Raw genomic sequence first — 57,338 nt, 5'->3', positions numbered from 1 at the left:
AACTCACCGGATTGCCCGGCGTCCAGGAGATCCTGGCACTGTTGGAGATCACCGAATTCGCACAGGCCCGGCAGTGGGATGTGATCATCCTGGACTGCCCGCCGTCGGCGGATATGCTGCGCATTCTCACCGCCCCGGACACCCTGCTCGGTTATCTCGAACGCGTTTGGCCCCCGCACGCGCGCACCCTCAGCGCCATCGGCGGCGATCTGCGCCGCGCGGTCCTGGCCGTCACGGTCGAGCAGATCGTGGCCTCGGTGACTGCCGCCCGCGATCTCATCGCCGATCAGCGGCGCACCACCGCGCGCCTGGTCACCGCCGCCGAACAGGTGGCGGTCGCCGAATCCACCCGGGTACGTTCGGCCGCCGCGCTGCTGGGCCTGCGCCTGGAGGCCGTCCTGGTCAACAAGGTGCTGCCCGAGACCGCCGCGCCCGACTACGGTGCGAATATTCACCCCGCCGTGCAGTGGTATTTCAACCGGCGCGGGGAACAACTGGATGTGGTCGCCGATCTCCGTAAACGTATGGGTGGTATCCCGGTCCAGGTGGTGACGCATGCCGGAGCCGAACCTGTCGGACTGAGTTCGTTAACGGCACTGTCCTATGCGGTCGATGCGAGTGGTAACTGGGTGGGACCGGGTCCTGTCCCTATGCTTGGCACAGATGTGGACGGGGTGCCGTCCGTTTCGGCCGGGCCGGTGGTTCGGCTGGAGGCGGGAACGGGTGTGCATTCGGTGTTCGCCATGCGCATGCATCTACCCGTGGTCGATCCGTCGACCCTGCAGCTGGGACGAGTGGAGGACGATTTGATCGTGGGAGCGGACGGGGTCAGGCGCCGGCTGCGGCTGGCGCCGGTATTGCGGCGGTGCACGGTCGATGCCGCCGAACTCGAAGGCGATCAGTTGGTGATCCGCTTCCGGCCCGATCCCGAGGTCTGGCCGAAATGACCGCAACACACGGCCATCCCCGGGCCGGCCACCCCGACGACAATTTCAGCGAATTCGCCGAAGAGCTACGCCTGCTCGCCGAAGCGGTCCTCGAACGCGTCGAACCTGTCCTGCGCCGCACCGCCGCCGACGGCCGCACCCAATGGTCCAGCTGTGCCTGGTGCCCGGTCTGCGCCGCCGCCGCGGTGGTGCGCGGTGAACACCATGATGTGGTCGCCGCCATCGCCGATCACGGTACCGCCATTGTGACGGTGCTGCGTGAAGCCCTCGCGGGCGTTCCGGTGGAACCGGTGATCCCCCCGGACCTGGACCCCGAATCCCCGGAATACCAAGCCTGGCTGCACGATTCGTTCGGACACGGCGACTTCGACGCTCCGGCCGATCCGAACCGCCGCGCCGGTGACGGCTCGGGTGCCGAGTTCGGCACTCCCACTGGCGATTCCACGCGAAGTGCCGATCCGGCCGCCGAATCCGGTGCGGCCGCAACCGATGCCGGGACCGCTGGAGCCCACCCCGGCGCCAGCGCCGCATTGGCCGGTTTGATCGCGCGTTTCGCCGCGGGCGCACAGGGTATTCGGGCCGAACGTGCCGCGCGTGCCGAATCCGCCCGTGGCGGAGCTACTTCCGGTGACGCCACGGTGGCCGATCCGGGCGACTCCTTCGGCCCCGGGCCGGGTTCGGCCGGACGGCCGGGCACCGCCTCCGAGCGCGGCGATCAGGGTCGCGGGCGGGGGGCGACGCGGGCCGGGTATGTACCCATCGACGTGACCATCAAGGCATGAGGGGCGGTGGGCACGTGCCGCTGACGGTGGGAATCGATGTGGGCGGCACCAATATTCGCGCGTCGGTGGTCGACGGCGCCGGTGAGGTGCTCGATACCGTGACCGCGTCCACGCCGCAGTCCGCGCGGGCCCTGGAGGACGGGCTGGCGCGGGTGGTGAAGGAACTGTGTGCCCGCCATGCCATCGGCGCGGTCGGGCTGGCGGTCGCCGGATTCGTGGACGAGGACCGGGCCACGGTGCGGTTCGCGCCGCATCTGCCCTGGGAGGACGCGCCCGTCGCGCGGCGGCTCACCGATCGGCTCGGGCTGCCGGTACTGCTCGAACATGATGCGAACGCGGCGCTGTGGGCCGAGTACCGGTTCGGTGCGGCGGCGGGTGGGCGCAATGTGGTGCTGGTGGCCATCGGCACCGGTATAGGAGCCGCGCTGCTCATCGACGGGCGGCTGTATCGCGGAAGCTACGGCGTGGCACCCGAACTCGGTCATCTCCAGGTGGTCCCGAACGGTCGCGCCTGCGCCTGCGGTAAGCGCGGCTGCTGGGAAAGGTATTGCAGCGGAACGGCTCTGGTGGATACCGCGCTGGAGATGCTGGCCACCGATCCGACCCGCTCCACCATGCTGGCCCGTGAGGCCGGTCGCGATCCGGGTTCGCTCACCGGTCGCCGGGTGGCCGGTGCCGCCCAGGACGGCGACCCCGTGGCCCTGGATGTGATGGCCGATTTCGCCCGCTGGCTCGGCCTGGGTCTGGCCTTCGTCAGCGATATCTTCGATCCGGATCTCATCGTGGTGGCCGGTGGTGTCAGCTCCTCGGCCCCGCTGTTCCTCGACGATGCGCGCGAGCATTACGCCGGATCCATCACCGGTGCCCGGCATCGCCGTCTGGCTCGGATCCGGACCGCCCAACTCGGTGAGGCGGCGGGCATGATCGGCGCGGCCGAACTCGCCCGCGCGGCACTCGAGGCGCAGCGTGATGCGGTCCCGGCGGGTCCGGCCGGGCGCTGACACGCCGGGGCGGATCGCCGACCTTTACGTAAAACCTTGGTGAACCGGACACATCAGACAGTGGGCGGTTGGTCACCACCAGGTCTCAGCGGTAGGGTGACGAAGAGAGTGTGGTGCCCGCAACGAGGCCGGTCCCGGGTATCGAAACAGGGGAAAGGACGCAATGTTCTACTGGCTGCTGAAGTTCGTCTTGGTGGGACCGTTCATCCAGCTCATCAACCGGCCCAAGGTCGAAGGGGTGGAGAACATCCCCGCCGATGGCGCCGCGATTCTGGCCGGTAACCACCTGTCGTTCACCGACTGGCTGTTCACCCCCCTCGCGAGTCCGCGTCGCATCACCTACCTGGCCAAGGCCGAGTACTTCACCACCCCGGGTTTCAAGGGCCGGCTGCAGAAGTTCTTCTTCTCCGGCGCCGGCCAGTACCCGATCGATCGCTCCAGCGGTACCGCCGCCGAGGGCGCTCTCGACTCCGCGCGCAAGCTGCTGAACGAGGGCCGTCTGGTCGGCCTGTACCCCGAGGGCACCCGCTCCCCGGACGGCCGCCTGTACAAGGGCAAGACCGGTGTCGCGCGGTTGGCGCTGGAGACCGGTGTCCCCGTCATCCCGGTCGCCCTGATCGGCACCGACGAGGTCTGCCCGCCCGGACCGTTCCGCTGGCGTCCGCGCAAGGTCACCGTGAAATTCGGTAAGCCCATCGACTTCTCGCGCTACGAGGGTATGGGCGGCAACCGCTTCGTCGAGCGTGCCGTCACCGACGAGATCATGTACGAACTGATGCGCATGGGCGATCAGGAGTACGTGGACGTCTATGCCGCCTCGCTCAAGAAGGGCGTCCCCTCGGGTACCCGCCCCGATGCCGACCGCATCCCCCAGACCATGGCGGGCTGAGTCCACCTCAGCCAGACCCGGGCCCCGAGAGCAACTCTCGGGGCCCGAGCCATATCCGAGCGGAGCTCGTCCAGGTCATGCACCCAGTTTGCGGCCGATGTGGGCAATCCTTGCGGTTCCGCCAGCGCCGTTCAGCCGGAAGTAGATCCGCCCCACGCCCGGAGTGAATCGAGCATGCATGTCGAAGACCTGGGTCGTTCCATCCAGATCGACGAATTCGCAGAGTCGGCGGCGCTGCTCATGTTCGGGCGTGATTTTGCTCGCCCACACCGGTTGCCGACCACTCGTGGGAACCCATTCACTGACAGCCCGTTGAATTTCGATGAGGCGTACGAAGACCGGTCGGACCCAGCCGGGAGAAAGATCTGTCAGGTGGTTCTCCACGCGTGGCAGGAATTCCAGTGCGGGGAATCGTTCGCCCCGTTGCGCCCAGAGTTCGAGACCGCTCTCGACAGCATCGTCACCATCGAACGTCTTGAGCCAATCCGCATGAAAATCAGTATGTTCGGGTGTAGACGCGTGGCGAACGGTCACAGCATCGTCGACCAATTCGTCCGCATCTTCGTCGATCCAGAGTCTGCGGACAGGGAGATGCGAGGCGTCCCAGTCGAGGTGAGTGGGCAAACTGACCGCCAGGCCATCGTGATTGTGAGCGATGGCCAGACCTAGTGCCCCACGACCCCCGAACTGGAAATCGTCGTCTCCAGGAGTCTCCGGGGTCAACTCATGGAATGTATACGGAGCCCTGTTCTGCCTTGCTCGGATTGCCCGCCACAAATCCCGGTTTCGGCCGTCTGCCGCCCAGCGATTCATCGGATAGCCTGGCGCCAGTTCGATATTCGGTAGCTTCATCGGCGTGACGAGCGCGGCCTTGGGCGTGATGGCTCGCAGCGTATCGATGAATTGCCGCATGGCGCAGTCGATTTCGTTGACGGCCAGTTGTTGTTCGCACGAAAGCTCGTTCAGTACGAGCAGTACGGGCATTCGATCCCCCGGGTATTGCGACGTCATTCAGTCGATCAGTTCGTCCAGCGCCCGGTCCCACTCGTCGAAGAAGCCGACGGGCCACTGCGCGATGGTACCCGCCGGACCTACCTCGATGGTTTGAAATGCATGACCTGCTGTTGATCCGGAGTGAAAGTAGTGCAGTTTCAATTGATCCGGCTGGATCAGGTTCTTCTTCACAGCGATCCGAACACCGTTGAGGATGTGATCACTGTGTGACTCCACGATTACTTGCGCACCGGTCTTGGCCGCTCGCACGACAAGCTCCGCGAGGGCTGCTTGGCCTCGGGGATGGAGGTGCGCCTCGGGGTTCTCCAGCAGGATCAACGCCCCCGGCTTCGCCGTGAGGCAGGCAACGATGATCGGTAGGACGTAAGTGAGGCCGAATCCGACGTTGGTGGGGCGATATTGGTTCGATGAGGTGAGCCCACCGGTGCCGTGGCTGTAGGCGATTCGAACCGCATCGGTGCCGTCGATGCCTGTGGCGGTGAGATTGATTCCGGGACAGAGATGGCCTAGCCAGGCTTCGGTCTGCCGCAACAACTGGTCAGAGACGGCGGTCGGATGCCGAACCTCCGGCGGTACCGGATCGTCTTGATGTTGCCTCAGCACATCAGCGGTGTACTCCCCTCTGGAACCGAGGAACCCTTGCCTGCTCTTGCTGGAGCGGGGGTAGCTCACTGCCGGATTGATGCGATCGGCCCGCAGGTACTGGAAAAGGCTCGATCTCAGGAAATTTGGTCGCGGATTCGATACCCATTCCTCCATGGACGGCATGGATTCGAATTTCAGAAAATCTTCGTCAGCGTCGTATCCAGCGGACCATTGTAACCGGAATTCCTTGCCGGTCGCCGGGTCTTCGAACCGGAAATCCAGTGTTATCTCTCCATTGGAAATCCATGACTCATGTCGTAAATCGCGGCCAGTGCCGAGTTCGACCATTTCTCCATTGAGCGTGAACCCGCAATAGAGGCTTGAAGTAGACCCGAAAATCGGTCCTGCCTCCGCAGACTGGCGAGTCAGGGCAAATGCTTGCAGGACTGTGCTCTTCCCGGAGGAATTCAGTCCGGTCAAAAGTGTGAATTGACCTAATGGAATTTTCTGATCGGCGAATCCTTTGAAGTTCAGCAATCGGATCTCGCGGATCATTACTTTCTCCGATCGAAGTTCGAGAGCATTTCGTCGAGGGTTGCGAAGCGGTACCGTACTCGCGCCGGATCTCCGGTGCTTACTGAGATTGACTGCTCGAACCTGGTGTCGTTGGACATCAGGGTCATGAATCCGCTCACGACTGCTTCGCGTTGGGCGATCAAGGCTTCCAGTTGTCGTGGGGAGCGCCTGGCGAGTGTGACTCCGAGTGCTTCGAACAGTGCCTTGTTGATGGGAAAGCGATTCGACTTGGCGACGTAGCGTTTACGAAATGCGTACGGTCCGAATATCTCGTGAGCCACAGACATCGAACGAGTGAAGTATGATTTGATTTGAGCTATCTCACTGGCAGGCAGATTGTTGATCTGTTGCATGCTCTTGCGTAAGAATTGATCAAAATCCTTCTCCCCATAGGACTTCGGGTCGATGCGAAGGAATGCGATGAAACGCAGCACCATCTCGCGGTCGGCCATGCGGCTGCTGGCCACCGACCCATCGGTCGCAGCCTGGAACTCGAACGAATCCGCAAGCTCGGCCAGAATTCCGCGCGCCGGTCCCGGAATCAATGCGTGGCGCAACTCCTGCGTGGTCAGAGGCAGGCCGCCGGTATTGAGGCGCGCGAAGATGTTGAACTTTGCGGCATCCGGAGTTCCTAGCCTGATGAGGTGGAGCACGATCTCGGTCTCCTCCAATCGAGTTTGGAGGTGTCCGGGTAGATCCTCGAAGCTCGCGCCCTCGAAGGTGAGGTAGTTCAATCCCTTGAGCTTCAGCGGTTGGAATGGTGTCAGTTCCGGTGCCATGAATCGGGCAATCGATGTCAGTCGTTGGATGCCATCCACGATCGCCCAGGCGTCATCCGGGGTTTCTGCGGCATAGAAGGCGGGCAAGGGAATTCGGAGCAGCATCGATTCGATGAGCCGACTCTGGTTGTCGTCGTTCCAGATCCCGGCGGCGCGCTGGAAATCCGGTTGCAGGTCGATCTTTCCGCGCCGCAGACGTGACAGCACAAGATTGATCGTCGGTGTCCGGGTCAGTACGTCGATCTGGTTCGGGTCGTATGGCTCGACCGGGCCGTCCGAGTTCTCTCGCTCGACATCCACAAGTTCACCGCTGTCGCCCAATTCTCGGAGCATCGCGAAGGTTTGAAAGTCGGCGTCATGCTGCTGCGCCATCGGCGTCGGCTTCTCCTTGTTGTTCGGGGTCTCTCAGCGAACTGTACAAGGCGACTATGCGACTATGCGCCTGATCGGATGCGGCGATGCGCCTCGATGGCCTCGAATTTCGCCAGGTTGTGGCGAGCATCCGCGAGCGCGTCGTGCGCGTCCTTCGGGATCGGTGGCAGCGGCGGTTGTCCGTGCTGATTCCAATGCTGGCGCAGCTCATTGGTGTAGCGGGGGAGCGCGTTCGGCAGATCGACCATGGATCCCCAGAGCTGGCACAGTGCCACGTGGTCGTAGGCGCCGACCCAGGCCCACAGCTCCGGCTCGATACCCGGGCGCGGCAGGAAGAAGCGGTAAAGGTCCTCGCGGATCTTCTCGCGGCTGCGCCACAGGTGCGACGCGGGCGGCGGTAGCTTGGGCAGCACATTGCGGCGTACGAACGGCCCGGCTTTGTCGGCATCGAATTCCGTTGAGACCGCGTAATATTCGCGGCCGTCCTCGCAGACGACGGCGATCGAGACGAGATCGATGGTGACCCCGTTTTCGATGAATTCCGAGTCATAAAAATATCGGAGCGAGATCGGTCTCTCCTCGGTTAGCGGCCGGGGGCCTTCGCCTTCGACGCAGGGTATGGGGACGATCCGGGCAGATCCTCCGGGCCTCCAGCCTAATTCCCGGCCCGCGACGGTGGCGGCAGGCCCCACGTCGGGATCGGTTCGGACGGTGTCGGGTATTCCAGCCCTGGGTGTAGTCCGCGCCGTTTGTCGTGGTCCGTATTCTGAACGAGTGAACTGGACCGTCGACGTACCGATCGATCGCTTGCCGGAACTTCCCCCGCTGCCCGCCGAGCTGCGTCGCCGACTCGATGACGCGCTGGCTCGCACCGCACTACAGCAGCCCTCCTGGGACCCCGAGCAGGCCGCCAAGATGCGCACCGTACTGGAGTCGGTGCCGCCCATCTGCGTACCCGCCGAGGTGGAGGAGCTCAAGCTCCGCCTGGCCGAGGTGGCGCGCGGTGAGGCCTTCCTCATGCAGGGCGGTGACTGCGCGGAGACCTTCGCGGACAACACCGAACCGCATATCCGCGGCAATATCCGCACCCTGCTGCAGATGGCCGTGGTGCTCACCTACGGTGCGAGCCTGCCGGTGGTGAAGGTCGCGCGGATCGCCGGCCAGTACGCCAAGCCGCGCTCCTCCGATACCGACTCCCTCGGCCTGATCTCCTACCGCGGTGACATGGTCAATTCGCTCGTCGCCGATCCGGCCGTGCGCGCGCATGATCCGTCGCGACTGGTGCGCGCCTACGCCAATGCCTCGGCCGCGATGAACCTGGTGCGCGCGCTCACCTCGGCCGGTATGGCCGATCTGCACAAGGTGCACGACTGGAACCGCGAGTTCGTCGCGCAGTCCCCGGCCGGCGCCCGCTACGAGGCCCTGGCCGCCGAGATCGATCGCGCGCTCGCCTTCATGAAGGCCTGCCGGGTCAACGACCCGAACCTGTCCTCGGCCCGTCTGTACGCCTCGCACGAGGCGCTGGTGCTGGACTACGAGCGCGCCATGCTGCGCCTGAGCCATCACCCCACCACCGGTGAACCGCTGCTCTACGATCTGTCCGCGCACTTCCTGTGGATCGGTGAGCGCACCCGTCAGCTCGACGGCGCGCATATCGCCTTCGCCGAACTGCTGGCCAACCCGATCGGCCTGAAGATCGGTCCCACCACCACGCCGGAGATGGCCGTGGAGTACGTGGAGCGGCTCGATCCGAACAATGAGCCCGGCCGCCTGACCCTGGTCGCTCGTATGGGCAATCAGAAGGTCCGCGAGGTACTGCCAGCGATCATCGAGAAGGTGCAGGCCACCGGTCACCAGGTGATCTGGCAGTGCGATCCCATGCACGGCAATACCCATGAGACCTCGAACGGCTACAAGACCCGCCACTTCGACCGCATCGTCGACGAGGTACAGGGCTTCTTCGAGGTGCATCACGCGCTCGGCACCCATCCGGGTGGTCTGCATATCGAGCTGACCGGTGAGAACGTCACCGAATGCCTCGGTGGCGCACAGGACATCTCCGATCTGGATCTGGTGGATCGGTACGAGACGGCCTGCGATCCCCGGCTGAACACCCAGCAGTCCCTGGAGCTGGCGTTCCTGGTGGCGGAGATGCTCCGCTGAGCGAATCGCTCACGCGCACAATGAAATAAGAATGCGGCCCGATCCTGATCGGATCGGGCCGCACATCTTTTCGAACGGCCCTAGGGAATCGCCACCAGGGTGACGGTGGAACCGGCTTCGATATTGCCGAGCGTGCTCTGCGAGATGACGATCGAGCTCTCATTCGAGGCCAGTTGGCGCACAGTCACTTTGAGGCCGAGGGCTTCGAGCTTCGCACGCGCCGCGGCGACATTGGAGCCCAGCACGCTGGGCACCTCGACCGCGTTGTTGACGATGAGGGTGACCCCGTCCCCGGTCTCGACCGTGGTCCCGGCGACCGGATCGGTGGCGATGACCTGACCCGCCTTGATCTTGGCGTCGTACTGGGCCCTGGTGTCGCGCACCGTAATTCCGGCCTTCTGCAGAATGCCCTTGGCCTCGTCCTCGGTCTTACCGCTCAGATCCGGCATCTTGATGGGCGCGGATCCCTTGCTGCGGTACACCTTCACGCTGCCGCCCGTCGGGAGTACGGTCCCGGGACCCGGATCCACCTTGGCGAGTGTGCCTTTCGGGGCCGTACTGCCGATCTCGCCCGAGTCGACCGGTGTCAGCCCCGCATCCTTGATCGCCTTGGTCACGCTGCTGACATCCTGCCCGGGCGTGACATCGGGGACCTTCGGTTTACCGCTGGAGACCAGTACCGCGACCGTCGAACCCTTGGTGACCTTGGTTCCGGCCGTCGGATCGGTGCCGACCACATTGCCCACCGGAATGATGTCCGAGGCTTTCTGCCTGGTCTCGGTGGAGAAGCCCGCGTCCTGCAGGGTGGAGATGGCGCGCTGGGTGTCGAGTCCGGCGATGGAGGGCACGGCCGCGTATCTGCCCACCCCCAGCCACCAGCCGCCGATTCCCAGGAGCATGGCCAGGGCGACCACGATGCTGAGCCAGATGATGACGGTCCGCCGGGATTTGCCGCGATCCTCGATGAGTTCGGAGCGGTGTCCGCGCTCGGGTTGGCGCGGGTCCTGCCGGGTCGGCGGGGCGTACTCCGGCGGAATCTCCCTGGCGGCGGTCATGACTCGCGTCTGCTGATGCGGGGGCACCTGCATGGTCGGCGGGTCGGCCGGAATGCGGGTGGTGACGTCGGCGGCCCCGTAGGGCGCGTGTCGTACGGGCTCGGGTGTGCGCGGGGCCGGATGAGCGGCCGCGGGTGCCGGGTCGACTCGGTAGCGCGCGCTCAGATGTTCGGCCGATTCGGCGGGCGCGGGCACCCGGTAGTCCGGTAACTGCAACTCCCGGGCAATCCGGCGTAGCTCGCGCGCCATTTCGGTGGCATCGCCGAATCGGTGCGAGGGTTCGCGCGCGGTGGCGTGCGCGACCAATTCGTCGAATTCGGGCGGGACGCCGGAGATGAGCCGGCTCGGGCTCGGCACATCCTTGTCCACGCGCTGCAGGGCGATGGAGATCGAGGTGTCACCGGTGAACGGCGTACGCCCGGTGAGCATTTCGAAGATGAGAATGCCCGCCGAGTACACATCGCTGCGCGCGTCGGCGCTACCGCTGGTGACCTGTTCGGGCGAGAGGTACGCCGCGGTGCCCAGAATCACGCTGTCGGAGGTGATACTCGCCGCCGCGACCGCGCGCACCAGTCCGAAGTCGGCGATCTTGACCTCGCCGGAGTCGGAGATGAGGACGTTCTCGGGTTTGATATCGCGGTGCACCAGTCCGGCCGCGTGGGCGACGCCGATGGCCGCGAGCACCGGTTCGGCGACCGCGCGCACCGCGTGCGGTGGCATGGGTCCGCGTTCGCGCAGCAGCTCACGCAGCGTGCCGCCCTCGACCAATTCCATGATCAGGAACGGATGGTCGCCGTCCACGCCCTGGTCGTAGACCGCGACCAGGCCGGGATGCTTGAGCTTGGCGACCGCGCGGGCCTCCAGTTCGAAGCGGGTGAGGAATTGTGGGTCGTTGGCGAACTTGGGGTCCATCACCTTGATGGCGACCGGTCGGTCCAAACGGGTGTCCACCCCCCGGAACACCGTGGACATACCGCCGCGCGCGATCGGCGCGTCGATGCGGTAGCGCCCTTCCAGCATCTGGCCGATCAAACTGCAACCCTTCCGATTTCCAAGTCGCCCTGCGCGACTGTGACCCGATGGTAGTCGGGTCGGGGTGTGATGCGGCGGACGCGGCACGACAGACTACCGTTGTACCCGTGAGTGCCATCCCCTACAGCGATGATGTCCTGCCGGATTCGGTCACCGTGCTTCCCCTGCCCGATGTGGCGGAGCTGCTCGGCATGTCCGTGACCCGGGTACACCAGATGCTGCGCGAACATCAGCTGATCGCGGTCCGCCGCGACGGTGTTATCGCCGTCCCGAAGGAGTTCTTCGATTCCACGGGCCAGATCGCGAAGCATCTCACCGGTCTGATCACCGTCATGCGCGACGGCAAATACACCAATGAGGAAATCCTCGAGTGGATCTACACCGAGGACGAGTCCCTCCCGGGCCGTCCCATCGACGCCCTGCACGGGGACCTGGCCCGCGAGGTCATCCGCCGCGCGGCCGCCGACCCGTTCTGATCCGCGCCCCTCGTCATCCCGGCGTGCTTGTGGCCGGGATCCGCGGTCCGCATTGGACGCGCGATCACCAGGAATCCATGGCGCTGTGCCGCGGGTCGATCGCGCTGCCAGCTCCTGGTCGATGAGGACGCAGCCGCGAGTCCTGGCCCCAGCGGTCGGGGCAGCGGAATCCTGGTCTGTCAGGCCGGGTTCGGAGTCTGAAAACGTGACGGGTGAAATTGCTGCCCGATCAAAGGACTCCACTCGTGCGTGCTTCTGTTTCTGCCCTCCGTACCGCCGTCATAGTGACGGCCCTGACCGGAGCGGTGGTGGGCGGCTCGTCGATAGTCGCAGCTACCGCTTCAGCGGACAATCTTCCCTGGCAGGCAGCGGCACCGGCCGAGCCGAGCGCCGCACAATCCATTTATGCGAGCGATACGGGAAGCGCGGCCATCGACCTGCTGACGATGCTCTTCAACCTGCCCACCGGCAGCCTGCAGAAGCCTTGCCCGCCCCAGTTTCCGGACGCATGCACGCTCCGTCCGCCCAGCGGCGGATCGTCTTCGTAGTTAGCGCAGGTCGGCGGCGAATTCCTTTGCGGCGACGCGGAGTCGGCGATGCCGGGGGACCGTGGCTCGGCGGGTGAAGACGGCGTAGTCGGTGCGTTCGATCTCGTCGAGGATGGCGCCGTAGAGCGTGGCGGCGGTGCGGATGGCGGGGCGTACCCGGGGGGTGAGCAGGTCGATACCGGGGGTGGCGCTGCGGTAGATGCCGCGGTTGACCGCGATCAGGTGGGCCAGGGCGCGGCGGACGCGGGGGTCGGTGCGGCCGGTGTCGCGGCAGTGCTGCAGCAGATCGTCGTCCACGCCGAAGGCCGCGAGTTCGTCGGCGGGCAGGTAGACGCGGCCGCGGTCGAGATCTTCGGCGATATCGCGCAGGAAATTGGTGAGCTGGAAGGCTTCGCCGAGCGCGGCGGCAGCGGGTTCGGCCTCGGCGAGGGGGACCACGGTGCCCAGGATGGGCAGCATTTGCAGGCCGATGGCGGCGGCGGAGCCGCGCATGTAATCGCGCAGGGCAGCCATGGTGGGGTAGCGGTCGCGGTATTGCGGGCTGCCCGGAATGTCCATGCGCATGGAGTCCAGGAATACCCAGAAGTGTTCGGGCGCAATGGAGTACCGCAGGATCGTATCGGTGACCGCGAGCAGTACCCGGTCGTCACCGGGTGCGCCGGGTGCGTGCGCCAGCCGCCCGCGCAGGTCGTTCTCGATCCGATCCAAGCGCGCTGCGGAGTCCTGGACCCGTATCGCCGCCGCGGTGTCGTCGACAATGTCGTCCACCATGCGCGCGAACGCGTACAGCGCGTGTACGGCGGGTCTTCGCTCGGGCTCCAGCAGTCGGGTCGCCAGGAAGTAGGTGCGCCCGTGTTCGGCGGCGATCCGGCGGCAATCCCGATAGGCGAGTTCGAGTTCCACCGAACTCATGCCGGGGTGGGCGGCGGATTCACTGTCGCCGGATGATGCGTATGCGCGCTGAGCTTGAGCGGGTCGACGGTGCGCAGTGAGACCGCCGCGACCACGGCCGCGAAGGTCGCCAGCGCGACATGCCAGAAGCTGTACAGACCGATGGACCCATCCGGCTGGAATACCAGCATGAGCCACGTACACAAGCCGACCAGCACCTGCAATGTGGTGGTGGACAATGCGAATCCGGCGGCCAGGGCCAGCGGCCACGAGTAGTACCAGGGCAGTGCGGCGGGCGAGAGGATGACGATCGCCACGAATGCCACGGTGATACCGAAGACGGCTTCCTTCTCGGTATGCCGGAAGCGCCACCACGCCCACACCAGAATCGCGACCAGCGCGACCGCACACAGCGTCCGGGTCACCGACAGCACGGACTCCATCCGCAGCGGGGTCACCCAGGTGGTCATATGCGCCATGATGGTCGGCAGCGACAGCCAGTTGATGATCTTCTTCGATCCGGACAGCGCCGTCAGCCAGCCGATGCCGACATCGGCGAGCGCCGAGGCGGCCGCGAAGACCACCCCGAATACCGCGACGCCGAGTCCGGCGATCTTGGCGAACATCAAAGCGGGATGTGGCAATTCGCCCTCGCCCTGCGCGGCGCGGCGTTCGCGTTCGTGCACCATCCAGATCCACACCAGGAACGGCAGTGCGATACCCGCGGTCGCCTTCACTCCGACACCGATGGCCACGACCACGATTCCGGCCACATGATGATGTTCGAGCACCAGCGCGATACCCGCGGCCATCAATCCGACCATGAGCATCTCGTTGTGCACGCCGCCGATGAGGTGGATCAACACCAGCGGATTGAGCACCGCCAGCCACAGTGCGGTGGTCGGGCGGCCGCCGAGGTGTTTGGTGAGATGCGGTACCGCCCACATCATCAGGGCGAGGCCGGGCAGCATGACCAGGCGCAGCGCGATCGTCCCCGCCACCACATTGTCACCGGTGATGGAGGTGATCCCGCGTGCCAGCAGCAGGAAGATCGGACCGTACGGTGCGGTGGTGGTGGTCCAGACCGGGCTCACATTGTCCAGCAGCACACCGGGATTCACCACCGGTCCGACCTGGTACGGGTTGAATCCGTCGCGCAGCAGCGCACCCTGTGCCAGATACGAGTAGGCGTCGCGGGAGAACATCGGCACCGCGAACAGCAGTGGGAAGATCCAGATTCCGACGATGGCGCGCAGTTCGTTCAGCGTCACGGTGGCGCCGGGGACGGTGCCCAGGGTTGCTCGACCGAGCCGCACCCATGCGGTGATCATGGCCAGTACGCCGATCCAGACGAACACCGTCGACAGCGCGTACCCGTGTCCGAAGCGCAACCACGACAGATGCGCGGCCTCCAGGAGCGGATCGCTGCGGCGCACACTGCCCGCTCCGAAGCCTCCGAAGGTGATCATGAGTGCGCCGAAGCAGCCCAGCAGTGCGGCCTTACCCTCCGGGCTGCGGGCGAAATCCGCCCAGTTGCGCATCCAGCGATGCGACTCGGAGTCGGCGGTTACCAGGGGCTTCGGGTCGAGGGTGGTGATGGTGACGTCCATATCGGGGGTCGGCATCGGTGGTCGTTCCCCCCGGAAAGGTCAGCGGCGGCGGCCGCGGTTGGATTCTGGACGCCGGTCAGTCTAGTGCTTGTGCGCCTGTGCTACCGCCCGGGCAGGGGAGGTTCCGGCCCGGGCATGTCGGAGGTCACCTGTGATGCGGGTCGCGGCGAGTTTGCCGGAGAGCAGAACGGTGGGCACGCCGACGCCGGGAACCGTGCCCGAACCCGCGAGAACCACATTGTCGCGGCCGGGCACCAGATTCCGGGTGCGGAAGGGTCCGGTCTGGCGGAACAGGTGCGCGGCGGAGAAGGGGGTGCCCGCCAGCATGCCGCTGTCCTTCCAGGTCCGCGGGGTGTCCACGATATCGATCCGGAAGTGCTCCGAAATGCCCTGATAGCCGCGCGTTTCCAGGGTTTGCAGGAGTTCGCGCAGATAGTGGGGGGTCAGGTGGGCCCAATCCAGTGGCGCGGCATCGAGGTTGGGGCAGGGGGCCAGTAGCGACAGCGGTTCGTAGCGGGTGGAGTCGCGCGGGTGCCCTGCGGCGTCTATGCGCTGTTCGGCGCGATCGATGTACAGATCGGGGTCGGTGAGCGCGGGGCGGGTGAGCAGTAGCGACGGGTCGCTCATGAGTTTGCCGTGGCCTTTTCGCGCCGCGATCTCGGTGAAGGTGCGATCCCACTCCCGGCCGAAGTCGATGGTGTGATGCGCCTGAATCGGCCATTGCGCGGCGATATGTGCGGGGATGGTGCCGTGCGCGACGACCGCCGAGGGGGAGGCGCGCAGACCGCGCCGGCGGCGCAGGCCGAAGGTTGTCAGCGAGCCGATATCGGCGGTCAGGACCAGGGCGTCGCAGGGCAGGGTGCGGCCGTCGGCGGTGCGGACGGCGGTGGCGCGGCGACCGGTGTAGTCGACGCCGGTGGCCTCGGTGTTCAGTTCGAGGATGCCGCCCGCCGCGGTGAAGGCGCGCGCGAGGGCATCGGCGATCGCGCGCATGCCGCCCCGCGGGTACGAGACGCCGAGGCAGGTGTCCATATATGGAATCGCGCCGTAGACCGCGAGCGCCTGATTCGGGGCCGTACCCGCGAACAGGGCTTGGAAGCTGAAGAGCCGGGCGAGTTGATCGTCACCCATGAGCTTGCGGACCCGATGCCCGAGTCGTCCGAACGCACCCAGCCGCACCAGTTTCAACAGTGCGGAACGCTTCTGCGGATACCGCACCATATCCAGGGGCGAGTCGAAATTGGTGTCCATGAAGTGCCCGAACTCGGATTCGTACACGCCCTGCAACCAGCCGCGCAGTCGCCGATAGCGTTGTCCCGCAGCGGCATCGCGCACCCGGGTGACCTCGGCGGTCATCTCGTCCGGATCGGAGTACACCCCGACACTCGTGCCATCGGCGAACCGGGCCCGATAGGCCGGGGCCAGATCGATGATCCGCAGGCCGATCGATTCGCGCGTCTGCCCTACGGCGGCCAATGCCTCGTCGATCAAGTTCGGCACGGTGAGAATCGTTGCCCCGGAGTCGATCTCGTAATCGGCCCCGCGGTACAGCCCGACCCGTCCGCCGGGATGATCGGCCCGCTCCAGCACCGTCACCTGCCGCCCCGCACCAACCAGATGCAGCGCCGCCGCCAGCCCGGACAGGCCCGCGCCCACCACGATGATCCGATCGGTCGGTCCCACAACAGTTTTCATGCCAGTTCCCTTGCTGTGCGATCGGCGGCGGGCGGCCGCGCCCGGGGGCGGGTTCGAGTCGTCAGTACGCGCGCGCCGTGGCCGCCAGCGCCATGGCACGCAGCTGGCGCTTGGCATCGGCGGTCGCGGTGCTGGCGTCCAGGGCGGTGAGCGCGCGATCGGTGAGATCGGTGATGCGCGCCTCGACCGCGTCCACCGCACCGAGATCGGTGAGTATGCCCCGCAATTCGGCGACCTGCTCCGGGGTGACATCGGTGCCGAGACTGCTGCGCAGCAGGGCCGCGGCGGCCGGGGCGGTGACGTCGGCGCGGCTGAGCGCCTCGGCGATGAGTACGGTCCGCTTACCCTCGCGCAGGTCGTCGCCGGAGGGTTTGCCGGTCACGGCGGGATCGCCGAAGACGCCGAGCAGATCGTCGCGCAGCTGGAAGGCGATACCGATATCGGTGCCGAATTCCCTATAGGCGGCGATCAATTCGTCATCCGCGTCCGCCAGCACCGCACCCAGATGCAGGGGTCGTTCGATGGTGTAGGCGGCGGTCTTGAACCGGTTGATCAGCAGTGCGGCCTCGACGGATTCGTCACCACCGGCCTCGCCGTGGATATCGAGGATCTGCCCGCTGAGCACTTCGGTCCGCATGGCCGACCACACCGGTGCGAATCGCCGCTCCTGTCCGGCGTCCAGTCCGGCGCCGCGGGTCATGTCATCGGCCCAGGCCAGTGCCAGATCGCCGATGAGTATCGCGATGCTCGCCCCGTAGTGCGCCGGATCGCCCGCCCACCGCCCGTCCCGATGCCGGGTCTCGTAATCCACGTGCACGGTGGGGAATCCGCGCCGGGTGCGCGAGGAGTCGATGATGTCATCGTGGATGAGCGCGGCGGCCTGCACCAATTCCAGTGCGGCACAAGCGGTCAGCACGGCATCGGCCTGCGGATCTTCGGCGCTCTTTCCGGCCCCGAGCCAACCGGTCCAGGCGAAGGCGGGGCGGGTGCGCTTACCGCCGCGCAGTACGAAAGCCTCGAGTGCGCGCGCCGTATCGGCCACGACCGGACCGAGCGGCTCCAGAATCTCGCGCCGTGTCACGAAGAATTTCGCGAGGCGCTGCTCCACGGCGGCGACGAGCGATCCCGCGCCGACCGGCTGACGTGTCGGGGTACCGGGTCCGGCGGACAGTGGATCCTCCTGAGGTGGGGCCGCGACCCGCAGTGGTCGCGCGCGAGGTTCGCCGAGAACTGTACTGTCCCGCCTCCCCGCGATTTCGGCGGGTCGCCGCGGCGACCCGCCGGTCACGCACCCGTGGTTACCTCTGGCAGGAACCGGTTTCGGGGGTCTCCGGGGAGCTGTCCCGACGTTGCGAGATAAGTCGTCACGCCGGGAGATATGTCCGATGCCACAGCGCGGGGCGTGGCATGCGGTTGTGATCTCACATGGCGGGATCCGACCGCTGTGCGCTGGTCGTATTGTCCGCTCCGGTGCGGGAATTACCGCGTCTTCGCAGCGTATCGGGTTGGGTCCGGGGAAGTGGTCCCGCGATTGCCCTTAAACTGGGCCGGTGAGTTTCGACAATGTACGGGGATATTCGACCCCTGGCCGAGTTTCCCGCACACCGCAAGGGTCCGGAACTCGCTCGGTCATCCAACAGCTCGGGCCGCGCCCGGACGGGTCGGTGCCGTTCTCTGTCGAGTTCAATCCGCCGCGCGACGCGGCCGGTGAGGCGCGGCTGTGGCGGGCGGCGCGCGAATTCGAACGGCTGCATCCGGCCTTCGTCTCCATGACCTACGGTGCGGGCGGCTCGACCCGCGATCGCACCATTCGGGTCACCGGTCAGCTGGCGCGCGAGACCACCCTGTTGACGGTCGCGCATCTGACCGCGGTGGATCACAGTGTCGCCGAACTGCGTTCGATCGTCGGCGCGTACGCGGATTCGGGTATCCGGAATCTGCTGGTGCTGCGCGGCGATCCGCCCGGTGATCCGCTGGGGGACTGGGTCAAACATCCCGAGGGTGTCGAGTACGCCGAGGAATTGGTCCGCATGGTGCGCGATCTCGGCGACTTCCACGTGGGTGTCGCCTCCTTCCCGCAGGGACATCCGCGCTCCACCGATCTGGATCAGGACACCGCGCATCTGATCGCGAAACTCCGTGCGGGCGCGGAGTATTCGATCACCCAGATGTTCTTCGATCCGGAGCACTACCTGCGTCTGCGCGACCGGGTCGCCAAACTGGATCCGGCCGAGGGCGATAAGCCGATCATTCCCGAGCTCATGCCGATCACCTCGCTGCGCACGGTGGAGCGCGCCGTCGAACTCTCCGGCCGCGAACTCCCCGCCAAGGTCCTCGAACGCCTGCGCACAGCCGCGGGCGATGGTCCCGAGGAGAACCGCGCCGCCGTCCGTGCCGCCGGTATCGAGCTCGCCACCGAAATGGCGCAGACCCTCATCGACGAGGGCGTCCCCTGCCTGCACTTCATCACCCTGAACTTCGCCAAGGCCACCGGCGAAGTTCTGGCGAACCTCGGCTACACCGTGTCACCCGCCCCTGCGCCCGCCTGATTACCCGCCCGGCATGCCGGGTGAAATGTCGGAATTGTGCTGGTCAGCCGAGTAATGTGCGACCTCGACCGCGATGTTGAGGAGCAACCATGCCCGTCCTGCATCACCTAGTCCGACTCGCAAGCGCGGTCACGGCCTGCGCCCTGCTCGCCGGTCCGGCAACCGCCGAGCCGCCAACGGCCCCCACCAACGGTGCGGTGGCGAACGGCTCGGCAACCCCGAACGGAGTCGGTGCCGCCCCGGCGAATGGACCCGGTGCCACCGCGAACGGCGCGGCGGGGGAGGGCATCAGCGTCGCGCTGGCGCGCGGCGCGGCCGCCGCCATGGCGAATGGCGTGAGCCCCGCCGATACCGCCTCGGCCGTGAGCGCCATCGCGCGCGCCACCCACACCGCCGCCCCCTCGGACTGGTTCGCCGCCTACGGCCAAACCCTGGACGGGCTGGAGCAATTGGGCGTACAGCCGTTCCTCTACCCGACCGCGGCGCCCTTCTGCCTCGGCGGCACCACCCTGGGCCTGGCCCCCGCCATCGCGGGCGCCATGCCCGGACCGTGGCCCAAGTACGCGGTATCCATTCCGGGCCTTGACCTTTCGGCCGTGAAGTCCGGTCAGACCATGTTCGCTTTCGTCCCCTACGGCATCAGCCCCGACGGCGCGGACACCTCCGGTATGCAGGTGGTCTGGCTCAACCTCACCTCCGGCAAGAGCGGCTTCGCCCCCATGGGCTCGATCGCCCACGTCCTGAACGGCATGATCCCGCCCCAGGTCCCCGCCGAACTCCGCCCCGTGGTCGAACAGGCCGTCCACGACTTCTTCCTCAGTGCCCTCCCGGTAGGCGGCGTCCGCGCGGTCCCCGTCGACACCGGCTCAGGCACCGTACTGGCCACCATGTTCGGCGTGGTCAACAACGCGGGCCACCCCTGCTTCTTCCTCCCGACCATCGGAATCACCCTGGTCCCATAATGCGATCACCGAATGCCGCTGAGCCCTATGCATTTCCCGCGGCGGCGGGCTGCTCCGGGCCATACGGCGCGGGACTGCCCTGTCGTCCTCTCGGCGGTGCGCATTACTCCGGTGCCATCACGGCGATCACCGAATATCGCTGAGCCCCCGGCCTTTCCAGGTCAGCGTCCGGTTCCGGGACGCCCGGTGTGAGCGCATCGAGAGACCCAGATAAACCGCCACCGAAACCGGATGCGCCAGGGCCGCAAGGACATCAGCCCCGGTCAGTCCGCCGATATCCCCGATCAGGTGCGCACCCGGAACGGCGCGAGGTGAGCGCGCCCTTCCATCATTCTCGGACGGACGTCCCCCGTCGTCATCCCGGCGCGCTTTTGGCCGGGGTCCACACCTGTAGTCCTCCAGTGGACTTCGGTGAACCCGGCCGCCATTCTCGGTCGAACGCGCCAGCAGCCTTCCGGTTACGGCGGCGGCGTAGCCCAGTAGCCCCATCCTGCGGACCCGTCTGTGGCCCACCGCTGCGACCAGCGGCGGCAGCAGGTAGGCGAGTGTTGTGACTCCGCCGACGGCCGCGCTGCCCGCGACGCCGCCGTAGGCGGTCCACAACCATTTCCGGTAGCCCTCGTCGAGTTCCCTTGCGCTGCGGTACATCCGGGTCGAGGTGAGCTGCCCGCCCGCGACCAGCGTTGTCCGTTGTCCGGCGCGGCGCAGCTCGCGTGCGATGGCCAGATCCTCGGTGATGCGGTCCGCGACCGAGGCGTGTCCGCCGATCGCGCGGTAGGCGGCGGCATCGAAGACCAGGAATTGCCCGCATGCCACCGCCATGGCGGGCGACAGGGTTGAATTGCCCAATGCCACAGGCAGTGTGGAGGCCCAGGACCAGCAGAGCAGCGGTTGCACCAGGCGCTCGGCAATAGATTCGGCTCGTTGGGCGGGCCATGGGCACACCAAACCGGCTCCCGCGCGCCGTAATTCGCGGATCGCGGCCGCCAAGGCGCCCGGGGTCAGCCGCACATCGGCGTCCAGGAAGATGAGTACCCCGGAGTCGGTGTCGGCGAACTCCGCGAGTCGTGCGCAGGCCGCGTTCTTACCGGTCCAGCCGAGGGTTGGCGGGATGTCATTGCGCAGCACCGTGAATCGGCTGTCGCCGCCCACCGAGTCGAGTGCGGCACGGTAGGTGCCATCACCGGAGTCGTCGTCCAGAATCAGCACGCGCAGCCGTGGAACCCCTTGCTGCGCACGCAGATCCGCGATCAGCTCCGGAAGTCGATCGGCTTCGTCGCGGGCGGGGACGCAGACGGTGACCGCTTCGGTCACCCCCACGCGCTGATCCCGCAACTGCCGCATGGTGATCCGGTTGGCCAGGGCGGTGGTGGCCCCGGCCGCCGCGATCACGGCCCCGGCCCGCACCGTGAATTCTCCCGCCCGCAGCGCGAATCTCCCGGCAGTCGAGGTGAATTCCCCGTCGGGGCGTGGCCTCACACTCGCGTTTCGCGGTCGCGCTTGATCCAGCGTGCGGCGCGCACGTACTTCGGCGGATCCGGATTCCTGGTCATGTACGCCAATACCGCGACCACGACGGCCACCGCCAGGGTGATTCCGCCGACGATTCCGGCCCAGCCGGCGAAGGATCGCGTATTCGGGTCGGAATACCCGACTTCGGCGCGCAGCGTGCTCACATCGCCCGCGGGCAGCTTCCACGTCACCACCGAATCACCCTCGCGGGTGCCGTTGGTGGTGGCCACGCGCGCCGGAAAGGCCACGGTGAACTGCACATCGGAGCCGTGCGGCGGCAGGCTCTTCAAATCGACGCGCCCGGTGAGCGTGACCAGATCGCCGACCCGGTTGAACTGCAACGTGAACATGCCCTGCGTCTGATCCGAGAGCGAGCCGAGCTGCTGCACCTCACCGAAGGTGAGATCGTCGAAGTAGACCTGGCTGCCGACGTACCCGTCCTGCGTGTACGAGTCGACGCGCACCTTGCCCGAGAGCGCGTCCGGCGCTTTCAGTTGCGGCCCTTTGTCCTTGTCGTTCTGCGGGACCGCGGCGGCGACAATGCGCCCCGAGACCCGGTCATTGGAGGAGACGCCCATGGAGACCTGTACGCGCAGGCATCCGGTGAGCATGACGGCCAATGCCGCGAACAGCATGACGGCCGTAATCCGCATCCATCGGCGGGGTCGCCGGGGGTCCGGCTCCGGCGTCGTGGATTCGAGCGTGTCGTCGGCTGTGGAGGTGATCGGACTCGGCACGGGTCACATCGTGCCATGGCCCAGGGGGCGCAGTGTGATTCGACGGGCCATGAGCCCCCGAACCAGCGGAATACCGAGCACTCCGAGCCCGATGAACCCGTATATCGCGGAGACCGGCAACCCCAGGAACACCGCGTGCGCCAGCGTCGACCCCAACCAGGTCCACAGGAATACGGCCACCGGCACCACCCGCGCCCGCCGAGTGTCGACGGCGGTCCGATCCCACCACTCCAGCATTCCGCCCATCACCAGCGCCACCGCCAGCCACCCCGGATAGTTCGTGTACGGAATCTCCCCGAGCCCCGGTAGCCCCGGCGCGCCGGAGGTCCATCGCCATTGCCCGTCCGCCACCATCTGCGGATCCAGGAACAGATCCCACCCCACGGCCCCCAGCGCGGTGAGCGAAATCCGCACCCCAGCACGAGAGCTCAACAGTCCCGCGACAACCCACACCGGATAGATCCCCCCGGTCCAGGCCAGCGGCACCACCAGCGGCACCCCCGCCACCTCGGGCCCCAACCGCCCACTGGCGTACTCATAAGCCCCGAACGGCACCCCGCTCGCCGTCCCCACCACCTCGGCCAGCAACCCGATCCCCGAAATGATCACCGATAATCCCGCGGCCCACCGCACCCCACGGGTCAGACCCGCATGCACCAGCGCCGTCGTAGCCGACAACGCCACCACCGCCACGGTCACGCGATCCCGTCCCACCCCGTGTGCCAGCGGATAGGCGATCTGCATCAGCACGAGCAGTACCGCGGGCACCGCCGCGGCGACGACCACACGATTCCACGACCCGCTCACAAGGACCCGATTCCAATCGAAGTCGTGAACTCGCCCCGTCAGTCGGCCGCGTTCTCGGCCCGCCGCAATCGAATTCCGATGCGGCGCGGCCGATGTGGATTCCCCGGTCGGATCCGCGCCAATGCTTGTCGCCGCTGGGTCGCCGCTCATCGGCGGGGGAGGCGGAGCCGGGAGGGCCGGAGGTCGCGCTGGACTATTCGCGCGACGCTGCGACCGCTGGCGCCGGAGACTCCGCCGCCGGGGTGCGTGGACGCGCCGGTGAGGTACAGCCCGGGCGCACCGGGTACGCGGTGGTGCGAGAGTTCGGGGAGCGGCCGCCACAGGAACATCTGGTCGAGGGCCATCTCGACGTGCATGACATTGCCGCCGAGCAGCCCCATCTCACGCTCGAGATCGACAGGGGTCTGGACGAAGCGGTCGTGCACGGTGTCGGTGAATCCCGGTGCGTGCGCTTCCACTTCGGCGATGATGCGGTCGCCTTCACGTTCGGCGTGCTCACTCCAGGAGCTGCCGTCGGCGAGCTCGTAGGGATGCCATTGCGCCCACAGCGAAAGCTGATGTTCACCCGGCGGGGCGATGGTCGGGTCCAGGGCGCTGAAACTCATGGCCAGCACGACGGGTCGCGGCGGCAGATCACCCGCGAGCGCCGCACCGTGCGCGCGCCGCAATTGGCGGCGATCGGTCGCGAGCAGTTGTAGTCCGTGCGCGGATTCACCGCTCTTCGCGCCCGGATACTCCGGCAGCGCGGTCGTGGCCGCGCGCACGACCATTCCGATGCCCGGCCCGACCCGAATCCGCCGCCGCCAGTCCGCGAGCGTGGCCGCGTCGAACCCGCCCCGCTCCAGCAGATTCAGCGTGGTGAGAATGTGTGATCCCGCGATCACGGTGTCCGCGTACAGGTTTCGCCCGTTCGCGGTCTCGACCCGCCAGCCCTTCCCCGCCGGTGTGAGCGAAATCGCGGCGTCTCCGGGGCTGATCACCCCGCCGTCGGCCCGCAAGCGCGCCACCAGTGCCGCACTCAGCGCCCCGCTACCGCCGACCGCGCGACCCGGCGGCAGCGTATGCATGAGCGCCGCGAACCCGACCATCGGGGCGGATCCGGGCTCGGACATCGGCGGCCCCGACTGCGCACCCCACCAGGCCAGCGCCGCCTTCAGCCGTTCATCGTCGAAATAACTGTCCAGCAGCGCGTCTCCGCTCTGCAGAAACTCCCGCGACAGCGCACTTCCACCCCCCTTGGCGTCAAGCCCCCAGAACGACTTCAATAGTCGCCCCGGCGTAGGAGCCCCGGAGAACGACCGCATGACCCGAGCGGTCCGCGGCCCCCACACCCGTACGAATTGCCGATACGCGGCGGCATCGCGTGCCCCACAGGCCGCGGCGATGGACGCACAGGTGGCCTCGACATCGCGATGGAACACGATCGGCGCGAGCTCGGACCCCGGCGGTGCGGGCGCGAAAGCCCATGGATCACAGTCGATATACCGCAGCCCGAACCGCTCCAGCTCGAGCTCCTCGATGATCCCGGTATGCCGGATCATGATGTGCGCCGACGACCCGCGATCCACCTGATGCCCCGGGAATCGCTCCACGGTCGACACCGCCCCGCCCAGCACGGTATCGCGCTCGAGCACCTCGACGTCATGCCCGTCTCGCGCCAAATAACACGCCGCGACCAGCGCATTGTGGCCGGACCCGATGATCGCCACGCTCACAGTGGCAGCCGTCGCCCGAGGACCGCGAACTTGCGGGTGTCGCCGGAGAAGATGAAATGCCGCACCACATCGCCGAATTCCTGGCGGCGGTAGAGCTTCCAGGCGCGGTTGGCCTCGGCGTCGACCTCGGGCGTGGAGAGCAGGACCATACGTTCCGGGCGGTTCTGCAGCAGGCGGGTGAGCAATATCTCGCCGATGCCGCGGCCCTGGGCGGCCGGGTGCACATGCAGTTCGGTGAGTTCGAAGTAGTCCGAGAGTAGTTCGCGCGCAGCGTGTTCCGGCCATCCGGTGCGGCGCATACCGCTGTACACCTGCTGATGCCACCACTGGTGCGGTGCGCCGTGGTACCCGTACGCGATGGCCACGATGGGCGCCGTGCGCAGGTCCAGGCGGCCGTTGTCATCGGGTAGTACCGCGGCGACGGCTTGCCAGCCGGGTCTGGTGGTGTGCTCGGTCCACATGGGTGCGCGCTGGTGTTCGGTACCGCGCGGATAGTCCATGGCCGCGACGTAGACCGAGAGGGCGTCGTGCAGCCGGACGCGCATGGTGGCCGCCGACAGGTCGACGACGACGGGTGCGGGCGTGGTGTTCGGGGTGACGGCGGTCATCGGGCAGGCGCAGCTCTCGTTGGCGCGGACGGTTGGTCCGACGATAGCGCCGTTCTCGCCGCGCGTTACCGCGTGGTCGAGCACCGGAACTTGTCGGTGGGTGTCTTTAGAGTCAGACTCAATTGAAACCTTCGAATACCTGTTCGATCTTTCTGGAGGCCGTTCTCGCCCCGAGGGGGTCCCGGCGAATCGGGGTATGCGAGTGGGGAGGTACCCGATGTCCGGTGCAAATGCACGTCCGGCCCATCCTGGGCGCGCGGGCGAACTACTACGACGCGCCGACGGCCTGCTGATCCAGGCCGCGGGGGAGCAGGATCCGGCCGAGCGTTTCCGAACGGCCTACCTGGCGGCGCTGCGCGGAGCGGGCGCGGTGCTGGCTCTCACCGGCGCGGACCGCGCACCTCGGGCGCGTTCCCGCAATGCCTGGGTCATGATGCAGGCCGCCGCACCGGAATTCGTGATGTGGGCGGATTACTTCAGCGCCCAGTCCGAAACCCGGGCCGCGCTGGAGGCCGGACTGCCCCGTCCGATCGATGATCGGCGTGCCGACGAGTTCTCTTCGCGGGTAGGCGCATTCCTCCATGACGTCGAAGATCTGCTGGCAGCGGCATCACGATTACGTCCCAGTACGGGGTGGGTTGCCGGAATGCTGGCATGACTATCGGCGAGTAGGTGGTAGGTACCTGATCGAACTCGTATTATTGGTGGCAGACAGCCGCCAACGCCGGCCGTTAGTCGCTTACCCGGAGGCGACCGCCACCACCTAGTGCCGGGGGAGGTACCGTGCCACTCTCCGAGCACGAGCAGCGCATGCTCGAACAAATCGAGAGCGCGCTCTATGCTGAGGACCCCAAGTTCGCCTCGACGGTTCGGGGTGGACGGTTACGTTCCGCCACCGGCCGGCGCAGACTTCAGTCGGCGGCTCTGTTCGTCCTTGGTCTGTTCCTGCTCGTGGCAGGCATTGCCGCGCCCGTGAAGCTGGGCGACTTCCCGATCATCAGTCTGATCGGATTCATCGTCATGTTCGGCGCGGGAGTGCTGTTGCTGACCGGTGGCCCTGGGATGAAGTCCCAGGGTGGCCGCGGCGGCGACGGTCATCCCTCGTCGGGTAACGGTCCTGGCGGCGGCCAGGGTCGGCCGAAGAAGTCAGGCGGGTTCTCATCTCGTATGGAAGACCGGTTCCGCCGCCGGTTCGAACAGGACAACTGAGTCACCGCTCCTTATATAGGGGGCGTCTGCTCGGCTAACTGAAACTAGCGCGACACGCCGTGGCGCCACACCGATTTGAGGTGTGGCGCCACGGCGTTTCTCGTGTGTTTTCGGCGGCGTGTCGAGGTGTGCCCGGCATTCCCCACCCCTCCCCACGGGGTTCCCCCACCCCCACCCACCCGCGCCGGAAATGCGCGCTATCTGCGTGTTTGCTGATTGTTGTCGGGTCCTGCCCGGCGCGTGCCGTGCGTGTCGGGGGAACTGCGGGGAAAGTTCCCCACCCCGGTGATAGCTGGTGTGACCTGCAAAGTTCGCCAAGCGGGGACTGAGATCACCGCCGCTTTCGATTGAAAGTGGGGGAAAGTGGGGTAATGTGGAGCGCGCACTACAGGAGGCCGAACAGTCGAGAGGGTGATCCGGTAGGAGGTGTCGGGACTTGTTCCTCGGTACCTATACCCCTCGACTGGACGACAAAGGGCGACTCACGTTGCCTGCGAAGTTTCGGGACGAGCTGGCGGGAGGGTTGATGGTCACGAAGGGTCAGGACCACAGCCTTGCCGTATATCCGAAGGACGAGTTCACCGCGCTCGCGCGGCGGGCCGCGGCCGCGTCCCGAAGCAATCCGCAGGCCCGCGCGTTCGTTCGAAACCTGGCTGCCTCCTCGGATGAACAGCGTCCGGACGCACAGGGACGCATCATGTTGTCGGCTGAGCACCGCCGCTACGCGAATCTCTCGAAGGATTGCGTGGTGATCGGCTCGGTCGACTTCCTCGAAATTTGGGACAAGACGGCGTGGGAGAGCTACCTCGCCGAGCATGAGGAGGATTACTCGCAGGCCAGAGACGAGTCGCTGGGCGGAATCTTCTAGCCCACAGCGAGGCGAGTGCCCTGCGGCCTCTGCCCGACGCGGACCCTGACGTACTTCCCCAACGCCAGGTGCCGCGCTTCGGTCAGAGACCCTGGGGCATTGGCCACCGACACTGAATCATTCAGTGAAGTCCGAATCGCAAGCGACCTGTCATGGGGCCGTGCGACGAAATGTGAGGTCCGGGAGGTCGAAGGTGCACCCAGGCAGTGACGGCCCCCGCCATGTCCCGGTTCTCCTCGATCGCGCAGACGAAATCCTCGGGCCCGCTTTGGGTCTCGACGGCGCCGTCTATGTGGATTGCACACTCGGTCTCGGTGGTCATGCCGAGCATTTCCTGCGTACCTACCCCAATATCCGCCTGGTCGGGCTCGATCGCGATACCGAGGCGTTGAAGTTGGCGGGGGAGCGACTACGCCCCTATCAGGACCGAATCACCCTGGTGCACACCAGATATGACGGCATCGCCGACGCCCTCGAGGAGGCCGGGCTGCCGCGTACCGGGTCGGTGCGCGCGATTCTGATGGATCTCGGCGTCTCCTCCATGCAGTTGGATGAGGCCGATCGTGGTTTCGCCTACTCCATCGACGCACCCCTGGATATGCGGATGGACTCCAGCACCGGCCCGACCGCGGCCGATGTGCTCAATACCTACAGTCACGGTGATCTGGCCCGGGTGCTGAAGGTCTACGGGGAGGAACGCTTCGCGGGCAAGATCGCCTCGGAAGTCTTGCGGCGCAGACAGAAAACCCCGTTCACCACCAGCGCGCAGCTGGTGGAGGTGCTGTACGCCACCATTCCGGCGGCGGCGCGGCGCACCGGCGGGCATCCGGCCAAGCGCACCTTCCAGGCGCTGCGGGTCGAGGTGAACCGTGAGCTGGAATCTCTCGAGGCCGCGGTTCCGGCGGCGCTGGACGCGCTCGCGCCCGGCGGGCGGATCGTATTCATGAGCTACCAGTCCCTCGAGGATCGAGTGGTGAAGCAGGAGCTGGCCAAACGGTCGGCCTCGCGCACCCCACTGGATCTGCCGGTCGAATTGCCCGGTATGGGACCGGAATTCAAGATTCTGACCCGGGGTGCGGAGAAGGCCACCGAGCAGGAGATCGAAGACAATCCGCGTGCGGCTCCGGTGCGCATGCGGGCGGCGGAGCGGATCGCAGGGGAGGTTGCGCAATGAGTGGTCGGGCGCGAAATCGGCGAGTAGGCCCTGTCAAGGCGTATCGGAACCGGAGGTGGCACGCTCGCCCGGCGTGGAACGGGGCCGCCCTATGACCATCAAGACACCGGCGAAGGGGCGCGCGGCCCGTCGGGTAGAGGATGCCGAGCGGGTGAAATCGGGTGCGGCACAACGCGCCTACGCGCGGCGGCGCAGTCGTGAGCGCACCGAACTGCCGCCGGTGCTGCGGCGCATGGGTGGTGACGCCCCGCGCGGCCGCATGTCGTTCGTGGCCACCATTATCGCGCTGCTCGGCTGCGGTCTGGCGCTGACACTGCTGCTCACCACGCGCGCCACCGAGGACAGTTACCACCTCGGCGATGCCCGGCGGTTGAACGAGCAGCTCACCGATCAGCGCGCGGCGCTGCAGCGTGAGGTGGAGGCGGCCGACTCCGCGCCCGAATTGGCCCAGCGCGCATCGGAATTGGGCATGATCCCGGCCAAGGATCCGGCCCGCCTGGTGGTGGGCCCGGACGGGCAGGTGATCGTGATCGGTGAACCGAAGGCCGCGCAGGGTTCGCCGGCGCTGCCGTTGAACACCACCCCGCCGCTCCCGTCCGCGAAGCCGTCGCGGCCGGCCCCGGCGCAGGGTGAGCGAGTGGTGCCGGTGACCACGACGCCGAATCCGCCGACCACCGCGCCGAATCCGGCTACCGCGCCGAATCCGGCGCCGCAGTCCCCGGCGCTGCAGGCCGCGCCGAATGGAACGCCTCGATGAGTTCGTCCCGCGCGATGCGCGGTGGCCGTGATTCCGGCCGGGGACGGGCGGCTGCCGCGCGCAGCCGAACCGGCTCCGGCCGTGCGGGTTCCGGACCCGGGCGCAGTGCCAGACCGCGTCCGGCACCGGGTATGGACGGCCCGACGCGCTTCCGATTCGGTGTGGGCCGGGTGCTCATGCTGGTCGCCCTGCTGGTGACCGCGGGCCAACTGCTGTGGATTCAAAGCTTCTCCGCGCCCATGCTTTCCGCGCAGGCGGCGAGTCAGCGCACCGTGAAATTGCCAGATGCCGCCCTGCGCGGATCGATCACCGATCGCTATGGCAATCCGCTGGCCTTCACCATCGCGGCGAAGGCGCTGACCTTCCAGCCGGTGAAGGTGCGCAAACAGCTCGCCGACGCGCATGAGAAGAACCCCTCCGCGCCCGCGGTCGACGACCGATTGCAGGCCATTGCCAAGTACATTCACGAAAAGCTCGGCAATGCCGCGCCGGAGAAGGATCTGCTCGAGAAGCTGCGCAGCGATGACGCGTTCGCCTATCTGGCGCACAATGTGGATTCGCAGGTCGCGGCCGATATCAGTCTGCAGTTCCCGGAGGTCGGGGCCGATCGCCAGGATATGCGCGAGCATCCCGGTGGATCGCTGGCCGCCAATGTGATCGGCGCGACGGGCTGGGACGGGCACGGGCAGATCGGCCTGGAGTCGGCGATGGACTCGATCCTGTCCGGCTCGGACGGTTCCATGACCTACGACCGCGGTTCGGACGGTGCGGTGATCCCGGGCAGCTGGCGCGATCGGGTACCCGCGGTGAACGGCTACAGCGTCGAACTCACCCTGGATCAGGATCTGCAGTACTACGTGCAGCAGCAGGTACAGCAGGCCAAGGATGTCTCGGGTGCGCAGGCCGCCTCGGCGGTGGTGCTGGACGCGCATACCGGTCAGGTGCTGGCCATGGCGAACGACAACACCTTCAATCCCAAACTGGACCCGCAGTACTGGTCGCAATCGGATCTGGGCAATCCCTCGGTACAGGAGGTGTACGAGCCCGGGTCGGTGAACAAGATCGTCACCGCGGCCGCCGCCATCGAGTACGGCCTCACCACTCCCGATGAGGTGCACGAGGTTCCGGGCGCCATCAGCCTGGGCGGGGTCACCGTGCACGATGCCTGGGAGCACGGTGTCGCGCCGTACACCACCACCGGCATCTTCGGTAAGTCCTCCAATGTGGGCACGCTCATGCTGGCGCAGCGGGTCGGCGAGGACCGCTACTTCGACATGCTCAAGAAGTTCGGCCTGGGGCAGCGCACCGGTGTCGGCCTGCCCGGTGAGAGTGCGGGCGTACTGCCCCCGCGCGATCAGTGGTCCGGCTCCACCTTCGCCAATCTCCCTATCGGCCAGGGTCTTTCGATGACCACCCTGCAGATGACGGCCATGTACCAGGCTATCGCCAATGACGGCGTGCGGATTCCGCCGCGCATCGTGAAGGCCAAGGTCGCCCCGGACGGCACCCGCACCGAGGAGACCCAGCCCGATCCGGTCAAGGTGGTCAGTCCGCAGACCGCGCAGACGCTGCGGCAGATGTTCCAGGCGATCGTGCAGAAGGATCCGCGCGGTATCCAGTCCGGTACGGGTACCCCGGCCGCCATCGAGGGCTATCAGGTGGCGGGTAAGACCGGTACCGCACAGCAGATCGATCAGAAGTGCCGCTGCTATTCGACCGACCGTTACTGGATCACCTTCGCGGGTATGGCCCCGGCCGACAATCCGCGCTATGTGATCGGCATGATGCTCGACGCGCCCGTGCGCAGCTCCGACGGCAGCGGTGGCGGTTCGGCCGCGCCGCTGTTCCACAGCATCGCCTCCTGGGCCTTGCAGCGGGATCGGGTGCCACCGTCGCCACCGGCCAAACCGCTGATTCTGCAGGCGAGTTAGAGCAGGTAGGCGATGGACGTGAGCCGCACCGCACCGGGTTCGTACCCGGGCGGGTGACCGAACTGCGCCGTGCCGATCGCGCGGTGACACAACACAGGTAACCTGACACGTCGATCCGAGTCCGAGTACCGGATTCGGATCCATGACCTTCGATGAATACCGTCCCGGAGAGGAGCTTCGTGCCCGCGCAAGACAGTCCGCAGGTACTTCGGCCCGCCGCACCGCCGGTGACCGCCCTGCGCACGGTCGCAGAGCTCACGAACGCCCGCCCGGTGGGTGCCGCCGGTATTCCGGCGGATGTGCTGATCACCGGTATCGAGCAGCGGTCGAACGCGGTACAGCCGGGTGATCTGTTCACCGGATTGGCCGGATCGCAGTCGCACGGCGCGCGGTTCGCGCACGATGCGGTGGCGCGCGGCGCGGTCGCGGTCTTCACCGATCCGGCGGGTGCGGAATTGATCGGCGAGATCGCGGTGCCGGTGCTGGTGCATGACGCACCGCGCTCGGTGCTCGGCGAATTGTCCTCGGCCCTTTACGGTGATCCGTCTCGCACTCTGCGGATCATCGGTATCACCGGCACTTCGGGCAAGACCACCACCTCCTATCTGGTGGAGGCGGGTCTGGCCGCGGCCGGTTTCCGGACCGCGCTGATCGGCACCATCGAGACCCGCATCGGCGGGCAGCGGGTGCCGTCGGCGCTGACCACCCCCGAGGCTCCGCAGTTGCACGCCATGTTCGCCGTCATGGTGGAGCAGGGTGTGCAGGCGGTCGTCATGGAGGTCTCCAGTCACGCACTGGCACTGGGCCGCGTCGACGGGGTGGCCTTCGCGGTCGGCGCGTTCACCAATCTCTCCCAGGATCACCTCGATTTCCACCGTGACTTCGAGGACTATTTCGCCGCCAAGCGCCGCCTGTTCGTACCCGGTGATTCGGCCGTGGTGCCCGCCGCGAAAGCGGTGCTGTGCGTCGACGACGAATGGGGTACCCGGCTGGCCGGTGACGTGACCGTGGCCGCCCTGGCCGCCGGCCGCCCGGAATTGGTGACCGTCGCGACAACCCCTGGCGTGCAAGCGGATTGGGTGGCCGGTGCGGCCGTCCCCGGCGCCGCGGGACAGCAGTTCGAGGCCGCCGGTCCGGGCGTGAAACTCGATGTGCGACTGCGTCTTCCGGGCGCGTACAACATTGCCAACGGTCTGCTCGCGCTCGCGGTCTGCGCGGCGGCCGGGGCCGATACCGCCACCGCCGCAATGGCATTGGGTGAAGTGGATGTGCCCGGGCGGATGCAGCGGGTGGAGCGCGGACAGGAATTCCTGGCCGTGGTCGACTACGCGCACAAGCCCGCGGCCATCGAATCGGTGGTGGCGACGCTGCGCGCGCTGATCGCCGAGCAAGGCCGGGGACGACTCGCCGTGGTGGTAGGTGCGGGCGGTGATCGCGATGCCGGGAAACGCCCCCTCATGGGTGCGGCCGGTGCGCGCGGCGCGGACCTGCTCATCATCACCGACGACAATCCGCGCGGTGAAGAGCCTGCGGCCATCCGCGCCGCGGTCCGCGCGGGCGCCGATGGGGTGCCGCCGGAGGAACGCGGAGAGGTCCGGGAGATCGGGGACCGGGCGCAGGCCATTGCCGCCGCCGTCGACTGGGCACAACCCGGCGATGTGCTGCTGGTCGCGGGCAAGGGACATGAAACAGGGCAGGAGATTTCGGGAGTGAAGTATCCGTTCGACGACCGCGAGGTGCTCGCGGCGGCCTTGTCGCGAAGGACGAGGGACCTGACGCATTCATGATCGAGATGACATTGCGGGAGATCGCGGAGATCGTCGGCGGCACGCTGCACGATGTCCCCGACCCCGACACGACGGTCACCGGAGCGGCCGAATTCGATTCGCGCCGAATCACTCCCGGTGACCTGTTCCTGGCGCTGCCGGGAGAGCACACCGACGGCCACGACTTCGCGGCCAAGGCGGTGGCCGCCGGAGCGGTGGCGGTACTGGCGGCGCGCCCGATCGGCGTCCCGGCGATTGTGGTCGCACCGCAACCGCATGCCAGCCGCGCCATCGCGCTGGCCCATGACACCGACGGCTCCGGCGCGGCCGTGCTCGAGGCCCTGGGCAAGCTGGCCCGCGCCAGCGTCGACCGCCTCACCGCGGCGGGCACTCTCACCGTGGTCGGTGTGACCGGCTCGTCCGGGAAGACCTCCACCAAGGATCTCTTGGCGGCCGTACTGGCCCCGCTCGGTGCGGTCGTCGCACCGCCCGGCTCGTTCAACAATGAGCTCGGCCACCCGTGGACGGCGCTGCGCGCCGACGCGAACACCCGCTACCTCGTGCTGGAGCTCTCCGCGCGCGGACCCGGACATATCAAGGCGCTCACCGAGATCGCGCCGCCCAGCGTCGGCGTTGTGCTCAATGTCGGCACCGCGCACCTGGGGGAATTCGGCAGCCAGGAAGTCATCGCGCAGACCAAAGGCGAACTGGTCGAGGCGCTTCCGGCCGACGGCCTCGCCGTGCTGAACCTCGACGACCGGCTGGTGGCCGCGATGGCGCAGCGGACCCGGGCACGCGTGGTGACCGTGGGCCTGAACTCGAACGCCGATATCCGCGCCACCGATGTGCATATGGACGAGCAGGCGCGGGCGCGATTCACACTGCACCACAATGGCGAATCCGTCGAGATCCAGCTCGCCGTGCACGGTGAGCATCAGGTCGGCAATGCCCTGTCCGCCGCCGCGGTGGCCCTGAACCAGGGCGCGGATCTCGCGACCGTGGCGCAGGCCCTGCGCGGCGCGAGCGCGGCCTCGGCGCGGCGCATGGATGTGCGGACCCGGGCCGACGGCATCACCGTCATCAACGACTCCTACAACGCCAACCCGGATTCGGTGCGCGCGGCGCTCAAAGCCCTTGTCACCATGTCCCGTTCGGCCGGGGCGGATGGGCAGGGCCGCGAGGTCGGTCGCCGTCGCAGCTGGGCCGTACTCGGCGAAATGGGTGAACTGGGCGACGATTCGGTCATCGAACACGATCGCATCGGCCGGCTCGTCGTGCGGTTGGACGTGGATCGGCTCATAGTGATCGGCACCGGGCGGCCATCGCACGGCATGCATCAGGGGGCGGTGATGGAGGGTTCCTGGGGTGAGGAGTCGATATTGGTGCCGGACCCGCAGACCGCGATCGAGATTCTCGACGCCGAGCTGGAGCCGGGTGATGTGGTGCTGGTGAAGGCGTCGAAGTCGGTGGGGCTGTGGACCGTTGCCGAGCACCTCCTGGAGGCCGCGCGATGACCCAGATCCTGCTCTCGGCGGCCATCGCGCTCGCCGTCTCCATTCTGCTCACCCCCGCGGTCATCAGCTGGTTCGCCAAACAGGGCTTCGGCCAGGAGATCCGGGTCGACGGCCCGGAGAGCCACAAGGCCAAGCGCGGCACCCCCACCATGGGCGGCGTCGCCATCATCATCGGCATGTGGGCCGGATACCTTGGCTCACACCTGATTTCGATGAGCTACGGCGAACCGGGACCCTCGGCGTCCGGTCTGCTGGTGATGGGGCTGGCGACCGCGCTCGGCGGTGTCGGCTTCCTGGACGATCTGATCAAACTGCGTAAGCAGCGCAATCTCGGGCTCACCGCGGCGGGCAAGTACATCGGACAGTTGGCCTCGGCGGTCATATTCGGTGTGCTGGCACTGCAATTCAAGGGTGCGAACGGGTTGACCCCCGCGAGCCGGCATCTGTCGTACACGCGGGACATCACCACCGTGTCCATGAGCGTGGTCATCTTCCTGCTCTTCGTAAGCCTGATCGTGGTGGCCTGGTCGAACGCGGTCAACCTCACCGACGGTCTGGACGGTCTCGCGGCCGGTTCCATCAGTCTGGTGCTGGGCGCGTATATGATCATCACCTTCTGGCAGTGGCGCAATGCCTGCTCCACGCATCCGGAGGCGGGCTGCTACAACGTGCGCGATCCACTGGATCTGGCGCTGGTCTGCGCCGCCGGTGGTGCGGCGTGCATCGGCTTCCTGTGGTGGAATGCCGCGCCCGCCAAGATCTTCATGGGCGATACCGGTTCGCTGGCGCTGGGTGGTCTGCTCGCGGGCCTGTCCATCACCACGCGCACCGAACTGCTGATGATCGTGATCGGCGCGCTCTTCGTCGCCGAGGCGGCCTCGGTGATCTTGCAGGTCGCGGTATTCCGCACCACGCGGAACCGATTGTTCAAAATGGCGCCGTTCCATCACCACTTCGAATTGAGTGGATGGGCTGAAACTACGGTGATCATCAGGTTCTGGTTGCTGGCCGGTATGGCATCGGCGATCGGTCTGGGCCTGTTCTACAGCGATTACCTCTCCGCGGTCGGGTGAACTAACTGATGGTCGAACATTCTCCGAGGGTCCTGCGTTCTCCGGGCCCCATGCTCGAATTCCTGCGCGGTCGTGACGTTCTCGTCGCCGGTTGGGGGGTGTCCGGGCGCTCCCTGGTGGAGCCGCTCCAGGACATCGGCGCCCGCCCGGTGGTCACCGACGGCGGCGGTAAGGCCCTGGCCGAAGCCGCCGAACTCGGTCTGCAGACCGCCACCGCCGCCGATCTACTGGAACCCGATGCGCTGCAACGGTTCGCGCTGGTCATCACCAGCCCGGGCTGGCGGCCGGACTCCCCGATACTGGTCTCCGCCGTCACCGAGGGCATCCCGGTCTGGGGTGATGTCGAGTTCGCCTGGTGGGTCGACCAGGCGCGCATCTACGGTCCGGTGCGCAAGTGGCTGGTGATCACCGGTACCAACGGCAAGACCACCACCACGCAGATGACGCATTCGATACTGCGCGCCGCCGGGATTCCCAGTGTGGCGTGCGGCAATATCGGGCTGCCGATCCTGGACGCGCTGCGCCGCAATCCCGGACCGCAGGTGCTGGCCGTGGAGCTGTCCTCATTCCAATTGCATTGGGCCCCTTCGGTTCGCCCCGAAGCCGGGGTGGTGCTGAATGTGGCCGAGGATCACCTGGACTGGCACGGCGGGCTCGACGCGTACGCCGCCGCCAAGGCGCGGGCGCTGACCGGGCGGGTCGGTGTGGTCGGCCTGGACGATCAGGTCGCGGCCGCGCTGGCGCGAAAGTCCAAGGCGCGCCGCACCGTCGGATTCCGCATCGGTGTCCCCGCCGACGGTGAACTCGGCGTGGTCGACGGCAAACTGCTGGACCGCGCCTTCACCAAGGCCGCGATCCTGGCCGAGGTGGGCGATATCAGCCCGCAGGGTCCGGCCGGGGTCGCCGACGCGCTCGCCGCGGCCGCGCTCACCCGATCCATCGATGTGGCACCGCAGTTCGTGAAAGAGGGGCTGCAGGAGCACAAGGTCGGACCGCATCGCGCCGCCCAGGTCCGGGAACTCTGCGGCGTCGATTTCGTGGACGATTCCAAGGCCACCAATCCGCATGCCGCGCGCTCGTCGATCCTGGCGCATCACTCGGTCATCTGGGTGGCCGGTGGACAGCTCAAGGGCGCCGGCGTCGAAGACCTCGTGGAGGAGGTGCGCGAACATCTGGTCGCGGCCGTCCTTTTCGGCGCCGACGCCGCCGTGATCGCCGCCGCACTGGCGCGACACGCGCCCGATGTCCCCGTCGTGGAGCTGAATTCGGGGGACGATGCAGGGATGGGTGACCCCTTCACCGAAATCGAACCCGAAGCGGTGATGGCGCGTGCGGTCCGAGTGGCCGCCGGTTATGCCACCCGCGGCGACACCGTGCTGCTGGCCCCGGCCGCGGCATCCCTGGACATGTTCGCCGACTACACGCATCGCGGGCGAAGTTTCATCGCCGCGGTGCAGGCCCTGGACGAGAAGGACATCGGGAGACCGGAATGACCACGCCGCGCCGCGCCGGAACCACAACTTCCGCGCGGCGGGCCGGCGCCGGCTGGTTCGCGGCCTGGCTGGCGCGACCGCTGGCCTCGTTCCACCTGGTGGTCGCCATCGCGGTACTGCTCACCGTGCTCGGACTGGTGATGGTGCTGTCGGCGTCCAGTGTGGAGTCGTATGCCGTTGGTAAATCGGCGTATTCGCTCTTCATCCAGCAGGGGATGTTCGCGCTCTTCGGCACGATCCTGTTCTATATCGCGCTGCGGATTCCCATGCGGCTGATGCGGCAGCTGTCGTTCCCGGTGTTCGCGCTGTCGGTCGTGCTGCTGGTGCTGGTGCTGATTCCGGGCATCGGCACCGAGGTGCAGGGTTCACGGCGCTGGTTCGACCTCGGGGTGGTCGCGGTGCAGCCGTCCGAGATCGCCAAGGTGACCCTGGTGGTGTGGGGCGCGCATCTGCTGGCCTCGCGGCAGACCGAGAAGGCCGGGTACAAGGACATTCTCATGCCGCTGGTGCCCGCGGGCCTGCTGGTGTGTTTCCTGGTCGTACTCGAACCCAACCTGTCCACCACCATCGCGCTGGGCATCGTGCTCTCGGCGCTGCTGTGGTTCGGTGGGCTGCCGCTGCGCATGTTCGTGACCATCGCGGTCTCCGGCGCGGTCGCGGCGGGCATTCTGGCGCTCTCGGCGGGATATCGCTCGGACCGCATGCGCGCGTTCTTCAGTCCGGGAGACGATCCGCAGGGCATCGGCTATCAGGCCCGGCAGGCGCTGTATTCGCTTGCCGACGGCGGGATCTGGGGCCGCGGGCTGGGCCAGTCGCGGGCCAAGTGGAGCTATCTGCCCAACGCGCACAACGACTTCATCTTCGCCATTATCGGCGAGGAGCTCGGCTTCCTCGGATGTGCGCTGGTGCTGGGGCTTTTCGCGCTCTTCGTCTACACCGGACTGCGCATCGCCACCCGCTCGGTGGATCCGTTCATCCGGCTGCTGACCGCCGCGGCGACCACCTGGATCACCGGGCAGGCGCTGATCAATGTCGGCTATGTGGTCGGGCTGCTCCCGGTGACCGGCCTACAGCTGCCGCTGGTTTCGGCCGGTGGCTCCTCACTCGCCATCACCCTGTTCATGTTCGGCATCATCGCCAACGCGGCGCGGCACGAACCCGAGGCGGTGGCGGCGCTACAGGCCGGCGAGGACGGGCGCTTCAGCCGCCTGCTGCGCCTGCCGGTGCCCGAAATGTATTCCCCCGCACGGGCACAGGCCGCCCGCGCCCGCAATAAGCCCAAGCCGAAGGCCAAACCCAAATCCGGCGTCAAGGCCGCACCGCAGCGGCGTGCGCTACCGCCGAGCGGTCGCGGCCGGGGCGGGTACGACGCACCGTCGCGCCGATCGATAGATTCCGATACCGCCAGGCGCACCAGCCGCTCCACCGAATCGTGGCGCAGCACCCGGGCCTGGGAACCCAGCTATTCGACGAAACACGATAGGGACAGGGGACATTCGAGGTGACAGTGGAGCGGCCGCTCTCGGTGATCGTGGCGGGCGGTGGCACCGCGGGGCATATCGAACCCGCCATGGCGGTGGCCGACGCGCTACGCCGCCGCGACCCGGCCATCCGGATCACCGCCCTGGGTACCCAGCGTGGCCTGGAGACCACGCTCGTCCCCGAGCGCGGCTACGACCTCGAACTGATCCCCCCGGTCCCGCTACCGCGCAAACCGACCGCCGACCTACTACGGCTGCCGGGGCGAGTGCTGGCGTCGATGCGCCGCACCCGCGAGATCATCGACGCGGTGGAAGCTGACGTGATCGTGGGCTTCGGCGGCTACGTCGCGCTGCCCGCCTACCTCGCCGCCGGGCGGGGCGTCTTCTCCGTCAAGGGGCATCGGCGCGAGGGGGCGGTGACGAGGGGGAGCGGCCGCCGCAGGGTGCCCGTGGTGGTGCACGAGGCCAATGCGATGGCGGGTATCTCGAACAAGATCGGTGCTCGGGTGGCTGCCAGAGTGCTGGCGGCCGCGGCGAATTCGGGGGTGCACGCGCGCGGGCGTCAGGATGCCGAGGTTGTGGGCATTCCGGTGCGGTCGGCCATTACGCGGCTGAACCGCCGCGCCCTGCGGGCGCAGGCCCGGGAGAACTTCGGATTGCCCGCCGAGGGGCCGGTACTGCTGGTCTTCGGTGGCTCACAGGGGGCGCGCAGTCTCAATGAGGCCGTCTCGGCCGCCGCGCCGCAGCTGACCGCCGCCGGGATCTCGGTGTTGCACGCGCACGGCCCGAAGAACAGCCTTACGCTGGAGGGGCTGCACGAGCCCGCGAAATACGTTGCCGTGCCCTATTTGTCGCAGATGGCGCTGGCCTACGCCGCCGCGGACGCGGTGGTCTGTCGCTCCGGCGCTATGACGGTCGCCGAGGTGTCGGCGGTCGGCCTGCCCGCGTTCTATGTTCCGCTACCGCATGGCAATGGCGAGCAGGAACTCAACGCGCGGCCGGTGGTCACCGCGGGCGGTGGCAGAATCGTGGCGGACGCGGAGCTGACTCCGAAATACGTGATCGACGAGGTGATACCCCTGCTCAGGGATTCCGATCGGCTGGCAGCCATGGGTCGCGCGGCGGCGGATGCCGGTCACCGCGACGCCGCGGACGAGGTAGCGCGAATTGTGCTGGAGGTGGCAGATCGTGACTGAAGCAGCCGAAACCGAACAGGATCTCGAGGCCGTGAACGTACCGTTGGAGCAGGAGACGGACCTACCCGAACTGCTGCGGCGGGTCCACATGATCGGTATCGGTGGTGCCGGAATGTCCGGTATCGCCAGAATTCTGCTGTCCCGCGGCGGTATGGTCTCCGGCTCCGACGCCAAGGAGAGCCGCGGTGTGCTCGCACTGCGGGCACGCGGCGCGCAGGTGCGCATCGGACATGACGCGAGCGCCCTCGATCTGCTGCCCGGCGGGCCGACCGCGGTCGTCACCACCTTCGCCGCCATCCCCAAGACCAATCCCGAACTGGTGGAGGCACATCGGCGCGGTATTCCGGTGCTGCTGCGCCCGGCCGTGCTGGCCGAGCTCATGCAGGGGCATAAGACGCTGCTGGTCTCGGGTACGCACGGTAAGACCTCCACCACCTCCATGCTGGTGGTCGCGCTGCAGCACTGTGGCGCGGACCCGTCCTTCGCGGTCGGCGGTGAGCTCAACGAATCGGGCACCAACGCCCATCACGGCACCGGCGGCATCTTCGTGGCCGAGGCCGACGAGAGTGATGCCTCGCTGCTGCAGTACGCACCGGACGTCGCGGTGGTGACCAATATCGAATCCGATCACCTGGACTACTTCGGTACCGACGAGGCGTACACGCAGGTCTTCGACGACTTCGTGGATCGGCTGCAGGCGGGTGGCCGGCTCGTGGTGTGCCTGGACGATCCGGGCTCACTGGGATTGGCCGAGCGCACGGTGGCCCGGCTCGCCGGCGATCCGCGCGAGATCGAGGTAATCGGTTACGGTTCGGGCGATTTCGCCGGAACCGGGGTGCCGGTCGGCGCGCAGTTGCTGTCGTTCGAACCGCGCGATGTCGGCGGTGTGGCGGTCTTCCAGCTCTCCGACGAACCCGCCCCGCGCACGCTGCGCCTGTCGGTGCCCGGTCGGCATATGGCCCTGAACGCGCTCGGCGCACTGCTGGCCGCGCGCGCCGCCGGCGCCGATATGGGCGAAATCATCCAGGGCCTGGAGGGTTTCGGCGGTGTGCACCGGCGCTTCCAGCTCACCGGGCGGGAGAACGGCGTCCGCGTTTTCGACGATTACGCCCACCATCCGACCGAGGTGCGCGCGGTGCTCAGCGCCGCCGCCGAACTGGTCGCGCAGGAGGCCCGCGATGGCGCGCGCTCGCGACCGGGCCGGGTGATCGTGGTCTTCCAACCGCATTTGTACAGTCGCACCGCTACTTTCGCGACCGAGTTCGGAACCGCCCTCTCGCTCGCCGACGAGGTCGTGGTGCTGGACGTGTACGGCGCGCGCGAGGAGCCGCTGCCCGGGGTGAACGGTGCGCTGGTGGCCAATGCCGTCACCGAACCCGTGCACTATCAGCCGGATATGTCGCGGGTGGGCCGTCAGGTCGCGGCCCTGGCGCGCCCCGGCGATGTGGTGATCACCATGGGTGCGGGCGATGTCACCATGCTGGGCGGTCAGATCCTCGACGGTCTGCGCGCGCGACCCTCGCACGGGCGGTGAGGGCGGATGAGCCCGGGTGGGGGAGCGGACGAGAGGACCGGTGAGTCGCGGGACCGGGTGGACGAGCCTGCGGCGGAGCAGGATTCGGCCGCCAGGGCCGCCCGCCGCGCCCGACTACATCGGGGCCGGGCGCACGATGCGGACCGGCTGCGCAATGCCTGGCGCTCACCGCGGGTGCGGATCGGCGTGGCCGTGGGCTGCGTCGTCCTGCTCGCGATCGGTCTGACGGCCTATTTCACCCCGGTGCTGTCGGTGCGCACCGTGCGCGTCGACGGCCTGTCCGCGGTGCCGGAAGATCAAGTCCTGGACGCACTCCAGGTCCCGGACGGACTCTCCATGATGCGGATAGACACCACCGCCATGGCCCAACGTGTGGCACAGTTACCCAAGGTCCGCAGCGTGCGGGTGCAGCGTGAGTTCCCGTCCACCGTGCAGGTGACGGTGGTCGAACGCACCCCCGTGCTCTACTTCGACGCCCCGGACGGACCGCACCTGGTCGATTGCGACAGCGTGGAATTCGCGATCGAACAGCCTCCGGGCACCGCCCCCAAACTCGTCACCGACAATCCCGGCGGCAATGATCCGGCCACCCGCGCGGCCGTCGCGGTGATGGCCGTCGTCCCGCCGAGCCTCGGCGTGGGACAGGTTGTGGCCAGATCGGTTTCGGATATTGCTCTCGAGTTGCGAGATGGGCGTACCGTGCTGTGGGGTGGGACGGGTGATTCACAGAAGAAGGCGGCGGTGGTCGGACCTCTACTGACCCAGCCCGGCAACGTGTTCGACGTTTCGAGTCCGAATCTGGTCACGGTAAAGTGAGCGATACCCATTGGGCCACCGAAATTTTCGGTGGCTCACAGGTGCGTTTCCAGCGCCGATCCCGGCACCGGAGGGCAACCGTCCACGATACGATGCCAGGTGGGTCGGACGAGGTGGATCACACAAGATTCTGATTCTCGTTTCGGCGCGCCTGCGCCCGTAACGCGGTGGCTGCGAATACCGTTCCGCACCAGTCGGATACTTGACATAAGGCTAAACCTATGGTTGAGGGTTCACCGAACCGAGACCTTCGGACTGGCATACGGCGAGCATCCGTTAGACGACAAGCTTTTTGGATCTAAGGAAGGCGAGAGCCCATGACGCCCCCGCACAACTACCTTGCAGTGATCAAGGTCGTCGGAATCGGCGGCGGCGGCGTGAATGCCGTCAACCGGATGATCGAACAGGGACTCAAGGGAGTCGAGTTCATCGCGGTCAACACCGACGCGCAGGCGCTGCTGATGAGTGATGCGGACGTCAAGCTCGATGTCGGCCGTGAACTCACCCGCGGCCTCGGCGCGGGTGCCGATCCCGAGGTGGGCCGCAAGGCCGCCGAGGACCACAAGGACGAGATCGAAGAGGTGCTCAAGGGCGCCGACATGGTCTTCGTCACCGCCGGTGAGGGCGGTGGCACCGGTACCGGTGGCGCACCCGTCGTGGCCAGCATCGCCCGTAAGCTCGGCGCGCTCACCATCGGTGTGGTGACCCGGCCCTTCTCGTTCGAGGGCAAGCGCCGCAGCAATCAGGCCGAGGCCGGTATCCAGGCGCTGCGCGAATCCTGCGACACCCTCATCGTGATCCCCAACGACCGGCTGCTGCAGCTGGGCGATGCGGCCGTCTCGCTGATGGACGCCTTCCGCTCCGCGGATGAGGTGCTGCTCAACGGTGTTCAGGGCATAACGGATCTGATCACCACCCCGGGTCTGATCAATGTCGACTTCGCGGACGTCAAGTCCGTCATGTCCGGTGCGGGCAGTGCCCTCATGGGTATCGGCTCGGCCCGCGGTGAGGGCCGTTCGGTGAAGGCCGCCGAGGCGGCGATCAATTCGCCACTGCTGGAAGCCTCCATGGATGGCGCGCACGGCGTCCTGCTCTCGATCGCGGGCGGTTCGGATCTCGGCCTCTTCGAGATCAACGAGGCAGCCTCGCTGGTGCAGGAAGCGGCCCATATCGAAGCCAACATCATCTTCGGTACCGTCATCGACGACTCCCTGGGCGACGAAGTCCGAGTGACGGTGATCGCGGCGGGTTTTGACGGAAGCGGCCCGGCACGACGCATCGAACCCGCGGTAGGCCGCACCGCCACAAGCTCTTTCGGAACCGCCCGGGCGACCGCCGGCGAAGTTGCCCGCACTCCCGAGTACACCGCCCGCACCCCCGAACCGGCTCCCGTTCGGCAGGAGCCCGCCCCGGCCCCGGTCGCGCAGACCCCGCCGCCGCAGTCGAGCGGTCGCGGTCCGGCGCCCTCCTACGAATCACCCCGTCCCGCGGTCGATCCGACGGTGGCGCACAACAACCGCACGCATATCCAGCCCCCGGACGCCGACGACGATGACGTGGACGTCCCCTCCTTCATGCGCCGCTGACCCGGCCCATCCGCACTGTCCGCGCCCGCTCCGGTTCCGGAGCGGGCGCTTTCGTATCCGCGGTCAAGAGTGTGCGGGACCACCCGCTCGGAGGCGGGGTTGCGGGTTATTGGCCACTACTCTCGGGGGTATGACTTCTGTGGGAACCACGTATCGGACCAGACGAGTTGTCACCGCGCGTGCCGGCGGCTTCTCACAGCCGCCCTATGACTCGTTCAACCTGGGCGATCACGTCGGTGACGATCCGGAAGCGGTGCGGCGCAATCGGGTTCGGCTGGCCGAGAGCCTGGGGCTGACTCCGGAGCGACTGGTCTGGATGGAGCAGATCCACAGTCGTAACGTGACGGTCGTGGACGGGCCGCAGACCGAGGCGGTACCCGCCACCGATGCGCTGGTTACCACCCAGCGCGATCTGGCCCTGGTGACCCTGAGCGCGGATTGTGTGCCGGTGCTGCTCTCCGACGATGAGGCCGGGGTGATCGCCGCGGTGCACGCGGGCCGGATCGGGGCGCGCATCGGCATCGTGCCCAAGGCGATCGAGGCCATGCTCGAACTCGGCGCGAAGGTGGAGCGGATCGGCGCGTTCCTGGGACCGGCGGCCAGCGGCCGGCAGTACGAGGTGCCCGCCGCCATGCGCGCCGATGTCGAACAGCATCTGCCCGGGAGTGCGACCACCACCGTGCGGGGTACTCCCGGATTGGATCTGCGCGCGGGCATCCGCCGCCAGCTCGAAACGGTGGGCGTGAGCGCCGTGGCGGTCGACCCGCGCTGCACCATCGAGGACAAAGCGCTGTTCAGTCACCGGCGCGGCGCGCCGACCGGCAGACTCGCCGGTGTGATTTGGATGTCATCGGAGGGAATCGCAGAATGACCGAAAACCTGGGCGCGGCAACCGGTTCCGGAGTGTCGGCGGCCGCCGCCCACGAGGCGAGCATCACTTCCGGGCCCGATCGCGTCGCGCAGTTGTCGACGGCGCTGACGGCCCTGACCGAGCGCATCGACGCAGCGTGTGCGGCTGCCGGGCGTGATTCGAGCAGTGTGCGGCTGCTTCCGGTGACCAAGTTCCACCCCGCCTCGGATATCGAGATCCTCTATGGCTTGGGGCTGCGCGAGTTCGGCGAATCGCGCGAACAGGAGGCTTCGGACAAAGTGGCGCAACTGCGCCATCTGTCGCATGTGCGCTGGGAGTTCATCGGCAGGCTGCAGCGGAATAAGGCGAAAGCCGTTGCACGCTGGGCCGATACGGTCTATTCGGTCGATAGCGACCGCTTGGTCTCCGCCCTGGAATCGGGTGTCCGCGCGGCCCTGGACGCGGGGGAGCGGAGCGCCCCGCTGCGTGTACTACTGCAAGTGAGCCTTGACGCGGACCCTGCCCGCGGCGGTGTCTCGGACACTGCCATGCTCGACCTCGCCGACCAGCTCGAAAAATCGGCGAACCTGCAGCTCGCGGGCCTGATGGCGATCCCGCCACTGGACGCCGACCCGGACGCCGCATTCGAGCGACTCGCCCGTATGCACGGCTCACTTTTGGCGGAACATCCCCAGGCCAGCGAGCTGTCCGCGGGTATGTCAAGTGATTTGGAGGCGGCAATCCGCCACGGATCCACCTGCGTGCGTGTCGGTACCGCTTTGATGGGCGCTCGACCGATAACCTCGGCGTAGCAAAGAAACCTCATCAGTCACATATGAAACATATGCTTGTGGCGAACGAGGACTGAGCAGGACAACACCCCCAGGCCAACCGGGGCCGAAGGAAGGTCGACCAGATGAGCACGCTGCACAAGTTCAAGGCGTACTTCGGCATGGTTCCGCTCGAGGACTACGAAGACGACTACGTCGAGGATCGCGGGCCGCGCCCCGCCGTCGACGAACGTGCCCCGCGCCGGCCCCGGTCCTACGCCGAGCGTGATTACGACCGGTACGAACACGAGCGCTACGACGACGAGCCCGGGTACGCCGAGCCGCCGCCCTACAAGGCGCCGTACAAGCCCGCGTACAGCGCCTCGCGCCGGGACGACTACGTCGATGAATACCCGGACGACCGCGACCGCTACGACGCGCCGCGTCGCCCCACCCGTATCGATACCGCACCGTCCACCCGTACCCGCTCCATGGGCGGCGGTGGCGCATCGATGGTGCGCGGCACCACCCGCGGCGCGCTCGCGGTGGACCCGGAGGCCGAGCGGCGCATGGAAGAGTTGCGGATGGAGGAGCGCCGGCTGGAACAGCAGCCGCCGCGCCGGTCCGCGATCTTCGAGGACGGAGGCCCCTTGTCCAAGATCACCACGCTGCGCCCGCGCACCTACGCCGAAGCCGCCATCATCGGTGAGCGCTTCCGGGACGGCACCCCGGTGATCATGGACCTGGTCGAGATGAGCAATAGCGACGCCCGCCGGCTTGTGGACTTCGCCGCAGGTTTGGCCTTCGCGCTGCGTGGTTCGTTCGACAAGGTCGCCACCAAGGTCTTCCTGCTCTCGCCCGCCGACGTGGATGTCTCCGCGGAGGAGCGCCGCAAACTCGCCGAAAACGGCTACTACAACCAGAAGTAAGCTGTATCTTCTGCCTCCGCTCCGCTCCGGCGGTTCGTGGCCCTGTAACCCCGGTTCTTCCCTCCCTCCGCTCCTCCGCGTCGCTCCCCCGCTCCACTCAGTCCAGAACCGGGGGCGGGCCACGAACATGTGAGTTGAGCTATCGCGCGGCGATATTCATCGGCCTCGCCCCTGTGACCTGTCCTGTGGTCGAAATGGGGTCGGGGCCAGTCCTTTTGCGGTGTGTGCACCCGCTGTGCTTCCCCACTGTCGAGCACTCTTGGCAAATTTGTCGCCGAGTCGTGTCGCACTCGAGTTCGCGGCCCGGCTCGGTTCTGGAGCGACGGAGGGAGGGAGCGCAGCGACTGACCGGAGGAGTGAAGAACCGAGCCTTCGAGGGCCGCGAACCGCGACGCCGAAGGCGGCGCCGATGACACAGACCGCGACGCCGGAGGCGTCGCAGGAAAAATACTGTGGCAGAGTGAACGACGTGGCCTTGTTCCAGGTGTTGAACCTACTGCTGTTCCTCTTCTGGCTGCTGCTCATCAGCCGAGTCATCGTCGAGTTCATTCGCAGCTTCGCGCGGGACTGGCGGCCCACCGGGTTCGTCGTGATCATCCTCGAAGCGATCTTCACGATCACGGACCCGCCGGTGAAACTCCTGAGGCGTTTGATACCCCCAGTGAATCTTGGGGGAATTAGGCTCGATCTGTCGATAATGGTCCTGCTTTTCATCGTCTTCATCTTGATGACGATCACGGGCCAGCAGGGGCAGGCGTTAGCCCAGGTGTGACAGAATGGGCCGAAAGAATGCTTGCCCAGATCTACCGCTAGATCTCCAACGAAGCGTGAAGGGATCGTTCCATGCCGCTGACCCCTGCCGATGTGCACAACGTCGCGTTCAGCAAACCACCGATCGGGAAGCGCGGCTACAACGAGGATGAAGTCGACGCCTTCCTCGACCTGGTCGAGCAGGAGCTCTCACGCCTCATCGAAGAAAACGCAGATCTTCGCCAGCGCGTTGCCGAATTGGACGCGGAACTGGCTGATGCCAAGAAGAATCGCGGTCCGGTTCAGGCTGTGAAGCAGGCTCCCGTGCCGGAGCCGCCGAAGGCCGCTCCGATCGCCCCGCCGCCGCCCATGCCCGCCCCGGCCCCCATGCCGGTCAAGGCCGAGGCCCCCAGCGCGGACGCGAATCTACAGGCGGCCAAGGTGCTTTCGCTGGCACAGGAGATGGCAGACCGCCTCACCTCCGATGCCAAGACCGAGGCCGAGCAGCTACTGGCCAATGCCAGAGCCAACTCCGAGCGCCTGGTCGGCGATGCCCGCACCCGCTCCGAGGCGATGATCGCCGATGCTCGTCAGAAGTCCGAGGCCATGCTGTCGGACGCGCAGAACCGCAGCGATTCCCAGCTCCGCCAGGCCAAGGAGAAGGCGGACGCCCTGCAGGCCGATGCCGAGCGCAAGCACACCGAGATCATGGCCACCATCACCCAGCAGCGCAGCGTGCTGGAGAGCCGGATCGAGCAGCTCAAGACGTTCGAGCGCGAGTACCGCGTGCGCCTGAAGTCCTACCTGGAATCGCAGCTGGAAGAGCTGGAGAACCGCGGCTCCGCGGTCCCGGTCGACGGCGGCGAGTTCGGCGAGGGCGCCTCGGGCAACGGCGCACTCCTCAAGGGCGGCAAGTAGAGTCGTAATCACGGCCATTGGTGCCGCGCTTCCCGTCGCGAGCGGGTAGGGCGGCGCCGCCACCGTTTCCATAAGAGGGGTGGTGACCATGCTCGTGATGACGCTGGCTCTGGCAGCGGTGGGCTTCGGCCTGCTGGTGACCGCTCTGACCACCGGTTCGGTGGTCTGGGCTTGGGGCTGCATCATCGTGTGCGTGCTCGGTGCGGTGTTGCTGCTGGTCAGCGCGCTGGCACTGCGTGAACCCGAAGAGGACGCGCAATCGCGTCCCGGCGGGCGTCACGCGCGGCATTAGACGGGCCGGAAATATCGACTGGACCTGCCCGGTTAGAATCGAAGTAGTTTTTCGGCGTTGATCCGGCCATCACCGGGGAGTCTTCGGAAGAACGGTGTGACCTGCCCACTTCGGTGGTGAACGCCTACTAGAACCGAACGGGTGAGCCCGTCACAGCTCGTAATGAGAGGTCCGGCGAGTCGCCGGACAAGCGGGGTGGTACCGCGGTTTCGGCGCACCAGCGTCGTTCATCGTCCCCGTGCCCACCGGGTCGTTCCAGACCCACTGGCACGCGAGGAGCTGACGCCGAGATGTCCGGCGAGAACCCGACCCCCAACGCCTACCCCCGCGCCGACCTGGGCGCCTCCAGCGGGCAGGTGTCCTTCCCCGAGCTCGAGCGGCGCGTGCTGGACTACTGGGCCGCCGATGACACCTTCCGTGCCAGCATCGAGAACCGTTCCGATGCAGCGGAATTCGTCTTCTACGACGGTCCCCCCTTCGCCAATGGGTTGCCGCATTACGGCCACTTGTTGACCGGATATGTCAAGGATTTGATCCCGCGTTTTCAGACGATGCGCGGGAAGAAGGTCGAACGGCGCTTCGGCTGGGACACTCATGGACTGCCCGCGGAAATCGAAGCGGAGAAGCAGCTCGGTATCACGGACAAATCACAGATCGATGCCATGGGTCTCGCGGAATTCAATGCCGCGTGCAAATCTTCGGTACTGCGCTACACGAACGAGTGGCGTAACTATGTGACGCGACAGGCGCGTTGGGTCGACTTCGACAACGACTACAAAACCCTCGACCTGGACTTCATGGAATCGGTCATGTGGGCGTTCAAGTCGCTCTATGACAAGGGCCTGATCTATCAGGGATTCCGGGTGCTCCCGTACAGCTGGTACGAGCAGACGCCGCTGTCGAATCAGGAGGCGCGCCTCGATGATTCGTATCGCATGCGCCAGGATCCGGCCGTCACCGTCGACATGCTGCTGTCGGTGCCGGAAGACCATCCGCTGCATCAACTCGACGGCGCGAACGCGCTGATCTGGACCACCACGCCGTGGACGCTGCCGTCCAACCTCGCCATCGCGGTGCATCCCGATGTCACCTACGTACATCTGCGCGGGCAGGACGGTAAGCGATACCTGCTTGCCGCCGAACGTGTTTCGCATTACGCCCGGGAGTTCGGCGAGGAGGCTGACGGTTCTCTGGAAGTACTGTCGGAGCACTCGGGCGCGGCCCTGGCCGACCTGCGCTACCAGCCCCCGTTCGACTTCTTCCTCGGCCATCCGAACGCGCATCGCGTGCTCAACGCCGACTATGTCACCACCGACTCCGGTACCGGCATCGTCCATCTCGCACCGGCTTTCGGTGAGGAGGATATGGATGTCGCCACCGCCAACGGCATCGAGATCGTGCAGCCGCTCGACGCCGGCGGCCGGTTCACCTCCATGGTGCCGCCGTACCAGGGCCAGATGGTCTTCGACGCCAACCCGGTCATCATCAAGGACCTCAAGGCCGCCGGAAAACTGTTGCGGCACGAGACGATCGAGCACTCCTACCCGCACAGCTGGCGTTCGGGTCAGCCGCTGATCTACATGGCGGTGCCGTCCTGGTTCGTGGCGGTCACCAAGTTCCGCGATCGCATGCTCGAGCTGAACAAGGAGATCAGCTGGACCCCCGAGCATCTGCGGGACGGTCAGTTCGGTAAGTGGCTGGAGAACGCACGCGACTGGAACATCAGCCGAAATCGCTTCTGGGGCGCGCCGATCCCGGTCTGGGTATCGGATGACCCGCAGTACCCGCGCGTGGATGTGTACGGCTCGCTCGATGCGCTCGAGCGTGACTTCGGCGCGCGCCCGACCGATCTGCACCGGCCGATCATCGACGATCTGGTACGCCCGAATCCCGATGACCCGACCGGGAAGTCGATGATGCGGCGGGTGCCCGAGGTGCTCGACTGCTGGTTCGAGTCCGGCTCCATGCCGTACGCGCAGGTGCACTACCCGTTCGAGAACAAGGAGTGGTTCGAGGGCACCGCCACCGCGGCCGCCCACAGCCCCGGCGATTTCATCGTCGAGTACAACGGTCAGACCAAGGGCTGGTTCTACAACCTGCACGTGCTCTCGACCGCGCTCTTCGATCGACCGGCGTTCAAATCGGTTGTGGCGCACGGCATCGTGCTGGGCGATGACGGCCTCAAGATGTCCAAGTCCAAGGGCAACTACCCGGACGTCAACGAGGTCTTCGATCGTGACGGCTCCGATGCCATGCGCTGGTTCCTGATGGCTTCGCCGATCCTGCGCGGCGGCAATCTCATCGTCACCGAGCGCGGTATCCGCGAGGGCGTCGGGCACACCATGCGCCCGCTGTGGAACGCGTGGACCTTCCTGCAGCTGTACGCCTCGACACCCGGTGTGTGGCGCACGGATTCGACCAATGTGCTGGATCGCTACATCCTGGCCAAGCTGGCCGTGACGCGCGATGTCATGACCACGGCGCTGGAGAGCTACGACGTCGCGGGGGCCTGTGACGAGCTGCGCTCGTTCGCCGACGCGCTCACCAATTGGTATGTGCGCCGGTCGCGTTCGCGCTTCTGGGAAGAGGATCGCGATGCCATCGACACCCTGCACACCGTGCTGGAGGTGACCACGCGCCTGGCGGCTCCGCTGCTGCCGCTGCTCACCGAGGTGATCTGGCGTGGGCTGACCGGTGAGCGTTCGGTGCATCTGACCGATTGGCCGACCGCGCAGGAGCTGCCCGCCGATCCGGAGCTGGTCTCGGCCATGGATGAGGTGCGCACCGTCTGCTCCACCGTGCTGGGTCAGCGCAAGGCGCAGAATCTGCGTGTGCGCCTGCCGCTTTCGGAGCTCACCGTGGCCGCCGAGGATGCCGAACGGCTGCGTCCGTTCGCCGAGTTGATCGCCGATGAGGTGAACGTCAAGAAGGTCGACCTCACCACCGATGTGGCCGCGCACGGCCGCTTCGAACTCGTGGTGAACGCCCGTGCCGCCGGTCCGCGCCTGGGCAAGCAGGTGCAGACGGTCATCAAGGCGGTCAAGGCCGGGGAGTGGAGCGAGGCTGCCGACGGCACCGTCACCGCCGCCGGAATCGCGCTGCTGCCCGAGGAGTACACCCAGCGCCTGGTCGCCGCCGAACCCGAGTCCACCGCCGCCCTGCCCGGCAATGCCGGTCTGGTGGTGCTGAATTCGGTGGTCACCGAGGAGCTGGAGGCCGAGGGCTGGGCCCGCGACCTCATCCGCGATCTGCAGGAGACCCGCAAATCGCTGGGCCTGGACGTCTCGGACCGCATCACCGTGGTCCTCGAGGTCCCCGACGATCGCAAGGTCTGGGCGGAGACCCACCGCGATCTCATCGCCGGTGAAATCCTCGCCACCACCCTGACTTTCGGGGAGGCGGGCGCGGACGCCGCCGAGATCGTCGGCGGCGTGAAGGCCGGGGTCACCAAGGCCTGATCGACCGAAAACGCAGGGGCGTGGCCACATCGGCCGCGCCCCTTGCTCGTTCGCGCCTGCTCACGCGCCGTCCTCCCGGTGTGCCACCCATCCCGTCCTCCCGGTGTATCGCCCATTCCGTCATCCCGGCCAAAAACGTGCCGGGATGACGAAGGCAAGCGCCGAGCCGAGGTCAAGGTCGCAGCCCGGACAGGATGTCCTGCACCAACTCCGGGGCGTCGCGCACCTCGTCGGTGCCGAGTAGGAAGCGGTAGTACACCGGCCCGTACAGCATGTCGACCATGGCGCGGGGTGGGATACCGGTGCGAATCTGCCCCGCGGCAATGGCTTTCTCCAGCCGCTGTACGCACAGCTGTGCCCGGGGCCGGACGATGGTGTCCCGCACCGCCTCCGCGAGTCGCGGGTCACTCTGCGCCTCGGCGATGACCCCGCGGTAGACGATGCCGACTTCGCTGCCGAGCATGGTGGTCAGCCTGGTCATCTGGGTTTTCAGGTCGACCGCGATATCCCCGGTGTCCGGGAAGTCGGTGAGATGCCCCATCTGCTCGTTGATGGCGTCGAGCGCGATCGCCCCCTTGGACGGCCACCATCGGTAGATGGTCTGCTTGCCCACCCCGGCCGCGGCCGCGATGGCCTCGACGGTCAACTTGCCGTAGCCATTGCGCACCGCGAGTTCGAAGGTCGAATCGAGGATGGCGCGGTGCGATCGGGGGCTGCGGAGTTCAGGATTGGGTGGGGGAGTCACCGCCCCAGCCTAACCCAGAACGAGACGGAACGTCTCGTCTTGACGAGGGGCAACCCGCCGTCTACGTTATGAGACGAGACGGACCGTCTCGCCACTCTTTCGGAAGGAAGTTCCGCGCATGAACTCCACCCCCGCCACCTCCGAAACCCGCTACGAGCGCGGCCTCGCGGTGCTCGACCAGGTCGGCGGCCCGTCCGGTCGCGCTGTGGTGAACAGCCTCGCCGATATCGCCCCGGATCTGGGGCGCTACGTCGTCGAATTCGGTTACGGCGATATCTACGGGCGGCCCGGGCTCACGCTGCGCCAGCGCCAGATCATCACCATCGCCTCGCTCACCGCGCTCGGGCATGCCGCACCGCAGCTGCGCTGGCATATCGACGGCGGTCTCAATGTCGGACTCACTCCGGCCGAGGTGGTCGAGACGATCATTCAGGTCGGCGTGTACGCGGGATTCCCGGCGGCGCTCAACGGTCTGACGGTCGCCCGCGCTGCCTTCGCGGATCGGCCCGAAGTGGGAAATCCGGTGCTGCACGCCGATATTCGCTCCGATGAGACCGGTGCGGAGCGGTATCAGCGCGGCTTGGCCAAGTTCAAGGAGGTCGACGGCGACAACGCCGAGCACATCTTCGCGGCCCTGGCCGATACCGCTCCCGATATGGGCCGCTACATCATCGAATTCGCCTTCGCCGATGTGTATTCGCGGCCCGGCCTCGGTCTTGCGGAGCGCGAACTCGCGACCATCGCGGCCTGTACGACGCTCGGGACGGCGGGTCCGCAGCTCCGTGTCCATCTGCACGGGTTCCTCAATGTCGGCGGCACCCGTGACGAGGCCGTCGAGGCGATCATCCAGCTCGGCGGCTATGCCGGATTCCCGGCCGCGCTCAATGCCATCACCGCCGCTCGCGAGGTGTTCGCGGCCCGGGAGTGATCCGGGTCTCGAGACTCGCCCGCGCGATACCCCTTGTGAACCGTGTGACGAATGAGATAAAACAGCAACTGTAGAGCTAACGTACAGCTTTACGGTCTTTTCGAGATGTCTTGCTAGTTCCAGTCGAAAAACGCTGATTCTCACGGCATGGAGTACGAATCGTCTGTTAGCGGGGTGATTGCCAACTATGTGTCGTGCGCTTCAGCGTGGTTGAGCTGAAGGGCGAGTGCATGACACGAAGACTGCTGTGCCGATTCGCGTCGTTCCTGACGACGTCAGCGGCCTTGATTCTCGCGGGGGCGCTCTGGGCGGGGGCCGCGCACGCCGATACCGGTTCCGCCGCCTCGGGCTCGTCCTCCGGGAGCGGAAGTGGCTCGGCCTCCGGAAGTGCCAGTGGCTCCGCACAATTGCCGATAACCAGCCCGCGCGCGATGATCGCGCTCGGGCTGGCTCAAACTCAAACGGGTAAGCCGTATCGATGGGGCGGCGTCGGCCCCGATGCCTGGGACTGTTCGGGTTTGGTGCAGTGGGCGTTCCGTAGCGTCGGTATCGATATGCCGCGCACCACCTGGCAGCAGGCCGAGGTGGGCCTCGAGGTCCCGTACGGGGCGCTGCAACCGGGTGATGTGGTGATTCTCAATGGCGATGCCTCGCATGTGGGCATCTACGCCGGTGGCGGCAATGTGCTCAATGCCTACGACTGGGGTGTGCCCGTCGGCCTGTCCCCGCTGTCGCAGTTCGACATCTACGACATCCGCCGGTTCTACTGACGGTTTCGCTGAAAAGTCCTACTCCACAACCAGTTCCACCGGGATATTGCCCCGGGTGGCATTGGAGTACGGGCAGACCTGGTGGGTGGCCTCGATGAGCGCCTGCCCCTGTTCGTTGTGCAGGTGCTCGGGCAATTCGACCCGCAGTACGACGGAGAGTCCGAAAGCGCCGCCCTCCAGAGCGTTCAGGCCGACCTCGGCGGTGACCGAGGCGTCCGACGCGTCCAGGTTCATACGCTTGGAGACCAGGCCGAGGGCGCTGGCGAAGCAGGCCGAGTAGCCGGCCGCGAAGAGCTGTTCGGGATTGGTGCCCGCGCCGTCGCCGCCCATCTCCTTCGGGCGGGCCAGGGTGAGGTCGAGAATGCCGTCATCGGTGTACGAGCGGCCGTCGCGACCGACCGAGGTGGCGACTGCGGTGTAGAGAGGTGCCATGACTGCCTCCTAGACAGACTTGTCTGTTCGCGTGTTCCCCTAGAGTAGACAGATCTGTCTGCTATCGTCAAGGGTATGAGTGAAGCCCGCGAACGCCTGCTGGAGACCGCCACCCGGCTCTTCTACGCCGAGGGCATTCACACCGTGGGCATCGACCGCATCATCGCCGAGGCCGGTATCGCCAAGGCCACCTTCTATCGGCACTTCAAGACCAAGGAGGACCTCGTAGTCGCGTATCTGGAGCGCGAATACGACCGCCAGCGCGGGGTTTTGGAGTCGGTGCCCGAACCGGGCGCGGACGGGATCGTCACCATCTTCGAGAAGCTCGGCGAGCTGAGCCGGGGTCCGGGATTCCGAGGCTGCCCCTTCATCAACGCCGCCGTGGAGTTCCCGAATCCGGAGCATGCGGTGCGCGCGGTGGTGCGGGACTATCGCGATTGGTTCCGTGAGCTGATGGCCGAACGGCTGCGCGCCGCCGGTCACGAGAATCCGGACCAGGCGGCGCGCGCACTGCTGTTGACCAGGGACGGGGTGACCGTCAGCGGTGGTATCGGCGATGCCGAGACCGTGCGGGCGGGAATCCGAACGGCGTTGGCGCAGTTCGATATTCGCCGCTGAGCGCGGTCCGGTCGACGTCAGACGCCGACCGTCTCCTCCATCTCCTCCTCGGCGAGCTCCCGGGGCTCCTCGATGGCCGCGTGCTTGGGAGTGCTTGCGGCCCGGCGCTTCTCGGCCAGTCCCGCCGCGATCATCAGCACCACACCCGCGCCGAACCAGAGGAACAGGCTCGCCAGTCGCGAGCCGAAGCCCGCGCCGTCGAAGTAGAGCAGGCTGCGCGCGCCCTCCACGAAACCCGCACCGTTCCAGAAGGAATGGAGTGCGCCGAAGAAATCATTCTGCAGCCACGGGGTGTAGACACCGCCCGAGGTGGTGAAGTTCAGCATGACGAACAGGATCATCATCACCAGGGTGGTCCAGCGCTTCAGGAAGGTGTGCAGGCCGATGCCGACGGCCAGGATGCCCGCGGCGTACAGCCAGGACATGGCCCAGATGGCGGCATTGTCGTGCTCGACCACATGGAAGACCGGTCCCGCGATGGCCAGGCCGATCAGACTGACGATCAGCGAGGTGACCAGGCCGAACATGGCGCGAATCCACATGGGCAGTTCGGCCCCGGCCGCGCCGATGGCGGCCACGCTGCCGTAGGAGCCGATGCTCAGCGCCACCAGCAGGAAGAAGATGCCCTGTGCGGTCGGATCGCCGGAGGCGGGGCTGGTGATATCGGTGACGGTGAGCGGCGTGCCCTGCTTACCGGCGATCTGCTGGAAGACGGTCTCGACGGCCATGGCGGTGGTGTCGGATCCGGCCGTGGCGACCAGCGCCTCGGGATGCTGGGCGTCGGGGACGAACGCGCCCGCCAGATCCCGGTGGCGCAGTTGGCCGATGGCATCCTCGCGGCTCGGCAGCGTGATCACATCGAGCTTGTCGCCGCCGGTGTCCTTGAGGGTCTGCGCGAGCACCTTCACCTGCGGGGTGTCGCCGACGACGGCGATGGCGAGGTGATTGGGCTCGGGCTGATGGAACGCGCCCAGGTACGCCAGCCCCATGCCCAGGCACATGAGCAGTGGGGTGAGCAGGTGTGTGGCGACATGCCGGATTTGCTGCGAGGCCATGGATTTTCTCCGAACAGTTGGTAAATGCAACTATCTTTGGGTTGTACTATACAACTATGAAGACCGAATCGGCATTCCCGGGTGGTGCGGACCACGATCGCGCGGAGGCGATCGAGGTCATCCAGCGTGAGCTCACCGCCTTCGCGCGCCGGGCGCGCGGCCGGGCCGCCGAACTGCATCCGGAGCTGTCGCTGGTGGCGTCGAGCATTCTGGATCTGGTCATTGAGCGGGATGGTTGCCTGGCCAGTGATCTGGCCGGACATTTCCATCTCGACAAATCGACCATGAGCCGTCAGGTGGCGGCTCTGGAGCGGCTCGGGTACCTGACCCGCGAGGTCGATCCGGCCAATCGGCGCAATCATGTGCTGACCGCGACGGCCGCGGGTCGCCGGGTCGCCGGGTCCGCCGCGCGCAGTCGCTCCGCGGCCTTCGCGGACCGCCTGCGGGATTGGGACGATGCGGACATTGCGCGCATGGCCGACTATCTGGTTCGTTACAACGCCGCCGACGAGTAGTTGACGCGGCATGAAACTGATTGGAGTTCAATCGATTTCGGCCAACCCGGCGATCCGCTGTCGCTAGACTGAGCCCGTTCCGCCGGACGGTGCGGAACCATCCGTCGGAGGGTGGGCATATGTCCCATGGGTCGAACGGTTTCACGGGTCGAAGCGGTCGCGGAGTCATGGCGACCTGCCTCGGCGTCCTGCTGCTGGTGGCCGCCACCGGCTGCGGCGGGGGTGACGAACCCGTGCGCGCCACCGGAACCGGTACCCCCAACGCGCCCGGCACGGTCTCCAAACCCGGTTCGCTGGAGGGTTTCTCGGCCCCCGAGAGTGTGCTGTTCGCGGGGGACAGGTGGTTCGTCTCGAATATCGGCGCGAAGGTCGATCCCACGGGTAAGGACGGTGACGGATTCCTGACCGAGTTGAACTCGGTGGGAACGGTCACCGCGCGGCGGGCCATGCCGCGGCTCGGCGATCCGCCCCTGAACGCGCCGAAGGGGCTGGCACACACCGACAATCGGGTCTTCGTCGCCGATATAGATCGGGTGGTCGGCTACGACATCGATACGCACGGGCAGGTTTTCGAGGCACCCGTCGGCGGGGACGAACCCGCACTG

At 66.9% G+C, this 57,338-nt stretch carries 53 protein-coding genes (2 of these 53 only partly in view); 36 read left to right on the top strand and 17 right to left on the bottom strand.

Going from position 1 to position 57,338, the window contains the following annotated elements; all coding sequences use genetic code 11:
* The 4 genes from OHB26_RS37840 to OHB26_RS37825 all read left to right on the top strand — a co-directional run.
* Nucleotides 1-947, top strand: the 3' portion of a protein-coding gene (locus tag OHB26_RS37840) for an ArsA family ATPase (protein WP_330182030.1). 316 nt of this gene lie to the left of the window's left edge; 947 of the gene's 1,263 nt are visible here — the last part of the coding sequence; its start codon lies beyond the left edge, outside the window; its stop codon occupies nt 945-947.
* The gene (locus OHB26_RS37835; protein ID WP_330182029.1) at nt 944-1,729 is read left to right on the top strand and encodes a hypothetical protein; all 786 of its coding nucleotides are present in this window, start codon (nt 944-946) and stop codon (nt 1,727-1,729) included. Before OHB26_RS37840 ends, OHB26_RS37835 begins: the two co-directional genes overlap by 4 nt.
* On the top strand, nt 1,726-2,730 hold the full coding sequence (locus OHB26_RS37830; RefSeq protein WP_330182028.1) for an ROK family glucokinase: 1,005 nt from the start codon (nt 1,726-1,728) through the stop codon (nt 2,728-2,730). Before OHB26_RS37835 ends, OHB26_RS37830 begins: the two co-directional genes overlap by 4 nt.
* Before the next feature lie 163 nt (nt 2,731-2,893).
* A complete protein-coding gene (locus tag OHB26_RS37825; protein WP_330182027.1) occupies nt 2,894-3,619 on the top strand; it encodes a lysophospholipid acyltransferase family protein in 726 nt (241 codons plus the stop codon).
* Between the two features lie 75 nt (nt 3,620-3,694).
* Here OHB26_RS37825 and OHB26_RS37820 read toward each other — a convergent pair whose 3' ends face one another.
* The 4 genes from OHB26_RS37820 to OHB26_RS37805 all read right to left on the bottom strand — a co-directional run bounded on the left by OHB26_RS37820 (nt 3,695) and on the right by OHB26_RS37805 (nt 7,514).
* Nucleotides 3,695-4,603, bottom strand: coding sequence for a hypothetical protein (locus OHB26_RS37820; protein WP_330182026.1), 909 nt, complete (start codon nt 4,601-4,603; stop codon nt 3,695-3,697).
* A 27-nt stretch (nt 4,604-4,630) separates the two neighbouring features.
* The gene (locus OHB26_RS37815) at nt 4,631-5,773 is read right to left on the bottom strand and encodes a DUF3696 domain-containing protein (RefSeq protein ID WP_330182025.1); all 1,143 of its coding nucleotides are present in this window, start codon (nt 5,771-5,773) and stop codon (nt 4,631-4,633) included.
* Nucleotides 5,773-6,945, bottom strand: coding sequence for a DUF262 domain-containing protein (locus tag OHB26_RS37810; protein ID WP_330182024.1), 1,173 nt, complete (start codon nt 6,943-6,945; stop codon nt 5,773-5,775). The genes OHB26_RS37815 and OHB26_RS37810 overlap by 1 nt, the downstream gene beginning before the upstream one ends.
* 62 nt (nt 6,946-7,007) lie before the next feature.
* Nucleotides 7,008-7,514, bottom strand: coding sequence for a polyadenylate-specific 3'-exoribonuclease AS (locus OHB26_RS37805; RefSeq protein WP_330185910.1), 507 nt, complete (start codon nt 7,512-7,514; stop codon nt 7,008-7,010).
* Between the two features lie 205 nt (nt 7,515-7,719).
* Between OHB26_RS37805 and OHB26_RS37800 the strand changes: the two genes are divergently transcribed.
* Entirely contained in the window at nt 7,720-9,108 is a 1,389-nt protein-coding gene (locus tag OHB26_RS37800; RefSeq protein WP_330182023.1) for a class II 3-deoxy-7-phosphoheptulonate synthase, read from the top strand.
* Between the two features lie 80 nt (nt 9,109-9,188).
* Here the strand turns inward: OHB26_RS37800 and pknB are convergent, their stop codons facing one another.
* Nucleotides 9,189-11,183 (bottom strand): Stk1 family PASTA domain-containing Ser/Thr kinase, encoded by a 1,995-nt coding sequence (gene pknB / locus OHB26_RS37795; RefSeq protein ID WP_330182022.1) that lies wholly within the window; start codon nt 11,181-11,183, stop codon nt 9,189-9,191.
* A gap of 119 nt (nt 11,184-11,302) precedes the next feature.
* Between pknB and OHB26_RS37790 the strand changes: the two genes are divergently transcribed.
* Complete coding sequence (locus OHB26_RS37790) at nt 11,303-11,671, top strand: Rv2175c family DNA-binding protein (protein WP_330182021.1); 369 nt, start codon at nt 11,303-11,305, stop codon at nt 11,669-11,671.
* 245 nt (nt 11,672-11,916) lie between these two features.
* A complete protein-coding gene (locus OHB26_RS37785) occupies nt 11,917-12,219 on the top strand; it encodes a hypothetical protein (protein WP_330182020.1) in 303 nt (100 codons plus the stop codon).
* Here the strand turns inward: OHB26_RS37785 and OHB26_RS37780 are convergent, their stop codons facing one another.
* From OHB26_RS37780 to OHB26_RS37765, 4 genes are all read right to left on the bottom strand, one after another.
* Complete coding sequence (locus OHB26_RS37780; RefSeq protein ID WP_330182019.1) at nt 12,220-13,131, bottom strand: phytoene/squalene synthase family protein; 912 nt, start codon at nt 13,129-13,131, stop codon at nt 12,220-12,222.
* On the bottom strand, nt 13,128-14,651 hold the full coding sequence (locus OHB26_RS37775) for an alpha-(1->6)-mannopyranosyltransferase A (RefSeq protein ID WP_442943070.1): 1,524 nt from the start codon (nt 14,649-14,651) through the stop codon (nt 13,128-13,130). The genes OHB26_RS37780 and OHB26_RS37775 overlap by 4 nt, the downstream gene beginning before the upstream one ends.
* 150 nt (nt 14,652-14,801) lie before the next feature.
* Nucleotides 14,802-16,415: a phytoene desaturase family protein gene (gene crtI, locus OHB26_RS37770; protein WP_330182017.1), complete on the bottom strand. Its 1,614-nt coding sequence runs from the start codon at nt 16,413-16,415 to the stop codon at nt 14,802-14,804.
* A 61-nt stretch (nt 16,416-16,476) separates the two neighbouring features.
* On the bottom strand, nt 16,477-17,586 hold the full coding sequence (locus tag OHB26_RS37765) for a polyprenyl synthetase family protein (RefSeq protein WP_442943069.1): 1,110 nt from the start codon (nt 17,584-17,586) through the stop codon (nt 16,477-16,479).
* Nucleotides 17,587-18,079: 493 nt separating this feature from the next.
* Here OHB26_RS37765 and OHB26_RS37760 point away from each other — a divergent pair, with 493 nt between their 5' ends.
* Together OHB26_RS37760 and OHB26_RS37755 are read left to right on the top strand one after the other, a co-directional pair.
* On the top strand, nt 18,080-18,964 hold the full coding sequence (locus OHB26_RS37760; RefSeq protein WP_442942811.1) for a methylenetetrahydrofolate reductase: 885 nt from the start codon (nt 18,080-18,082) through the stop codon (nt 18,962-18,964).
* Between the two features lie 89 nt (nt 18,965-19,053).
* Nucleotides 19,054-19,926, top strand: a complete 873-nt coding sequence (locus tag OHB26_RS37755) for a hypothetical protein (RefSeq protein WP_330182015.1) — start codon at nt 19,054-19,056, stop codon at nt 19,924-19,926.
* A 126-nt stretch (nt 19,927-20,052) separates the two neighbouring features.
* On the opposite strand, the gene OHB26_RS37750 is transcribed toward OHB26_RS37755, so the two are convergent.
* The 5 genes from OHB26_RS37750 to OHB26_RS37730 form a co-directional block, all read right to left on the bottom strand.
* On the bottom strand, nt 20,053-21,333 hold the full coding sequence (locus OHB26_RS37750) for a glycosyltransferase (protein ID WP_330182014.1): 1,281 nt from the start codon (nt 21,331-21,333) through the stop codon (nt 20,053-20,055).
* A gap of 68 nt (nt 21,334-21,401) precedes the next feature.
* On the bottom strand, nt 21,402-22,091 hold the full coding sequence (locus OHB26_RS37745) for an LppM family (lipo)protein (protein ID WP_330185908.1): 690 nt from the start codon (nt 22,089-22,091) through the stop codon (nt 21,402-21,404).
* Nucleotides 22,092-22,178: 87 nt separating this feature from the next.
* On the bottom strand, nt 22,179-22,919 hold the full coding sequence (locus tag OHB26_RS37740; RefSeq protein WP_330185907.1) for a carotenoid biosynthesis protein: 741 nt from the start codon (nt 22,917-22,919) through the stop codon (nt 22,179-22,181).
* A 209-nt stretch (nt 22,920-23,128) separates the two neighbouring features.
* Nucleotides 23,129-24,697, bottom strand: a complete 1,569-nt coding sequence (locus tag OHB26_RS37735; RefSeq protein ID WP_330182013.1) for a phytoene desaturase family protein — start codon at nt 24,695-24,697, stop codon at nt 23,129-23,131.
* Nucleotides 24,694-25,305 (bottom strand): GNAT family N-acetyltransferase, encoded by a 612-nt coding sequence (locus tag OHB26_RS37730; RefSeq protein ID WP_330182012.1) that lies wholly within the window; start codon nt 25,303-25,305, stop codon nt 24,694-24,696. The genes OHB26_RS37735 and OHB26_RS37730 overlap by 4 nt, the downstream gene beginning before the upstream one ends.
* Before the next feature lie 217 nt (nt 25,306-25,522).
* On the opposite strand from OHB26_RS37730, the gene OHB26_RS37725 reads away from it, so the two are divergent.
* The 22 genes from OHB26_RS37725 (at nt 25,523) to ileS (ending at nt 51,670) form a co-directional block, all read left to right on the top strand.
* On the top strand, nt 25,523-25,963 hold the full coding sequence (locus OHB26_RS37725; protein WP_330182011.1) for an SAV_6107 family HEPN domain-containing protein: 441 nt from the start codon (nt 25,523-25,525) through the stop codon (nt 25,961-25,963).
* A 125-nt stretch (nt 25,964-26,088) separates the two neighbouring features.
* Nucleotides 26,089-26,514, top strand: a complete 426-nt coding sequence (locus OHB26_RS37720; RefSeq protein WP_067565036.1) for a DUF3040 domain-containing protein — start codon at nt 26,089-26,091, stop codon at nt 26,512-26,514.
* A gap of 436 nt (nt 26,515-26,950) precedes the next feature.
* Nucleotides 26,951-27,382 carry a division/cell wall cluster transcriptional repressor MraZ gene (gene mraZ, locus OHB26_RS37715; protein ID WP_067565033.1) on the top strand — a complete coding sequence of 144 codons (432 nt, stop codon included), beginning with the start codon at nt 26,951-26,953 and terminating at the stop codon, nt 27,380-27,382.
* A gap of 172 nt (nt 27,383-27,554) precedes the next feature.
* Complete coding sequence (gene rsmH / locus OHB26_RS37710; protein ID WP_442943068.1) at nt 27,555-28,556, top strand: 16S rRNA (cytosine(1402)-N(4))-methyltransferase RsmH; 1,002 nt, start codon at nt 27,555-27,557, stop codon at nt 28,554-28,556.
* 91 nt (nt 28,557-28,647) lie between these two features.
* Complete coding sequence (locus OHB26_RS37705) at nt 28,648-29,313, top strand: hypothetical protein (RefSeq protein ID WP_330182009.1); 666 nt, start codon at nt 28,648-28,650, stop codon at nt 29,311-29,313.
* Entirely contained in the window at nt 29,310-31,244 is a 1,935-nt protein-coding gene (locus OHB26_RS37700) for a peptidoglycan D,D-transpeptidase FtsI family protein (protein ID WP_442942810.1), read from the top strand. The genes OHB26_RS37705 and OHB26_RS37700 overlap by 4 nt, the downstream gene beginning before the upstream one ends.
* 152 nt (nt 31,245-31,396) lie before the next feature.
* Nucleotides 31,397-33,031, top strand: coding sequence for a UDP-N-acetylmuramoyl-L-alanyl-D-glutamate--2,6-diaminopimelate ligase (locus OHB26_RS37695; RefSeq protein ID WP_330182008.1), 1,635 nt, complete (start codon nt 31,397-31,399; stop codon nt 33,029-33,031).
* On the top strand, nt 33,028-34,524 hold the full coding sequence (locus OHB26_RS37690; RefSeq protein WP_330182007.1) for a UDP-N-acetylmuramoyl-tripeptide--D-alanyl-D-alanine ligase: 1,497 nt from the start codon (nt 33,028-33,030) through the stop codon (nt 34,522-34,524). Before OHB26_RS37695 ends, OHB26_RS37690 begins: the two co-directional genes overlap by 4 nt.
* Nucleotides 34,521-35,597: a phospho-N-acetylmuramoyl-pentapeptide-transferase gene (mraY, locus tag OHB26_RS37685; protein ID WP_330182006.1), complete on the top strand. Its 1,077-nt coding sequence runs from the start codon at nt 34,521-34,523 to the stop codon at nt 35,595-35,597. The genes OHB26_RS37690 and mraY overlap by 4 nt, the downstream gene beginning before the upstream one ends.
* Before the next feature lie 50 nt (nt 35,598-35,647).
* Entirely contained in the window at nt 35,648-37,090 is a 1,443-nt protein-coding gene (gene murD / locus OHB26_RS37680) for a UDP-N-acetylmuramoyl-L-alanine--D-glutamate ligase (protein WP_330185905.1), read from the top strand.
* Nucleotides 37,087-38,595 carry a putative lipid II flippase FtsW gene (gene ftsW, locus OHB26_RS37675; RefSeq protein ID WP_330182005.1) on the top strand — a complete coding sequence of 503 codons (1,509 nt, stop codon included), beginning with the start codon at nt 37,087-37,089 and terminating at the stop codon, nt 38,593-38,595. The genes murD and ftsW overlap by 4 nt, the downstream gene beginning before the upstream one ends.
* 65 nt (nt 38,596-38,660) lie before the next feature.
* The gene (locus tag OHB26_RS37670) at nt 38,661-39,767 is read left to right on the top strand and encodes a UDP-N-acetylglucosamine--N-acetylmuramyl-(pentapeptide) pyrophosphoryl-undecaprenol N-acetylglucosamine transferase (RefSeq protein ID WP_442943067.1); all 1,107 of its coding nucleotides are present in this window, start codon (nt 38,661-38,663) and stop codon (nt 39,765-39,767) included.
* An 88-nt stretch (nt 39,768-39,855) separates the two neighbouring features.
* Nucleotides 39,856-41,301 (top strand): UDP-N-acetylmuramate--L-alanine ligase, encoded by a 1,446-nt coding sequence (gene murC / locus OHB26_RS37665; protein ID WP_330185904.1) that lies wholly within the window; start codon nt 39,856-39,858, stop codon nt 41,299-41,301.
* Between the two features lie 6 nt (nt 41,302-41,307).
* Nucleotides 41,308-42,117, top strand: a complete 810-nt coding sequence (locus OHB26_RS37660) for a cell division protein FtsQ/DivIB (protein WP_330182003.1) — start codon at nt 41,308-41,310, stop codon at nt 42,115-42,117.
* A 317-nt stretch (nt 42,118-42,434) separates the two neighbouring features.
* Nucleotides 42,435-43,703, top strand: a complete 1,269-nt coding sequence (gene ftsZ / locus OHB26_RS37655; RefSeq protein ID WP_330182002.1) for a cell division protein FtsZ — start codon at nt 42,435-42,437, stop codon at nt 43,701-43,703.
* 130 nt (nt 43,704-43,833) lie between these two features.
* Complete coding sequence (pgeF, locus tag OHB26_RS37650; protein WP_330182001.1) at nt 43,834-44,574, top strand: peptidoglycan editing factor PgeF; 741 nt, start codon at nt 43,834-43,836, stop codon at nt 44,572-44,574.
* The gene (locus OHB26_RS37645) at nt 44,571-45,365 is read left to right on the top strand and encodes a YggS family pyridoxal phosphate-dependent enzyme (protein ID WP_330182000.1); all 795 of its coding nucleotides are present in this window, start codon (nt 44,571-44,573) and stop codon (nt 45,363-45,365) included. The genes pgeF and OHB26_RS37645 overlap by 4 nt, the downstream gene beginning before the upstream one ends.
* A gap of 104 nt (nt 45,366-45,469) precedes the next feature.
* Complete coding sequence (locus OHB26_RS37640; RefSeq protein WP_330181999.1) at nt 45,470-46,252, top strand: cell division protein SepF; 783 nt, start codon at nt 45,470-45,472, stop codon at nt 46,250-46,252.
* A gap of 469 nt (nt 46,253-46,721) precedes the next feature.
* Nucleotides 46,722-47,024 carry a YggT family protein gene (locus tag OHB26_RS37635; RefSeq protein WP_330185903.1) on the top strand — a complete coding sequence of 101 codons (303 nt, stop codon included), beginning with the start codon at nt 46,722-46,724 and terminating at the stop codon, nt 47,022-47,024.
* A 71-nt stretch (nt 47,025-47,095) separates the two neighbouring features.
* Complete coding sequence (gene wag31, locus OHB26_RS37630) at nt 47,096-47,920, top strand: DivIVA-like cell division protein Wag31 (protein WP_330181998.1); 825 nt, start codon at nt 47,096-47,098, stop codon at nt 47,918-47,920.
* An 88-nt stretch (nt 47,921-48,008) separates the two neighbouring features.
* Nucleotides 48,009-48,212: a hypothetical protein gene (locus OHB26_RS37625; protein WP_067565400.1), complete on the top strand. Its 204-nt coding sequence runs from the start codon at nt 48,009-48,011 to the stop codon at nt 48,210-48,212.
* Between the two features lie 290 nt (nt 48,213-48,502).
* A complete protein-coding gene (ileS, locus tag OHB26_RS37620) occupies nt 48,503-51,670 on the top strand; it encodes an isoleucine--tRNA ligase (protein ID WP_330181997.1) in 3,168 nt (1,055 codons plus the stop codon).
* 172 nt (nt 51,671-51,842) lie between these two features.
* Here ileS and OHB26_RS37615 read toward each other — a convergent pair whose 3' ends face one another.
* Nucleotides 51,843-52,415 (bottom strand): TetR/AcrR family transcriptional regulator, encoded by a 573-nt coding sequence (locus OHB26_RS37615; protein WP_330181996.1) that lies wholly within the window; start codon nt 52,413-52,415, stop codon nt 51,843-51,845.
* 118 nt (nt 52,416-52,533) lie between these two features.
* On the opposite strand from OHB26_RS37615, the gene OHB26_RS37610 reads away from it, so the two are divergent.
* Together OHB26_RS37610 and OHB26_RS37605 are read left to right on the top strand one after the other, a co-directional pair.
* Complete coding sequence (locus tag OHB26_RS37610) at nt 52,534-53,343, top strand: carboxymuconolactone decarboxylase family protein (RefSeq protein ID WP_330181995.1); 810 nt, start codon at nt 52,534-52,536, stop codon at nt 53,341-53,343.
* 230 nt (nt 53,344-53,573) lie between these two features.
* Nucleotides 53,574-54,113, top strand: a complete 540-nt coding sequence (locus OHB26_RS37605) for an NlpC/P60 family protein (protein WP_330181994.1) — start codon at nt 53,574-53,576, stop codon at nt 54,111-54,113.
* An 18-nt stretch (nt 54,114-54,131) separates the two neighbouring features.
* Here OHB26_RS37605 and OHB26_RS37600 read toward each other — a convergent pair whose 3' ends face one another.
* Nucleotides 54,132-54,545 carry an organic hydroperoxide resistance protein gene (locus OHB26_RS37600; RefSeq protein ID WP_330181993.1) on the bottom strand — a complete coding sequence of 138 codons (414 nt, stop codon included), beginning with the start codon at nt 54,543-54,545 and terminating at the stop codon, nt 54,132-54,134.
* Between the two features lie 75 nt (nt 54,546-54,620).
* Between OHB26_RS37600 and OHB26_RS37595 the strand changes: the two genes are divergently transcribed.
* Nucleotides 54,621-55,163: a TetR/AcrR family transcriptional regulator gene (locus OHB26_RS37595; RefSeq protein WP_330181992.1), complete on the top strand. Its 543-nt coding sequence runs from the start codon at nt 54,621-54,623 to the stop codon at nt 55,161-55,163.
* Between the two features lie 17 nt (nt 55,164-55,180).
* On the opposite strand, the gene OHB26_RS37590 is transcribed toward OHB26_RS37595, so the two are convergent.
* Nucleotides 55,181-56,218, bottom strand: coding sequence for a hypothetical protein (locus OHB26_RS37590; RefSeq protein ID WP_330181991.1), 1,038 nt, complete (start codon nt 56,216-56,218; stop codon nt 55,181-55,183).
* Nucleotides 56,219-56,274: 56 nt separating this feature from the next.
* Here OHB26_RS37590 and OHB26_RS37585 point away from each other — a divergent pair, with 56 nt between their 5' ends.
* Together OHB26_RS37585 and OHB26_RS37580 are read left to right on the top strand one after the other, a co-directional pair.
* Nucleotides 56,275-56,733 (top strand): MarR family winged helix-turn-helix transcriptional regulator, encoded by a 459-nt coding sequence (locus OHB26_RS37585; protein ID WP_330181990.1) that lies wholly within the window; start codon nt 56,275-56,277, stop codon nt 56,731-56,733.
* Between the two features lie 167 nt (nt 56,734-56,900).
* A protein-coding gene (locus tag OHB26_RS37580) for an SMP-30/gluconolactonase/LRE family protein (RefSeq protein WP_330181989.1) crosses the window boundary here: on the top strand, nt 56,901-57,338 show its start. Its footprint extends 504 nt past the window's final position; only the first 438 of its 942 coding nucleotides appear in the window; it begins with the start codon at nt 56,901-56,903; the stop codon falls past the right edge of the window.

The organism is Nocardia sp. NBC_01503, from assembly GCF_036327755.1.
Taxonomy (GTDB): Bacteria; Actinomycetota; Actinomycetes; order Mycobacteriales; family Mycobacteriaceae; genus Nocardia.
The sequence above is the reverse complement of the archived record's forward strand: the minus strand, read 5'-3'. Positions and strand labels throughout refer to the sequence as shown.

Excerpts from the sequence above, each read along its gene's own strand:
- OHB26_RS37835 (WP_330182029.1), top strand. The coding sequence starts at position 944 with ATGACCGCAACACACGGCCATCCCCGGGCCGGCCACCCCGACGACAAT.
- OHB26_RS37830 (WP_330182028.1), top strand. The coding sequence starts at position 1,726 with ATGAGGGGCGGTGGGCACGTGCCGCTGACGGTGGGAATCGATGTGGGC.
- OHB26_RS37825 (WP_330182027.1), top strand. The coding sequence starts at position 2,894 with ATGTTCTACTGGCTGCTGAAGTTCGTCTTGGTGGGACCGTTCATCCAG.
- OHB26_RS37820 (WP_330182026.1), bottom strand. The coding sequence starts at position 4,603 with ATGCCCGTACTGCTCGTACTGAACGAGCTTTCGTGCGAACAACAACTG.
- OHB26_RS37815 (WP_330182025.1), bottom strand. The coding sequence starts at position 5,773 with ATGATCCGCGAGATCCGATTGCTGAACTTCAAAGGATTCGCCGATCAG.
- OHB26_RS37810 (WP_330182024.1), bottom strand. The coding sequence starts at position 6,945 with ATGGCGCAGCAGCATGACGCCGACTTTCAAACCTTCGCGATGCTCCGA.
- pknB (WP_330182022.1), bottom strand. The coding sequence starts at position 11,183 with ATGCTGGAAGGGCGCTACCGCATCGACGCGCCGATCGCGCGCGGCGGT.
- OHB26_RS37780 (WP_330182019.1), bottom strand. The coding sequence starts at position 13,131 with ATGAGTTCGGTGGAACTCGAACTCGCCTATCGGGATTGCCGCCGGATC.
- OHB26_RS37775 (WP_442943070.1), bottom strand. The coding sequence starts at position 14,651 with ATGCGCAACTGGGCGGATTTCGCCCGCAGCCCGGAGGGTAAGGCCGCA.
- crtI (WP_330182017.1), bottom strand. The coding sequence starts at position 16,415 with ATGAAAACTGTTGTGGGACCGACCGATCGGATCATCGTGGTGGGCGCG.
- OHB26_RS37755 (WP_330182015.1), top strand. The coding sequence starts at position 19,054 with ATGCCCGTCCTGCATCACCTAGTCCGACTCGCAAGCGCGGTCACGGCC.
- OHB26_RS37745 (WP_330185908.1), bottom strand. The coding sequence starts at position 22,091 with ATGCGGATTACGGCCGTCATGCTGTTCGCGGCATTGGCCGTCATGCTC.
- OHB26_RS37740 (WP_330185907.1), bottom strand. The coding sequence starts at position 22,919 with ATGCAGATCGCCTATCCGCTGGCACACGGGGTGGGACGGGATCGCGTG.
- OHB26_RS37730 (WP_330182012.1), bottom strand. The coding sequence starts at position 25,305 with ATGACCGCCGTCACCCCGAACACCACGCCCGCACCCGTCGTCGTCGAC.
- OHB26_RS37725 (WP_330182011.1), top strand. The coding sequence starts at position 25,523 with ATGTCCGGTGCAAATGCACGTCCGGCCCATCCTGGGCGCGCGGGCGAA.
- OHB26_RS37705 (WP_330182009.1), top strand. The coding sequence starts at position 28,648 with ATGACCATCAAGACACCGGCGAAGGGGCGCGCGGCCCGTCGGGTAGAG.
- OHB26_RS37700 (WP_442942810.1), top strand. The coding sequence starts at position 29,310 with ATGAGTTCGTCCCGCGCGATGCGCGGTGGCCGTGATTCCGGCCGGGGA.
- OHB26_RS37695 (WP_330182008.1), top strand. The coding sequence starts at position 31,397 with ATGAATACCGTCCCGGAGAGGAGCTTCGTGCCCGCGCAAGACAGTCCG.
- OHB26_RS37690 (WP_330182007.1), top strand. The coding sequence starts at position 33,028 with ATGATCGAGATGACATTGCGGGAGATCGCGGAGATCGTCGGCGGCACG.
- mraY (WP_330182006.1), top strand. The coding sequence starts at position 34,521 with ATGACCCAGATCCTGCTCTCGGCGGCCATCGCGCTCGCCGTCTCCATT.
- murD (WP_330185905.1), top strand. The coding sequence starts at position 35,648 with ATGCTCGAATTCCTGCGCGGTCGTGACGTTCTCGTCGCCGGTTGGGGG.
- ftsW (WP_330182005.1), top strand. The coding sequence starts at position 37,087 with ATGACCACGCCGCGCCGCGCCGGAACCACAACTTCCGCGCGGCGGGCC.
- OHB26_RS37670 (WP_442943067.1), top strand. The coding sequence starts at position 38,661 with ATGGCGGTGGCCGACGCGCTACGCCGCCGCGACCCGGCCATCCGGATC.
- murC (WP_330185904.1), top strand. The coding sequence starts at position 39,856 with ATGATCGGTATCGGTGGTGCCGGAATGTCCGGTATCGCCAGAATTCTG.
- OHB26_RS37660 (WP_330182003.1), top strand. The coding sequence starts at position 41,308 with ATGAGCCCGGGTGGGGGAGCGGACGAGAGGACCGGTGAGTCGCGGGAC.
- ftsZ (WP_330182002.1), top strand. The coding sequence starts at position 42,435 with ATGACGCCCCCGCACAACTACCTTGCAGTGATCAAGGTCGTCGGAATC.
- pgeF (WP_330182001.1), top strand. The coding sequence starts at position 43,834 with ATGACTTCTGTGGGAACCACGTATCGGACCAGACGAGTTGTCACCGCG.
- OHB26_RS37645 (WP_330182000.1), top strand. The coding sequence starts at position 44,571 with ATGACCGAAAACCTGGGCGCGGCAACCGGTTCCGGAGTGTCGGCGGCC.
- OHB26_RS37640 (WP_330181999.1), top strand. The coding sequence starts at position 45,470 with ATGAGCACGCTGCACAAGTTCAAGGCGTACTTCGGCATGGTTCCGCTC.
- wag31 (WP_330181998.1), top strand. The coding sequence starts at position 47,096 with ATGCCGCTGACCCCTGCCGATGTGCACAACGTCGCGTTCAGCAAACCA.
- OHB26_RS37625 (WP_067565400.1), top strand. The coding sequence starts at position 48,009 with ATGCTCGTGATGACGCTGGCTCTGGCAGCGGTGGGCTTCGGCCTGCTG.
- ileS (WP_330181997.1), top strand. The coding sequence starts at position 48,503 with ATGTCCGGCGAGAACCCGACCCCCAACGCCTACCCCCGCGCCGACCTG.
- OHB26_RS37610 (WP_330181995.1), top strand. The coding sequence starts at position 52,534 with ATGAACTCCACCCCCGCCACCTCCGAAACCCGCTACGAGCGCGGCCTC.
- OHB26_RS37605 (WP_330181994.1), top strand. The coding sequence starts at position 53,574 with ATGACACGAAGACTGCTGTGCCGATTCGCGTCGTTCCTGACGACGTCA.
- OHB26_RS37600 (WP_330181993.1), bottom strand. The coding sequence starts at position 54,545 with ATGGCACCTCTCTACACCGCAGTCGCCACCTCGGTCGGTCGCGACGGC.
- OHB26_RS37595 (WP_330181992.1), top strand. The coding sequence starts at position 54,621 with ATGAGTGAAGCCCGCGAACGCCTGCTGGAGACCGCCACCCGGCTCTTC.
- OHB26_RS37590 (WP_330181991.1), bottom strand. The coding sequence starts at position 56,218 with ATGGCCTCGCAGCAAATCCGGCATGTCGCCACACACCTGCTCACCCCA.
- OHB26_RS37585 (WP_330181990.1), top strand. The coding sequence starts at position 56,275 with ATGAAGACCGAATCGGCATTCCCGGGTGGTGCGGACCACGATCGCGCG.